Origin of the sequence: Streptomyces sp. NPDC058195, from assembly GCF_042883525.1 — a bacterium.
Lineage (GTDB): Bacteria > Actinomycetota > Actinomycetes > Streptomycetales > Streptomycetaceae > Streptomyces.
In genome coordinates this window covers 7146-64816 of sequence record NZ_JBHVVM010000021.1, presented here as the reverse complement: position 1 = coordinate 64816, position 57671 = coordinate 7146, and the positions used below count along the sequence as shown (strand labels likewise).

Below are 57671 nucleotides of genomic sequence, written 5' to 3'. Positions count from 1 at the left end.
CGGACATGGCCGCGGCCGATCACCGGGCCACGGTCCTCGCGCACAGTGACGACTTCGCCGAGCAGCTGGCGTGGCGACGGCTCACCGCCCGGCACGGCGACCGGCTCGGCGAGATCATGGACGAGTACGGCTGGCCGACGGCGGAGCTCGTCGGCGAGGAGGCCGCCCGCGCGGCCTGGCTGATCGCCCAGCACGCCGACCGCCAGCTCGACGTGCAACGACGAGCCCTCCGTCTGCTGCGCACGGCGGTGGAGGCGGGCGCGGCGGCCCCGCGCGAGCTGGCCTTCCTGCGCGACCGCACCCTGGTCAACGAGGGCAGCAGGCAGATCTACGGCACCCAGATCGCCGGCGTGAAGGACGGCGCCCCGGTCCCGTGGCCCTGCGAGGAGCCCGCGCGCATGGACGAACTCCGCGCGGAGGTGGGCATCGAGCCCTTCGACGTGTACGTCGCCAGGTTCGCCCCGGCCTGATCCGCCGCGCGCCGACGGCCCCGGCCCCGCCGCGCAGGCGGGGTCGGGGTCTTCACGGGCTGAGCCACTCGGCGACCTCCACCGTGTCCCCGACGCGGAGCACACCCTCGCGCACCACCGCGTTCTTGGCACCGAAGCTGACCTTGTTCCCGTACTCCGGTTCGCGTCGGTACGCCGAGAGGGTCCGGATCGGTTCGGGGCCCGCGCGGCGGCCGGTGGACTGGTCGACCATGGGCACGGCGCAGCGTGTCGCCCGTACCGAGTGGGCGAGTTCGGCATCGCCGACGGCCATCCGGCGCACCCGGTCCTCGAAATGCGGTGTGTCGTCGCCGGTCAGGACGATGTTGGGGCGGAAACGGTCCATGGGGACCGGGTCCGCGTCGCCCCGGGCGGTGATCCGGGCGTTGAGGTGGTCCAGGGAGGCCGTCGAGGCGACCAGCACCGCGTGGGCGTCGGCGAAGTTGACCTTGCCGGGGGTGTCGCCCCAGCCGTCCCGGTCGAAGCCGGGGGCCACGCGCACCAGGCGGGACGTCGCGCCCAGCGCGTCGGAGAGCCACTCCGCGACCGCGTCCCCCTGGTCCACCGCCTTCCCGAGCGGGTTCCCGAACATGCTGACCTCGCGGCGCGGGCCGTCCCGGTCCACCTCCAGGCGCAGCGCCCCGGCCCGCTCGGCCGACAGGGCCAGCGCGGCGCCGCCGTCCAGGACCTCGACCTGGACCGCCGCCATGGCGGGGTGCGTGCGCTGGCTGCGGAAGGCGCCGTCCGCCGCGTCCACCACCATGAACGTCCGGTCGTGTTCCAGGCCGGTGCCGAGGACCCTCGCCGAGTCGACGGCGGTCCCGGCGCAGCCCTTGACGGGGTAGTACGCCAGCCCGTGGACGGTGATCATCGTGTGGTGCCCTCCGGTGCGGCTGCTTCGAGGTCGTCGACGCTGCCGGACATGATGGTGCGGATGTGCGGGGTGAGGTGCTCGACGGGCCAGTCCCACCAGGCGACGGCGAGGAGCCTGACGATGGTCTCCTCGTCGTAACGGGTACGGATGAGGCGGGCCGGGTTGCCGCCGACGATGCCGTAGTCGGGCACGTCGGAGGTGACGACGGACCCGGCGCCGATGATCGCGCCGTGCCCGATCCGTACGCCCGGCATCACCGTCGAGCCGTAGCCGAACCAGACGTCGTTGCCGACCACCGTGTCGCCCCGCGAGGGCAGCCCGGTCAGCAGGTCGAAGTGGTCGGTCCAGGAGCCGCCCATGGACGGGAACGGGAAGGTGGACGGGCCGTCCATCCGGTGGTTGGCGCCGTTCATGATGAACCGCGTCCCTGTCCCGAGCGCGCAGAACTTCCCGATGACGAGCTTCTCCGGCCCGTAGTGGTACAGCACGTTGCGGGTCTCGAACCCGGTCGCGCCGTCCGGGTCGTCGTAGTACGAGAAGTCCCCGACCTCAATCAGTTCCGACGTCACCAGGGGCTTCAGCAGGACGACTCTGGGCTGGCCGGGCATCGGGTGAAGGACGGTGGGGTCGGCGGGGTCACGGCTCATGGCGCTCATCATCGCACCTGCCCCGCATCCTGTAGGTTCCTCTTGGGAACTGACTCGTTCGAGGAGAGGAGCGGCCATGGCGGCGACGCGATGGACCGAGGTGGACGACTACTTCAACGGCCTGCTGGTGGGGCCGGACGAGGTTCTGGACGCGACGGTGGCGGCGAGCGTGGCGGCGGGGCTTCCGGAGATCCAGGTCGCCGCCAACCAGGGCAAGCTGCTGAACCTGCTGGCCCGGTTGCAGGGCGCGCGCAGAGTGCTGGAGATCGGCACCCTGGGCGGCTACAGCACCATCTGGCTGGCCCGCGCGCTGCCGGAGGGCGGCAAGGTCGTCACGCTGGAGGCCGATCCGGCGTACGCGGAGGTCGCCCGGACCAACGTTGAGCGGGCGGGCCTCGCGCACGTCGTCGAGGTGCGGGTCGGAGGCGCCCTCGACACACTGCCGGAGCTGGCGGCGGAGGAGCCCGAGCCGTTCGACATCGTGTTCATCGACGCCGACAAGCCGAGCAACCCCGACTACCTGGCCTGGTCGCTGAAGCTGACCCGCCCCGGGAGCCTGATCGTCGCGGACAACGTCGTCCGCGACGGCGAGGTGGCCGACGCCGCCAGCGACGACCCGAAGGTGCGCGGGGTCCGCCGGTTCACCGAACTCGTCGCGGCCGAGCCGAGGCTGAGCGCGACCGCGCTGCAGACCGTCGGCGAGAAGGGCTACGACGGCCTGATGATGGCGCTGGTCACCGGCTGAACCCCCTTTGGCATGCTGATGCCCGTTGGTGCAGGTGGTTCACATGATGCGCGCATGACGCACGTGAACCACACGATTCATGGGCGGGGAGTGCGTCAGGGTGGGGACAGGAAGAAGAGCGGCGGCGGTGCTGTGTGCCGCCGTGCTGACCGGCGGGGCGGCGGGATGCGGCGGAGCCGGTGAGTCCGGCGGCGGTGAACCGTCCGGAGCGGCGGCCATGAGCGACACGCAGCGGATGAACGAGTCGCTCACGCTGTTCAAGGGCTACCGGACCTTCCGGATGGAGGGCGAGTACCGCGACGAGATGCCGGTCAGGGTCGACCTGCGCGTCGACCGGCAGGGGAGGTGCGTCGGCACGTTCGGGCAGCCGACGCCCAACGACATCATCGTCATCGGCGGCCGCACCTGGATACGCGAGGGTGAGGAACGCAGGCAGGAGAACCGCGCCTTCGCGAAGCAGTTCACGCCGGAAAAGCTGGCCGCTTTCGACAAGGCGCTCGCCAAGTCCCGGGGGAAGTACATCGAGTACCGGACCCGTGACCTGGGGAGTACGGGAGTCATGGCCCTCTGTCTCGCCGACCAACTGCTCGAACCGGTCCCGGAGAAGGTCGGCAGGGCCAAGCGGACGGGAAACCCGCGCACCCAGTACGGCGTGCGGACCGTTCAGCTCACGCACGGTTCCGGCACCGGTGAAGTGTCGGTGCACGTGGCGGAGAAGGGCGGGAACGAACCCCGGGCCATCGAGTTCCACCACGACGGCAACCCGGTGCTGCTCGAACTCGGCGCGTACGACAAGCAGGTGGATGTGAAGCCGCCCGCTCCCTCGGAGGCCCTGCAGGCGAAGGACGTCCGCGACCTGGACGTGCTGTCGGCCCTGCCCGGCGACTGAACCGGCCCGCAATTCCTTCGACACGGCTGGCGGGCGCCGACATGATCGGGCCCATGAGTGCGTATGTGAATGACCCGGTTCGTATCGGTACGCGGCGGCTGCCGGGAGGGCGGCTGCTGGCGTGGGCCGAGTGGGGGCCCGAGGACGGGGTTCCGGTGCTGCTCTCGCCCGGGGCTGCCACCAGCAGGCACCTCGGGTTCGGCGCCGGTGCGGTGGAGCGGCTCGGGGTGCGGCTGATCTCCGTCGACCGGCCGGGCCTGGGCGCCTCCTCGCCCGCGCCGGGCCGGACGTTCGGCGACTTCGCCGAGGACATCCGGGCGTTCGCCGCCCTGCGGGGTCTCGGCCGACGGCCGCTGATGGTGGGCAACTCGCAGGGCGCGCCGTTCGCGCTGGCGTGCGCCGCGGCCGGGGCGGTCGGGGCGCTCGCGGTGGTCTCCGGGGCGGACGAGGTCGCCGAGCCGGGTTTCGCGGACGCGCTCCCGGCGGAGCTGCGGCGCCTGGTGGACCTGGCCGTCGCCGACCCGGGCGCCGCCGAGCGGTTCTTCGCCGGGTTCACCGCGCGGGCGATGTGGGACATGGTCATGTCCGGCAGCCCGGAGTGCGACCTCGCCGTCTACCGGCAGCCCGCGTTCGCCGCCGCCTACCGGCGCGCCCTCGACGAGGCCTTCGCGCAGGGGGCCGAGGGGTACGCCCGGGACACCGCCCTGGCCATGGGGCGCTGGGGGATCGGGCTGCGGGACATCGCCGTACCCGTCGACCTCTGGTACGGCGCCGAGGACACCGGGCACTCGCCCGACCAGGGGGCCCGGCTGACCGCCCGCATCCCGGGTGCGGTCCGGCACCTGGTGCCGGAGGCGGGCGGGGCGGTGCTCTGGACCCACGCCGAGCGGGTGCTGAGCACGCTCCTGGCGCACACCGCCCCCACCTCCTGAGCCGCGGAAGGTGACAGAAGGGCCCCCGCCTGTCACGTCCAGGCGGGGGCCCTCCCTCCATCCGCCTGCCGGGTGACGGTTGAGAAGACGATCACGAGGCAGGACGATTCACGCGCCTCCCGGTCAGGGGGCGAGCAGCAGCACGTCGGCGCGCTCCTTGGCGGCCGCGTAACGCCTGGCCACGTCCTGCCAGTTGACGACGGCCCACATCGCGTCGATGAAGTCGACCTTCTGGTTCTTGTACTGGAGGTAGAAGGCGTGCTCCCAGGCGTCGAAGACCAGGACCGGAGTGGACCCCTGGCCCACGTTGCCCTGGTGGTCGTAGACCTGCTCGACGATCAGCCTGCCGCTGACCGGCTCGTACGCCAGGACGCCCCAGCCGGAACCCTGCGTGGTGGCCGCGGCCTTCGTCAGCTGGGCCTTGAATCCGGCGAACGAGCCGAAGGACTCGGTGATCGCGTCCGCCAGGTCACCGACACCGTCCGCCGCGAGGGGCTCGCCGCCGCCGTCACCGGTCATGTTGTGCCAGTAGATCGAGTGCAGGATATGGCCGGAGAGGTGGAATGCCAGGTTCTTCTGGAGCCCGTTGATCGATCCCCAGGCGCCCTTCTCACGCGCCTCCTCCAGCTGCTCCAGCGTGTCGTTCGCGCCCTTCACGTACGCGGCGTGGTGCTTGTCGTGGTGGAGCTCGACGATCTGCGGATTGATGACCGGTTCGAGCGCCGCGTAGTCGTACGGGAGTTCCGGAAGCGTGTACGTGGCCATGTGATCGAACCCTCCAGCTGCTTACCTATGGTTATTGCAACCTATATGCAAGAGCATCCTAAGGGTAGGAAGAGTCGGGCGTGATCAGCCCTTCGGCCTAGGGCTCCAGCGGTAGGAGCTGGACCGGCGGGCGCGGCGTGCCGATTGCAGCATCACCAAGAACAGGGACGGAGAGGACCTGAACCTGTTTCAGATGGCGGGCGTATGCGCCTCGGACCTCGACGGGCCCGAGATCGGCGAGGAGGACCGTGCGGCCCAGGGCGTTCTTGGTTCCTGCGCCCTCGCGTACGCGGTGAAGAAGTTCACGGCCAGCACGCCGACGGTCAAATACCATGCGTGGACGGACGTCAACAACGAGTCCTTCATTCCGGCCCGGGGCAAGTGGCAGGAGCCCGCGAGCAAGACGCCCCGCTGCATGGACGGATATTTTGCGGACACCGGGTCGATGTCTCCTGGCAGGAGAAGATCCGCAGATCGCGAGTGGGGTGGATGTGAGACGTCTTCGCGGCTGTGCGATAGGGGTGGCCGTTCCTGTGGTTCTGCTCATCTCCCTGTTCGTGGTGCGGGGGTGCGAGGGGGAGAGCCCGAGGATCGGTTCCGAGGAGGTCGCCGGTGTCTGGGAGGGCTCCGGCGGTGGGCGGATCGAGTTCCGGGCGGATGGCACGTTCCTCATGTCGGGCATCTCGCGGAGCGCCGTTGAACCGGCTTTCTCCTCCCTTCCTCCCGGAAAGGGCGACCTTTCCGGGAGGGGGAGATGGAGTATGGAGGGGCAGCGGGATCCGGGCAGTGGCATCGAGCTCAGGTTCTCGAAGGGGGGCTCGTTCACCGAGGGCACCGGATTCGCTCTGCTCCGGGCCGCCCGGGGCGGGGACGAACCGGAGGTGTACTTCGAGGGGGATCCCGACGCGGGCCACGGCTACCGGGTCCGCCGGGACGGGTGAGCGGGGGCGGGGTCAGGCGCGGGCGTGGGCGCGGGCCTCGGTGAGGCGGGACAGGTGGTCCTCGTACGCCTTCGCGTAGTACGCCGCGCGCGCCGGGTCCGGGGCGACGATCCGCGCCGGGGCCGTCCACGCGGCTTCGTCCAGCTCCGCCCCGAAGCGCCGGGCCGCCGCGAGCACCGCACCCCGCGCCCCGACCTCGCCCTCCACGATCCGCACCGGCCGCCCCAGCACATCGGCGAACAGCCGCATCCAGGCGGGCGACCGGGTGCCGCCGCCGCACAGGGCGAGGGTGCCGGTGAGGCCCGCGGCCTCCAGACAGTGCCGGGCGGCGAAGCCGATGCCCTCGCAGACGGCGCGGATCAGGTCCGCCGCGGTGGTCTCCAGCGACACCCCGGTCAGCTCGGCGCGCAGCCGGGGCTCGACGAACGGGGCGCGCTCCCCGGACGGGGCGAAGTAGGGGAGCGCCCGGACCCCGTTCGCGCCCGGCGGGGTGGCGGCCAGCAGCGCGTCCACCTCCGCGTGGCGTACGCCGGTGGTGGTCAGGACCCAGTCCAGGGCCGCGGTGCCGACCATCGCGGGCATGGCGCGCAGCCAGTGGCCGGGCAGGTCCGTGGAGATGTGCAGCCCCGCCGGTTCGCCCGCCAGGTCGAGCCGGCCGGTGGCCACCAGCGCGGCCAGGCAGGTGCCGACGATCAGGAGCCCGTCGCCGGGGCGGGTGACGCCCGCCCCGAGCGCGCAGGCCGGCAGGTCGTACGGGCCGTTGGAGATGCGTAACCCCGAGGGGAGCGTCCCCGTGGCGACCGGGTCGCTGACCGGGGCCAGCAGCGGGGCCCGGTGGGCCAGGCCGAGCGCGGCCACCACATCGGGGGCGTACGCCCGGGTCAGCGGGTCCAGGAACGGCATCGAGGCGTCGGAGACATCGGTGGCCCGCACCCCGGTGAGCCGCTGGAACACCATGTCCTTGCAGTACAGCGCGGCCTTCGCGGCGTCGAGCGAGGCGGGTTCGTGGCGGTCGAGCCAGGCCAGCACCGGCCCCGGACAGCCCGGGAACATCGCGCTGCCGGTACGCCGGTAGACGGTCTCGAAGACCCCGTCCGCCAGCCAGGCGCCGACCAGTTCACGGGCCCGGCCGTCCATCCAGGAGATCGCCTTGCGGACCGGCAGGCCCGCCGCGTCGACCAGCCAGACGCCGTCGCCCTGGCCGGTGAGTCCGGCGAACGCCGCCCCGTCGGTGCCGAGCGCGGCCAGCACCTCGCCGACCGCCCCGTACACCTCGTCCATGTCCTGTTCCACGCACCCGTCGTGGATCGCCAGCCCCACCGGGCGGGACTCGACGGCCAGGGTGCGGCCCCGCGGGCCGAACGCGGCGGCCTTCACCACGGAGGTGCCGACGTCGACGCCGATGTAGCGCGGCTCGGTTCCGGTCATGGTCACTGGTCCCCTCACAGGGCGTGGGCGAGCGGTTCGCCCCGCACGTAGCGCGCCACCTCGGCCGCCGCGATCCGGGCCGCCTTCTCCGCGACGGCCCGGCTGGCCCCCGCCACATGCGGGGTCATCAGGAGGTGCGGGGTACGGAAGAGCCGTGAGCCGGGCGGCGGCGGCTCCTGCTCGTACGTGTCCAGCGCCGCCGCCCGCAGCTGCCCCGAATCCAGCGCGTCGCACAGCGCGTCCGTGTCCAGCAGCGCGCCCCGGGCCGCGTTCACCAGCACCGCGCCGCGCGGCAGCATGGCCAGCTCCCGGGCCCCGATGAGGTGCCGGGACTCCGGGGTCAGCCGGGCGTGCAGGGTGAGCACCCGCGAACGGCCCAGCAGCGCCTCCAGCGAACCGGCCCGCATGCCGTGCACATCGCCCCGCACATACGGGTCGTACACCTCGACCTGCGCGCCGAACGCGGACAGCACCCGCGCCACCCGGCTGCCCACCGCGCCGTAGCCGATCAGCCCGACCGGGGTGTCCTCCAGCTCCAGGCCGCAGTTCTCGTACGTGTAGTGCGTGGCGTCCCAGCGGCCGTCCGTGGCGAGCGCGTGGTGGGCCAGGGGGATGCGGCGCAGCGCGGACAGCATCAGCCCGACGGTGAACTCGGCGGTCGCCGCCGCGTTGCGCCCCGGCGCGAAGCACACGCGTACGCCCCGGGCGCGTGCGGCGGCGGCGTTCACGTTGACCGGGCCGCCCCGGCAGACCACGATCAGCCGGAGGCCGGGCGAGGCGGCCAGCACCCGTTCGGTGAACGGGCCCATCTGGGTCACGCACACCTCGACCCCGTCCAGGGCGGCGATCAGCGCGTCCTCGGCGTCGCTCGCCTCGGCCACCTCGGCGACGGGCCCGAAGGGCTCCAGCGGCCAGGGCAGGGTCAGCTCGTGCAGCCCCGGGTCCACGGTGAGCGGGCCCAGCGCCCGGTAGAGGGCCTCGGCGAGCAGCGAGTTGCGGACGAAGTGGTCACCGGCGAGCAGAATCCTCGTCACCGGGCGAACCGTATCGGAACGGGTCATCGCAGAGCGTCTCCTGTCGGGGCGTCGAAGACATGGACGTGCAGGGGATCGGCGGTGATGCGTACGGTGTCGCCGCGGCCGAGCCGTACGTCCGGACCGGTCACGACGACCAGCGGCTTCGCCACCCCGTCCAGGGACAGCGTGGCGATGCCGGATTCCAGCAGGGGTTCGTGGGCGGCGACCCGCGCCCGTGCACCAGTGTCGTCCAGGCGGAGGTCCTCCGGGCGGATGCCGAGGACCACCGCGCGTCCCGCCGCGATCGGGCGCGCCACCGGGATGCGCACCGTGTCCGAGAGCCGCACCCCGCCGGAGCCGTCGGCGGTGCCGGGCAGCAGATTGACCGCCGGTTCCCCGACGAAGTCGGCGACGAACAGGTTCGCCGGGGCGTCGTAGATCTCCTCGGGTGTGCCGAGCTGCTGGATCTCGCCGTCCCGCATCACCGCGATCCGGTCGGCGAGCGACAGCGCCTCCTCCTGATCGTGCGTCACCAGGATGGCGGTGTGTCCGCTGTCGCGCTGGATGCGTTTCAACTCGCGCCGGGTGGCGTCCCGCTGGGCGGCGTCCAGATGGGAGAGCGGCTCGTCCAGGAGCAGCACGTCGGGCACCCGGATCAGTGCGCGGGCCAGCGCGACCCGCTGCTTCTGGCCGCTGGAGAGAGCGGCCGGGCGGGCGTCCAGCAGTTCGGTGATCCCGATGCGGGCGGCCATCTCCGCGACCCGGCGGCGGATCTGGGCCCGGCCGAGGCCGCCCCGGGCGGCGAGACCGAAGCCCAGGTTCTCGGCCACCGTCAGCGGCGGGTACAGCGCGTAGTTCTCGAACGCCACCCCGATGTTGCGCCGCCGGGCCGGCAGCTCCACCACCGATCTGCCGCCGATCAGGATGTCGCCGCCGGTCACCGGCTCCAGCCCGGCGATCATCCGCAGAGTCGTGGACTTGCCGCAGCCGGACGGGCCGAGCAGCCCCAGCAGCTCGCCGGAGCGCAGTTCGACGTCGAGGCAGCGGACGGCCTCGACGGCGGCCCGGCCCCGTCCGGTGTAGGTCTTGCGCAGCGCGCGCAGGGCCAGTTCAGTCACACGTCATCGCCGCCTCGCCGCCTCGGGGTCATCCGTCGTCGCCGCCCTCCGCACCGGTGGAACGGCCGGTGGGGCAGACCTCGTAGGGCACCTTGTGCTCGTCCAGTTCGCGCAGCGCCTGCGGCGAGGCCCCGTCGTCGACCAGCAGCAGATCGAAGCGGGAGAGCGGGGCCAGCCGGTGCAGGGCGACCCGGCCCAGCTTCGAGTGGTCGAGCAGCAGCACATTGCGGCTCGCCGAGTCGAGCATCGCCCGCTTCACGGAGATGATGTGCTGCTCCTGGTGGTAGGCGAAGCCGCCGGACGCCGCGGAGGTGGAGGTGAAGCAGAGGTCGACCTGGAGCGACTGCACCGCCTCCACGCAGGAGACGCCGAGGAACGAGGAGTGCAGCGGGTCGTAGTCCCCGCCCAGGCCCATCAGGTGGATGCCGCGTTCCTGCGACAGCAGGCTGATGGCCTCCAGGAAGTTGGTGACGACGGTCAGCGGAGTGATGGAGCGCAGCCGACGCGCTATCTCCAGCGTCGACGTCGAGTCGTCCAGCATCACCGCCATGCCCGGCTCGATGAGCTTCAGCGCCCGTTCGGCGACGGCGGCCTTCTCGGCTCGCATCGTCTTCAGCCGGTAGGAGACGTTCGACTCGAAGACGCCGGAGGGCTGGGCGGTGACCCCGCCGCGGAACTTGCGGACGATGCCCTGCCGTTCCAGCTCGTCCAGATCGCGGTGGATGGTCATCAGACTGACGTCGAAGCGCTCGGCCAGCTCGGCGGCGCTCACCTCGCCCTGAGCGAGGACGTACTCGGCTATGGATGCCTGGCGCGGGGCGGGGCCCCGCTGCGGAACGTTGCTCACGTGCTGATCCTTCGTCCTGGACGTGCCGGCCGGTCGGCCTCGAACAGCAGCAGACTCTCAGGCCGTACGGAGAGCCGGACCGGACGGTCGGGCACCAGGCCGGCCGCCTCGGCACGCGGCACGACCAACGAGAGCCGCTGCCCGCCGGTCCGGACGGTGACCTCGACGGCCCGGCCCAGCAGTTCGGTGACGTGGACGGTGCCGGTCAGCTCCCACCCGGGGCCGTCGGCCGGACGCGGCGCGCCGAGCCCGATGTCCCTCGGCCGCAGGCCCAGCTGGACGGCGGTGCCGGGCGGCGCGGGCACCGCGAGCGGCAGCTCGTACGCCCCGTCGGGCGCGCGCAGGCGGCCCTCGGCCGTCACCGTGCCCGGCAGCAGGTTGATCTGCGGGCGGCCGAACGACCGGGCGACGAAGGTGTCGCACGGGCGGTACCACAGCTCCTCGCGGGTGCCGGTCTGCACCGCGCGGCCGTCCCGGAGCACCCCGATCCGGTCGCCCAGCGCCAGCGCCTCCACCGAGTCGTGGGTGACGTACAGCGTGGTGGTGTCGCGGACCGCGCCGATCGCCCGCAGCTGCGCCCGCATCGCCTGCCGCAGCTTCGCGTCCAGGTGTGAGAGCGGCTCGTCCAGCAGGAACGCGCGGGCCGGGCGTACCAGCACCCGGCCGAGTGCCACCCGCTGGCGCTGCCCGTTGGAGAGCCGCCCCACCGGGCGCTCCAGCAGGGCGCCGATCCCGAGCAGCTCGGCGACCTCCCCGATCCGCTCGCGCGCCAGGTGCGCGGGGAGGCGGTGGCGCGGCGAGCGGAGCGGGGAGGCGAGGTTGTCGCGGACCGTGCGGTGCGGGTAGAGCGCGTACGACTCGAAGCACATGGCCACGCCCCGGTCGTACGGCTCGACGCCCGCCATGTCCGCGCCGCCCAGCTCGACCGTCCCGGCGTCCGGCTCCACCAGGCCCGCGACCGTCTTGAGCGTGGTCGTCTTCCCCGCCCCGGACGGGCCGAGCAGACAGAAGAACTCGCCCTCGGCGACCTCCAGGTCCAGCCCGTCCAGTGCGACGGTCCTCCCGTACCGCTTGCTGACGCCGCGCAGCGCGAGGGCGGCCGGGCCGGTCATGACTTCACCGCCCCGAACGACAGCCCGCGCACCAGATACCGCTGGATGGTGAGGGCCAGCAGCAGCGGCGGGACCACCGAGACCAGGGCGGCGGCGGCCGTGAGGTGGTACTTGGGCCGGTCGCCGCCGAGGAAGGACAGGGCGCCGACCGTCACCGTCTGCGCGCTCGACGAGGTGAGGATCAGGGGGAAGACGAAGTTGTTCCACGCGAAGATGAACGCCAGCAGCGAGACGGCGGCGATTCCCGGCTTCACCAGCGGCAGCGCCACCCGGAAGAACGCCTGCCTACGGGTGTAGCCGTCCAGCAGCGCCGCCTGCTCCAGCTCGGGGGAGAGGTCCTGGAAGTACGAGCGCATGATCCAGACGACCAGCGGCAGCGTCACCAGCTGCAGCACCCACACCATCCCGACGTAGGTGTCGAAGAGCCCGAGCTGCTGGTAGAGCACGAACAGCGGGATGATCACGGTCAGTTCGGGCGCGAAACGGAACGAGAGCAGGGTGAACATCAGGTTCTCCGAGCCGCGGAACCGCCACCGCGCCGCGGCGTACGCGGCGGGCAGCCCCACCACCAGCGACAGCGCGACCGCCCCCAGCGACACGACGAGGCTGTTCACGAAGAACCGGAGGAACGGCACCCCCTGGCCGCCCCCGGCGCCCAGCACCGTGCGGTACGCGTCGAGCGTCGGGGTGAACGAGAAGTACGTGCTGAACAGCTCGTTCGCCGGTTTCAGCGACAGCACCACCATCCAGAGCACCGGGAACAGCGAGAAGACGAAGTAGCCGATCAGCGCCAGGTCGGCGACGGCGGCGAGCACCCGGCGCCTCACGCGGGCACCTCCACGGCCCGGTCCCGGGACCGTGCGGGCAGCTCCGCCGCCCCGCACCCGCCTCATGCGGGTACCTCCGCCGCGCGGCTCTGGACCCGGCCCAGATAGCGCACCAGCACCATCGTGACCAGGTACACCACGGCCCACAGCACGATCATGTAGCTGATCCCGAAGGAGTACCGCTGGAAGCGGATGGCCTCCAGATAGGCGCGGATCTGGAGCACCATCGTGGAGTCGCCGGGGCCGCCCTCGGTCAGCGCGTAGATGATGTCGAAGACCTTCAGCGAGTCCATGAACCGGAAGATCACGGCGACCAGGACGTACGGCCAGAGCATCGGCAGCGTCAGACGGCGGAAGGTGAACCACCAGCCCGCCCCGTCGACCTCCGCCGCCTCGAACGGTGAGGCGGGCAGCGAACGCAGCCCGGCCAGCGCCAGGACCGCGACGAACGGGGTGTACACCCACACGTCCACCACGACCGACGAGAGCAGCGCCCCCGCCGGCGTGTCCGTCCACTGCACCCCGCCGAGACCGAACGGCTCCAGCAGATGGTTCACGACCCCGACCGAGGGCTGGAGCATCAGCTTCCACATGATCGCGGCGATCACCGGAGCGATCATCAGCGGCAGGATCAGGATCTTCTCCAGCACCCGGCCGACCCGGCTCGACCGGTGCAGCAGCAGCGCCACCGCCACGCCCAGCACCGTCTCGACGGCCGCCGCGCCGACCGCGTACGCCGCCGTCACCCGGGCCGAGTCCCAGAACGCAGGCTGGGTGAGGATGCGGCGGTAGTTCTCCACGCCCACCAGATCGGGCCGCGGCTTGCTCGCCGCGAAGTCGAAGAGGGTGTAGTAGAGGCCGAGCCCGAACGGGTAGAGGATGCCGCCGGTCAGCAGCAGCGCGGGCACGATCAGCAGATACGGCCGCAGCGCCCGCCGCCGGGCGGAGACCGCCCGCACCTCCCGCACCTCCCGCGTCCCCGGCGCCTGGCGCGCTTCCCGTGTCGTGTGCACCCCGGGTCAGCCGAGCTTCGCGGCCAGGTCGCCGGCCAGGCCGTTCAGCACGGACGAGGCGTTCTTCCCGCCGTAGATCTCCTGGAGCGCGGCCGCCCAGGAGGTCGTCGCGTCGAAGAACTGCTCCTGCGGGGTGAACTGGATCCGGGTCCGGCCGGCCACCGCCTCGAAGGTGTCGAGAAAGCCGGGCAGGGTCCGCATCCTGTCCCGGTACGCGGCGTCCCGGCTGACCGACGTGCGTACCGGGTCGATGTGGTGGTGCTCGACCGCGCCCTTGCGCAGGTGGTCCTTGCCGGTCGCCCACTGGAGGAACAGCCAGGCGGCGGACTTCTCGCGGCTCTTCGCGTTCATGCCCAGCGACCAGATCCACATGTTCGTGTCGAGCGAGCCGTCCGGCCCCTTCGGCCCGGGGTGGAAGGCGATCTTCCCGGAGGCGGGGGAGGCCCCCTTCACCGCCTGGAAATAGGCGGCGGTGTCCGCGTCGAACAGCATCCCCGCCTTCTGCGCCCCGAGGTCGCCCGAGCACTGGTACCAGGTGTACGAGGTCCAGGACGGCGGGCCGCCCTTCCTGACCATCTCCGTCCAGTCCCGGGTGAAGGCGACCGCCTCCGGGGAGTTCATCGCGGGCTTCACCTTCCCGCCCTCCACGGTGAAGTCCTTCAGGCCGTTGCGGGCGTACATCGTCATGAATCCGGGGTGGATGGTCGCCCAGCTGCGCGAGCCGCGCACCGCGACCCCGTACATCCCGTCGAAGCCCGCCCCCGGTGCCCGGCGGGTGATCGCCCCGGCGGTCTCGCGCAGTTCGTCGAAGGTCTCGGCGGGCTTCAGCCCCAGCTTCCCGAACACCTCGGTGTTGTACGCGACGACATTGGTCTCCCAGCCCCACGGCAGCGCGTACTGCCCGCCCCGCCCGAGCGGCGCGCCCGCCTTCAGGGACCACTGGTCGGCCGCGAGGAGCTGGGGGAAGAAGTCCTCCTGGTCCCACTCCGCCCCGGTGGCCGATTCATTGCGCATCCACGGGCCGAGATCCTCCAGCCACCCCGGCGGCCCGTACTGCCACACCATGTACGCGCCCAGCATGAACACGTCGTAGGAGGCGCGTCCGCTGGAGAGGTCGACGGTCAGCTTGTCGAAGTAGTTGTCCTCCGGGAAGACGTCGTGCGTGACCTCGATGCCGGTCTTCTCCGTGAACGTCTTCAGTTCGGCGATCAGCGCGTCGGCGTACGGGTGCCTGTTGAGCAGAACCCGGACCGTGCGTCCCCTGGCCCGCTTCCAGTCGAAGGAACCGGTGACCTCGTCGGCCGCGGAGCCTGCCTCCGGGCCGCCACCGCCACCGCCGCCGAAGCCGGTGCCGCAGGCGGCCAGCAGGGGGGAGGCCGCCACGGCCCCGCCGAGGGCCAGCAACCGCCGCCGGTCGTGCGTGCGCATGTCCATCCGTGACCTCCACGGGTCGGCCGGAGACGGGAGGGGGGAGTGTTCACACCGTGAATCGACTGGTTAACAGAGCTTGTAACAGCACCAGTTGGCCGTCAATCCCTCGCGCGGGAGAATTTCTCGGTGCAAAGTGAGAAGTTCACAGAGGGGGCCGATATGTGGATGGGCATCGATCTCGGCACGCAGAGCGTGCGGGCGGTGGTGGCGGGAGACCGCGGTGAGATCCTCGGCAGCGGCGCTGCCCCGCTCACCGGCAGGCGCGAGGGCGTACGGCACGAGCAGCGGCCCCTCGACTGGTGGACGGCCCTGTGCGCGGCCACCCGGCAGGCGCTGCGCGACGCCCCCGCCCCCCGCGCGCTCGCCGTCTGCGCCACCTCCGGCACCGTGCTGCTGGCCGACCGGACGGGCAGCCCGCTGACCCCCGGCGTGATGTACGACGACGGGCGGGCCGTCGCGGAGGCGGCCGTGGCGGGCGCCCCGCCGAGCTGGGCGCTGCCCAAGGCGATGTGGCTGCTGCGGGAGCACGGCGGCGGGGCGGACGGCGGTGTGCGGATCACCCATCAGGCCGATCTGGTGCTGACCAGGCTCGCCGGGACGCCGCTGCCCACCGATTCCAGCCACGCCCTGAAGACCGGCTACGACCTGGCGCGGGAGGAGTGGCCGCGGCGCCGCCTCGCCCGGCTGGGCCTGCCCGACGCGCTGTTCCCGGACGTGGTGCGGCCGGGCACCCGGATCGGTGAGGTGGGCCGGGCCGCCGCCGGGGAGACCGGGATTCCGGCGGGCACGCCGCTGGTGGCCGGGATGACGGACGGCTGCGCGGCGCAGCTCGCCTCCGGCTCGCTCGCGGTCGGCTCCTGGAACGCGGTGCTCGGCACGACCCTGGTCCTCAAGGGAGTGACCTCGTCGCCGGTCGAGGACCCGGCCGGGGTGGTGTACAGCCACCGGGCACCGGACGGGAGCTGGTTGCCCGGCGGGGCCTCCGGGGTCGGCGGCGGGGCGCTGACGGCCGCGTTCCCCGGGGCGGACCCGGCCCGGCTGGACGCGGCCGCCCGGGACTGCGAACCGGCCCGGGTGGTGGCCTATCCGCTGGTGGCGACGGGGGAGCGGTTCCCGTTCGTGGCGCCGCGGGCCACCGGCTTCCTGCTCGGCGAGCCCGCGTCCGACGCCGAGCACTGGGCGGCCCTGCTGACCGGGGTGGGGCTGGTGGAACGGCTCTGCCTCGACTACCTGGACCTGCTCGGCGCCCAGGCGTCCGGGCGGCTCACCTTCACCGGGGGCGCGGCCCGCAGCGACCACTGGAGCCAGCTGCGCGCCGACGTCCTGGGCCGCCCCGTGTACATCCCGCGGTCCAGCGAGCCCGCCCTCGGCATGGCCGTCCTGGCGGCGTACGGGGCGGGCGGCGCGGGCAGCCTGCGGGAGGCGGCCGGGCGGATGGTGCGGCTGCGCCACGTGCTGCGCCCGCGTCCGGAGCGTACGGCGTGGTACACCGAGCCGTACGTCACGCTGGTGGACGAGCTGGAGCGGCGCGGCTGGCTGCCCGGCCGGGTCGCCGCCCACGCCCGTACCCGCGCGGCGCACCCGTGACGCCCCGGTCACGGACCAGGGCGGGCGCCGCGGCCCGTGACCGCTCACGACCGAACGGAGACGTCATGACCACCGCACCGGCCACCCTGCTGCTCGCCCGCCACGGGCAGACCGTCTGGCACGCGGAGAACCGCTACGCCGGGGTCAGCGACGTCGCCCTCACCGAGGCGGGCCGCCGCCAGGCCGAAGAGCTCGGCGCCTGGGCGGCCCGCAACGCGGTCGACGCGGTGTGGACCTCCACGGTCAGCCGGGCGATCGCGACCGCGCGGCCCGCCTGCGAGGCACTCGGGCTCACCCCCCGGCGCGAGCACGACCTGCGCGAATGCGATTTCGGCGCGGTGGAGGGGCGCACCCTGGCGGAGTTCGCGGCCGAGCAGCCCGAGCGGGCCCGGGAGTACCGCGCCGACCCGGTGGCCCACCCCTTCCCCGGGGCGGAGGACCCCCGGGCCGCGGCGGCCCGGGGCACGGCGGCGCTGCGCCGGATCGCGGCCGGGCACCCGGGGCAGCGGGTGCTCGTCGTCGCGCACAACACCCTGCTCCGGCTCGTGCTGTGCGAGCTGCTGTCGATCCCGCCGGGCAGCTACCGCCGGGTTCTCCCGAGACTGCTGAACGCGGCGGTCAGCGAGGTGCGGATCGGGCCGGAGGGCGCCGCGCTGCTCTCCCTCAACGTGCCCTGCGGCCTCAGCTCCTGACGGCCGCCGCGGCCCGCCGCTGGCGTACCAGGCCGACGACGGCGAGCGCCAGCGTCAGGGCGCCCGAGGCCATCAGCTGGTCCCGGGTGCCCGGCTGGCGCAGCATCAGCACGAAGATGCCCGCCATCGCCAGGAGCGCCACCACCGTCAGGCCCGGGAAGAGCCACATCCGTACGACGAGCTTCTCCGGGGCCTGCCGCTCCAGCCGCCTGCGCAGGACCAGCTGGGAGACCGCGATGAAGATCCAGACGACCAGGATCACCGCGCCGACCATGTTGAGCAGCCAGGGGAAGACATCGGTGGGGCGCCAGTAGCTGAGCAGTACGCACAGGAACCCGAAGCCGGACGAGACCAGCACCGCCGTGCGCGGAACCCCCGAGGAGATCCGGCCGAGCCGCGCGGGGCCCTGGCCGCGCGCCACCAGCGAGCAGGCCATCCGCGAGGCGCCGTAGATGTTGGCGTTCATCGCGGAGAGCAGGGCGACCAGGATGACCACGTTCATGATCTCCGCCGCGCCGCTGATCCCGAGGTGGTCCAGGGCCGCGTAGAACGGGCCGACCTTCACGACCTTCGGGTCGTCCCACGGGACCAGCGTCACGACGACCGCCATCGAGCCGACGTAGAAGAGCGCGATCCGCCACATCGCCGTGCGCACGGCCTTGGCGACCCCGCGCACCGGGTCCTCCGACTCGGCCGCCGCGATCGTCACGGTCTCCAGCCCGCCGTACGCGAAGACGGAGGCGAGCAGTCCGATCACCAGCCCCTCGGCCCCGTTCGGCAGGAATCCGCCCGCGCCGCTGAGATTGCCGGTGCCCGGGGCATCTGTGCCGGGCAGCACACCCAGCACCGCCAGCACCCCCAGCACCAGGAAGAGCGTGATCGCCACGACCTTGAGGGAGGCGAACCAGAACTCGAACTCGCCGAACTTCTTCACCGAGGCCAGGTTGGTGCCCAGGAAGACCACCATGAACAGCGCGACCCAGGCCCACTGAGGGGTGCCGGGCAGCCAGCCGGTGACGATCTTCGCGGCGCCGATGCCCTCCAGGCCGACGGCGACGCAGAGCAGCACCCAGAACGCCCAGCCCGCGGTGAATCCGGCCCAGGGCCCGATGGCCCGCTCGGCGTGCACGGAGAAGGAGCCCGAGGCCGGGTTCGCCGCCGACATCTCCCCGAGCATGCGCATCACCAGCATGACCAGCAGCCCGGAGACGGCGTACGCGACGATGATCGACGGCCCCGCGGCGGCGATGCCCGCGCCCGAGCCGACGAAGAGCCCGGCCCCGATGACCCCGCCGAGGGCGATCATCGAGAGGTGGCGCTGCTTGAGGCCATGGCCGAGAGCCGCACCGGTCCCGGCGCCGGGACCGGCGGCCGGGGAGGGGGAACCGGTGGGGGGAGACACGGTTTTCCGCGACATGGACGTGCTCTGTTCACTAGGTGACACGTGGGGGGACCTGCGTGAACAGTCTGGGCGTGGGCCCCGCCGCCGTGGAATCACCGTCCGCTATACGGACACCCCGTTCACGCCGGGTGTCCGCCCGGCCGCGTGCGGACGGCCCTGGAGACGACCGGAGGGGGCCTTGATGGATTTGGTGAGAACCTACAGTCCTTCCTGGCCACCGCGCCTCGTCGAATCCGGGTCGATCCGGCCCCACCTCCAGTGACGAGCATCACGCCGCCGCATGATTGAGCGCCCTCTCTTGTGTGGACCCCACCAACGGCTCCGTCACGGCTTTGTGGGCCGCTGACGGTGATCGGGCGTTAACCCGTGGGCTAACGTCAGGCTCATTCTGTCCCCGTCTGCCCTCACCCCCGCGGAGTCCCGATGAGCACTGCTGCCGCCGCCCCTGCCCGCACCGGAGCGGTCCTCGCCGACCTGCTCCCCGCCGCCCGGCACCGTTACGCCGTCGACGCGGCCCTGGTCCTCGGCGGCGCCGCGCTCACCGGCATCGCCGCCCAGATAGCCGTACCGGTCCCCGGCTCCCCGGTCCCGGTCACCGGCCAGACCTTCGCCGCGCTCCTGGTCGGCACCGCGCTCGGCGCCCGCCGCGGCTTCCTCTCGCTCGCGCTCTACGCGCTGGTCGGCATGGCGGGCATGCCGTGGTTCTCCGAGGGCACCTCCGGCATGGGCTTCCCCTCCTTCGGCTACGTCCTCGGCATGCTGCTCGCCGCCGCCGTGGTCGGCGGCCTCGCCCGCCGCGGCGGTGACCGCTCCGTGCTGCGGACCGCGGGCACGATGGTGCTGGGCTCCGCGATCATCTACGCGGTCGGCGTCCCGTACCTGGCCCTGTCCGCCGGCATGTCGGCGAGCGCCGCGATCGCGGCCGGACTGGTGCCGTTCCTGTTCGGCGACGCGCTGAAGGCCGCGCTCGCCATGGGCGCGCTGCCCGCCGCCTGGAAGCTGGCCGGCCGCCGCGGCTGACCCCGCCCCCGCCCTGCGAAGGCCCGCCGGACCGCGATCCCCGCGGACGGCGGGCCTTCGCCGTCCGCACGGACCCGGTCCCCGACCCCGATGACGGCCGGTGCGCGCCGCACGTGCCACACTCGGATGCATGCGCGTGTACCTCGGCTCGGACCATGCCGGCTATGAACTCAAGAACCACCTCGTCGAGTGGCTCACTGCCCAGGGCCACGAGGCCGTCGACTGCGGCCCCCACATCTACGACGCCCAGGACGACTACCCGCCGTTCTGCCTGCGTGCCGCCGAGCGGACGGCCGCGGAGCCGGACAGCCTCGGCATCGTGATCGGCGGCTCCGGCAACGGAGAGCAGATCGCCGCGAACAAGGTCAAGGGCGTCCGCGCCGCGCTCGCCTGGAGCGAGCAGACCGCCGCCCTGGGCCGCGAGCACAACAACGCCAACGTGATCGCCATCGGCGGCCGGATGCACTCGGTGGAGGAGTCCACCAGGTTCGTCGAGGTCTTCCTCGCCACCCCGTACTCGGGCGAGGAGCGCCACACCCGCCGCATCGAGATGCTGACGGCGTACGAGACGACCGGCGAGCTCCCCCCGATCCCGGCCCACCACCCGCAGCAGGGCTGAGCCCACCCACCTCCTGTGCCGCCGGGCCGCCCCCGGCGGCACAGCCCTTTCCGCACCCGCCCCACCGAGGAGCAGCCGCCGCCGTGCCCGAGGGACACACCATCCACCGCCTCGCCGCCGACCACGAGGAGCGCTTCGCCGGACGGCCGGTGAGGGTGAGCAGCCCGCAGGGCAGGTTCGCCGCCGGTGCCGCGCTGCTCGACGGCCGCACCCTCACCGAGGTGGACGCCCACGGCAAGCACCTCTTCCTCGGCTTCGGTGACACCGGCTGGGTCCACATCCACCTGGGCCTCTTCGGCAAGCTCGGCTTCGGTACGGTCCCGGCCCCGCCGCCCGCCGGCACCGTCCGGCTGCGCCTGCTCAACGACACCCATCACGCGGACCTGCGCGGCCCGACGGCCTGCGCCCTGCTCACCGAGCCGGAGAAGCGCGCGATACACGACCGCCTCGGCCCGGACCCGCTGCGCACCGACGAGGACGGCGAGCGGGCCTGGCGGCGGATCTCCCGCAGCCGGATCACCGTCGCCGCCCTGCTGATGGACCAGAAGGTCATCGCGGGCGTCGGCAACGTCTACCGTGCCGAAGTGCTGTTCCGGCACGGCATCGACCCGTACCGGCCCGGAAAGGACCTGCGCCGCACGGAGTGGGACGCGATCTGGGCCGACCTGGTGGCACTGATGCGCGAGGGCGTACGGAACAACCGGATCGACACCGTCCGTCCCGAGCACCTGCCCGAGGCGATGGGCCGCCCGCCGCGCGTCGACGACCACGGCGGCGAGGTGTACGTCTACCGCCGCGCCCACCAGTTCTGCCACATCTGCGGCGGCGAGATCCGCACCGCCGGTCTCGCCGCCCGCAACCTCTTCTGGTGCCCGGCCTGCCAGAGCGCCTGAAGCCCCGGGAGGGCGTCCGGCACGCGCCCGCGGTGTCCTAGGGCCTCTCGTTTGGATCATGCCGGGCTCGCGGGGGCCGGCACGCACATCTGCCGCGTTGTCGTCAGTCACCGACGCTCCGCGTCGGCTCCTTCCTCCGCCTTGCAGCTGCACGCACCAGCCCCGGCTCCCTGATCCAGCCTGATCCAAACGAAAGACCCTAGAAGCCCCGGGGCAGCCACGGTGCCACGTCGGAGAGGAAGGCCGCCGAGGCCTCGGCCAGCGCGCCCGGACGCAGCTCCCGTACCCGCCCGGCCAGGGCCAGCGAACTCAGCGCCTCACCGCCCAGGTAGGCCGAGCCCAGCTCCCGCACCGAGAGCGCGAGATCGGCGGGGTCCTCGGTCCGGCGGCACGTCGCGGTGCCCTTCGTGCCGGCGGTCAGCCGCCAGCGGCCCGCGTTCCAGGGGCAGAACGCGTCCTCCACGTCGAACACCACGTCCAGCGGGCCCCGGTAGGCCCGCGCCTCCAGCGCCGCCCCCAGCTCCACCAGCCGCACATGGAGGCTGTCACGGACATGGGCGTTGCACCGCCGGGTGTCCGTCACCAGATGCAGGACCGGGTCGTCGACCGGGCGGTTGCGGGCCACCACCGTCGTCATCAGGTCGATGTCGAAGACGAACCGCCACAGCGCCGCGTACGCCGCAGGGTCCAGCGCCGCCAGGTCGTTGACCTCGACGGTGCCCTTGGGGCCGGACGGCCCCCAGGCCGGTTTGATGCGGTAATTCACATAACCGACGACCTGCCCGCCCACTTCCGCCAGCACGCACTGCTGCGCCGAGGCGTCCTGCCGGTTCTCGGCCGGGTCGATCATGGGCTTGCGCTCCCAGCCGGGCCCGTGGGCCGGGACGCCGGGACGGTCCGGCACCAGCCGCGCGTACACGCCCTCGCAGGCCGCCGTCGCCTCGTCCGGCTTCGCGTGGCGCAGCCGCACCGCGTCCGTGCCCGGCGGCACCTCCAGCCGGAGCCGGTCCTTCTCGATCGTCAGGGACATCTGCCGCGAGGCCGCGCCGTAGCCGAACCGGCCGTAGATCACCGGCTCCGAGGCCGTCAGCACGGCGAACGGCTCGCCCAGCGCCCGGATGTCGTCCAGCTGGCGGCGCATCATGGAGGTGAGCAGTCCGCGCCTGCGGTGCGTGGAGGCGACGCTCACCATCGTGATCCCCGCTGCGGGCACCACCGCCCCGCCCGGCACCGCCACCCGGAAGCTGAACGCCCCCGCCGTGCCGACCACGTCGTCACCGTCCCAGACACCGAGTGAACGCTCCGGCTCGGTCAGCTCCTTGAGCAGCTCACGCTCCTCGGCAGCCTCCGGAACGCCCCCGAACGCCAGCTCCAGGCATTCGAACCATTGGTTCCATTCGGACGGACGCAGTACACGGAGCTCAGTAGTCATGGGCCATGCCTACCAGGGCTTCAACGGCGGAGCGAACCGATTTCGAACGCATTGCCACGGGGTACCCCTGCACCTCGGGCGGCCGGGTCGATAAAGTCCCCGCAATGGCCCGTCGCGCAGGAGCAGACACGTACCCGGCCCGATTGCGGAAATCGGCGCACCGGGTTCGCGTCGCGCTGCGCAAATCCGGGGTCGACTACTTCCGCGGCGACGGCTCCGACTGGATCGCCCTGGCCGGCCTGCTGCTGACCGTTCCCGCCATCACCGTCGCCACCCTCCTCCAGCCCGTCTGGTGCTCCCCGGCCGCGCTCGTGCTGCCGATCGTCGCGGGCGGGCTGCTGCTGCGCCCGGCCAGCCTCCTCGGGCTGTACGCGACCGCGGCGACCGCCCTGATCGTGGAGTCGGTCGTGCTGGGGCCCTACCAGGGCGGCCCGGCCCGGGTGACCCCCGGCATCGTCCTGGTGGTCGCGGCCTGCGGCCTGTTCGGGCTGGTCCTCGCGCAGTTCAGGGCCCGGGTCGGAGTGCCGTGGCGGCGCGGCGGCACCATGCTCTTCGACCTCCGCGAACGCATCCGCGTCCAGAGCGCGCTGCCCCGGCTGCCGCAGGGCTGGCACCGCGAGATGGCGCTGCGCCCGGCGGGCGGGCAGTCCTTCTCCGGGGACTTCGTCGTCGCCGCCCGCACCAACGGCGGGCGGACCCTGGAGGCCGTGCTCACCGACGTCTCCGGGAAGGGCACGGACGCGGGCTCCCGCGCCCTGCTGCTGTCCGGAGCCTTCGGAGGGCTGCTCGGCTCGCTGCCCCCGCACGGCTTCCTCCCGGCGGCCAACGGCTACCTGCTGCGCCAGGACTGGGACGAGGGCTTCGCCACCTCGATCCACCTGGTGCTCGACCTGGAGTCGGGCGACTACGAACTCCTCTCGGCCGGGCACCCGCCCGCCCTCCAGCTCCACTCGGGCAGCGGCCAGTGGGAGGAGATGGCGGCCGAGGGGCCGCTGCTGGGGGTGTACGACGGGGCGCAGTTCGACGCCGTGAAGGGCTCGCTGGCCCCCGGCGACGTGCTGATGCTGTTCACCGACGGCCTGGTCGAGGCGTCGGACCGGGAACTCGCCGAGGGCATCGACCGGCTGACCGGCGAGGCCGACCGCTATGTCGCCACCGGCTTCGAGGGCGCGGCCTGGCACCTGATCGAGGCCTGTGCCAAGGACGTCAACGACGACCGGGCGCTGCTCCTCCTGTCGCGCCGGGCCTGAGCGGGGTACGCGTACGGGCCCGGTCCGGGTGCGACGCCAGGCCCGTACGGGTACCTTCCGGGAGGCCGCCTCAGGCCCGTACCGCGAGTGGTCCGGGGGCGTCCTCGGCGCTGCCGCTGCCGCTGCCCCGGTCGCGTCCGCCGGGCAGGACGCGGGCCAGCCAGTGCGAGCGCCCGGCGGCCAGCGGAGCCAGGACCGCGAGCAGCAGGACGTATCCCGCGATGAACGGGGAGAGCCGCTCGTCCAGCCCGGCGGCCGCCGCCATCGTGGCGAGGATCAGGGCGAACTCACCGCGCGCCACGAGTGTGGTGGAGATGTTCGCGGTGGCCTGCGGGCCGAAGGAGTAGACCTTCGCGGCGGCGAGACCGGCCAGGACGTTCATGACCAGGGTCACCGCGACGGCGGCCAGCACCGGCCAGAGCACGGTCGGCAGGTCGCCGGGGTCGATGGAGAGCCCGAAGGCGAAGAAGAAGATCGCGCCGAAGGCGTCCCGCAGCGGGTGGACCAGCTTCAGGATGCGTTCGCCTGAGGTGGTGCTGCCGAGCATGAGGCCGACCATGAACGCGCCGATCGCGTCCGCGACCCCGAACCACTCCGAGACCCCCGCCACCAGCACCGCGGCGCCGAGGAAGGAGATGACCAGCAGCTCGTCGTCCCGGGTGCTGATCAGCTTGCCGATGACCCGGGTGCCGAAGCGGGCGGCCAGCGCGAGCAGCAGCAGGAAGCCGAAGGCCTTGCCGCCGTCGACCGCCGCCGAGGAGAGGCTGTCGGCGCCCGACAGGATGGGCTGGAGGGCGGCCAGGTACAGGGCGAGGAAGACGTCCTCGACGACGATGATGCCGAGGATCGGTCTGGTCTCGGGGTTGCCGATCCGGCCCAGGTCGACCAGGACCTTGGTGACGATCGCCGAGGACGAGATGCCGAGCACCCCGGCGAGGACCAGGGCCTCGGAGGTGCCCCAGCCGAGCGCGAAGCCGAAGCCGAGCCCGGCGCCCACGTTCAGGGCGAGGTAGGTGCCGCCGGCGATCGCCATCTTGCGGCCGCCGGACTTGAGGTCGTCGAGGTGGAATTCGAGACCGAGATAGAAGAGCAGCAGGACCAGGCCGAGCGCGGAGAGCATCTCCAGCTCGTGCGGGTCGGCGACGAGGACGATGCCGGGGGTGTGCGGGCCGAGCAGGATTCCGGCCAGGATGAAGAGGGGAATGGTCGGCAGTCCGATGCGGCTGCCGACGCGGGCGAGAACAGCGGCGGCGAGGAAGGCGCCGCCCATGGCGATGAGCGTGTCTGCGTGTCCGATGAGCCCGATCCTTCACTTGGTCAAGAGTGCGTCAAGAAAGCGTCAGTAATTAGTTTACCGAACGATTGACCTTGCAAGTGTCCTGGCGTCAAAAACCTTCGCGCACCCCTCACCCGCCAGGTGTCCCGCACTCCGTTCCGGCCCCGCTTCGCGGGCCGCCCCCCGGTGCGGCCTGGGGTTTTCCCCACCCCCGATCCGCCAGCAGCCGCCATGGTCCGCGACCGCCCCGCTCCGTAGGTTCGAAGTGCGGTCGAAGAAGCGGCCGACCAGCGACAGGAAGGCGGACGACATGGGGCTGCGAGCCACCAGGCGGCGCGGGCAGGACGGTCAGTACCCGGCGGGCATCCACCACGGGCCCGGCGCCTCGGACCTCCAGGAGCCCGCGGACCTCCAAGGAGCCCGCGGCGCGGACCTCGCCGTCGAACTGCGCGGCGTACGCAGGCAGTACGGCCGAGGTGCCTCCGCCGTCCACGCGCTGCGCGGCATCGACCTCGCCCTCCCGCGCGCCACCTTCACCGCCGTGATGGGCCCCTCCGGCTCCGGCAAGTCGACCTTCCTCCAGTGCGCGGCCGGACTCGACCGCCCCACCGAGGGCTCGGTCCGCCTCGGCGGCACCGAGATCACCGGCCTGAGCGAGAACCGGCTCACCGAACTGCGCCGCACCCGCCTCGGCTTCGTCTTCCAGTCCTTCAACCTGCTGCCGTCCCTGACGGTCGAGCAGAACGTCGTCCTGCCCCTGCGCCTGGCCGGACAGCGCACCCGCTCCGCACGAGGCCGCCGCGAGGCCACCGAGATGCTCGCCCGGGTCGGCCTCGGCGACAAGGGCGACCGCCGCCCCAGCCAGCTCTCCGGCGGCCAGCAGCAGCGCGTCGCCGTGGCCCGCGCCCTGGTCACCCGGCCCGACGTGATCTTCGCCGACGAGCCGACCGGCGCCCTCGACACCACCACCGCCGCCGAGATCCTCGCCCTGCTCCGCAACGCGGTGGACCACCTCGGTGCCACCGTCGTCATGGTCACCCACGACCCCGCCGCCGCGGCCTACGCCGACCAGGTCCTCTTCCTCGCCGACGGCGCGATCGCCGACCGCCTGCCGCGCTCCGGCGCCGACCGGATCGCCGCCCGCATGACCGCTCTCACCGCGCGCACCGCACACGTCCCCGCAGGAGCGGCAGCCTGATGTTCACCCCGCACGCCCCGAACGGTCTCGCCCGCGCGGCCGTCCGGTTCAAACCCTCGTCGTTCGCCGGAACCTTCGTCGCGCTGCTGCTGGCCGCGGCCATCGCCTCCGCCTGCGGCATCCTGCTGGAGACCGGCCTGCGCGCCTCCGTCCCGGCCGACCGCTACGCCAAGGCCCCCGTAGTCGTCGCCGCCGACCAGCAGATCCATCTGGAGAGCGGCAGCGGCGAGACCGAGGAGACCGTCGACATCCTCATACCGGACACCGCCCGGTTGCCCGAGTCCCTGGTGGCCAGGGCCGCGCACGCCCCCGGCGCGGCCACCGCGGTCGGCGACGTCACCTACCCCGTGCGTCTCGACGGAACCGCCCTCACCGCCCACGGCTGGGGCTCCGCCCCCCTCACCGGCACCACGCTCGCCGACGGCGCCGCACCCCGGCCCGGCGAGGTCGTCCTGCCCGCCGCCGGCAAGAGCCGCACCGGCGACCGCGTCACCCTCGACACCCCCGCGGGCGCACGCGAGTTCCGCGTCGTGGGCACCGCCGCCGCCCCCGGCACCGTCTGGTTCGCCGACCACCAGGCCGTACGGCTCTCCGGCCACCCCGGCCGGGTCGATGCCATCGCCGTGTTCGCCGCACCGGGCACCGCCACCGCCCCCCTCGCCGACCGGGTCCGCGAGGCCGTCGGCCGCACCGCCGCCGCCCAGGTCCACACCGGCGACGACCGGGGCGCCGTCGAGACCCCGGCCCTCGCCAGCACCAAGGAACTCCTCTTCGGCCTCAGCGTCTCCTTCGGCGCGGTCGCCACCCTGGTCGCCGTCATGACCGCGGCCGGGACCGTCGCCCTCGCCGTGGGCCAGCGGGGCCGCGAGTACGCCCTGCTCCGCGCCATCGGCGCCACCCCGCGCCAGCTGCGCCGCACCATCGCCACGGAATCGCTGCTCGTCGCCCCGCTCGCCGGAGCGCTCGGCTGCCTCCCCGGCACCGCCCTGGCCACCTGGTGGTTCGGCCAGCTCCAGGACCGCGGGGCCGTCCTCGGCTCCGTCGGCCTGAAGGTCTCCTGGATTCCGTTCGCCGTCGCCGTCGGCCTGTCCCTGCTCACCGCGCTGAGCGCCGGATACCTCGCCGCCCGGCGCCCCGCCCGGATGAAGCCAGGACTGGCCCTCGCCCAGACCGCCGTGGAACGCGCCCCGTTCGGCCCGGTCCGCACCCCCCTCGGCGTCATCGCCCTGATCGGCGGCGGGGTCTTCGCCGGTGTCGCCGCCTCCACCTCCGGCGAGGACTCGGCCAACGCGGCCCTCGGCGTCGTCATGCTCTTCATGCTCGCGGTCGGGCTGCTCGGCCCGGTCATCGCCCGGATCTGCGCCGCCGTCCTCGGACTCGCGCTGCGCGCCGCCGGTGCCCCCGGCTCGCTGGCCGCCGCCAACTCCCGTACCAACTCCCGCCGACTGGCCTCCGCGATCACCCCGATCGTGCTCGCCATGGCCTTCGCGTCCACGCTCGTCTTCATGCAGACCAGCCAGGAACGGGCCACCGCCCACCAGCAGCGCGACGCGATCACCGCCGACCACATCGTCTCCGCCCCGGCCGGACTCGGCTCCGACGCCACCGCACGGGCCGCCGCCACCCCCGGCGTCTCCACCGCGGTCGGCCTGCTCCGCACCTCCGTGCTGGTCTCCGGCGGCCCCGGCCCTCAGATGCAGAGCACCTCCGCGCAGGGCGTCATCGGCTCCGGAAGGCAGCTCGCCGAGGTCCAGGACCTCGACGTCAGGACCGGCTCACTCGACGCCCTGCGGCCCGGGACCGTCGCCGTCGACACCACGCTCGCCGCCACCGCGAACGTACGCACCGGCGACCGCCTCGCCCTGCGGCTGCCGGACGGCACCCAGGCACACCCGAAGGTCGTCGCGGTCTACGGACGCGGCCTCGGCACCAGCCTCCTCACCTTCCCCGCCGCCGACCTCGCGACCCGCGTGAGCGCGCCCTACGCCTCCGAGATCCTGGTCCGCGCCACCCCGGCGGGCGCGGAGAGGCTCGCCGCGCTCGGTACCGTCACCGACTCCTCCGGCTACGCCGCCGCACAGGACGAGGCCCGCGAACTGAACGCCTGGGCCAACACCGTCATGGCCTCGGTGCTCGGCGGATTCGCCGCCGTCGCCGCCGTCAACACCCTGGTCATGACCATTCTCGACCGCCGCCGCGAACTGACCATGCTGCGCCTGGTCGGCTCCACCCGCCGCCAGGTCATGGGCATGATCCGCTGGGAGGCGCTGCTGGTCACGGTGGCCGGAGCCGCGCTCGGCACCGCCATCGCCCTGGCCACGCTCTTCCCGATGATGAAGGGTCTGACCGGCGAGTCCCCGTACATCCCGCCGCTGCTGTACGGGACCTTCGTCGCCGCGACGGTCGGCGTCGGCCTCGCGGCCATGCTGCTCCCGGCCAGGGCGGCCCTGCGAACGGCCGGTGCCCGGCCGTAGGGTCGGGGGCATGACCGGACGGCGCACCCACCTGACCACGGCCGAAGTCGAGGCGATCGCCCGTGAGGCCCACGCCCACCAGCGCGACAAGGCGGGACGCCCGTACGCCGAACACCTCGCCGCCGTCGCGGACGGCGTACGGGCCAGGGGCGGCAGCGACGAACAGATCGCCGCGGCCTGGCTGCACGACGCGGTCGAGGACGACGCGCTGTCGGCACGCTGGCTGGCCGAAGCGGCACTGCCCCAGCAGGTGAAGGACATGGTCCTCGCCGTCACCAGACGGGACGGCGAGGACCTCTCCGCGTACACCCGGCGCATCCTGGGCACCCCGGGCGCCCTGCTGGTCAAGGAGGCGGACCTGGCCCACAACGCGGACCCGGCCCGCCTCGCCGTCCTGGAACCGGCGACCCGTACCCGTCTGACCGAGAAGTACTCCCTCGTACGGAGACTGCTCGGGCTCACCCCGGACAAATCGCCCACCGACCGATCGAATCAAGCCAACACGACGGAGCTCTGACCCAGCCCTCCGGCAGGCCCGCCTCCTGGCCCCGTCCGGCTCAGCGCCGGGTGGAGTTCCTTCGGAACGCCCAGCTCATGTCCGGCTCGGTCACCACCCGCAGCGCCCGCCGCACCGGCGGCGTGCACATCAGCGTCACCGCGACGGCGGCGACCACGGAGACCAGAACCAGCCCCACGGGTGCCGCGAGCCAGTCGTAGACGTCGAACACCCCGGCGTATCCGGCTCCCTTGATCAGGAAGCCGTGCAGCAGGTAACCGCAGATCGTCCCCGCGCCGAGCGCCGTGAACCAGAGGCGGCGGCGCGGCACCCAGGCCAGGAACCCCACGGTGAGCAGCAGCGCGGCGCCGAACATCAGCAGGGTCATCACCGCCCCCGACCACCAGGGCGCGCCCATCTCCTGGGCGCTGTTGCTGCGGTAGAACCAGCCCAGCTGCATCCGCGGTGCCGCCCAGTACGCGAGGCCCACGGCCCCGGCGAACAGCGGAACGGCGAGCATCCGCACCTCGCGCCGGTGCACGAGCCGGAAGTGCTCGGGCCGCAGCTGGAGCCCCAGCACGAAGAACGGCAGGAACTGGAGCACCCGCTGGAGGTCCAGGTCGTCGCCGATCGAGGGGGAGAGGGAGGCGAGCATCGCGATCACCAGCGCCACCGGCAGCGGGTGGCGCAGCGCCTGCCAGATCGGCGTGGTGAGCCGCCAGACGAACAGCGCGATCAGGAACCAGGTGAGGAACCAGGGGTCGAGCAGGCTGATCGCCCCGTCGTCCCCGTCACCCGCGCACCACTTGAACAGCGAGTACGCCGTCTCGAACACGACGTAGGGCACGGCGACCCCGGTGACCAGGCGTTTCACCTTGGCCGCGGACATGTCGAACGAGCGCGAGAAGTAGCCGGAGATGATGATGAACGCGGGCATGTGGAAGGTGTAGGCCACCATGTACAGCGCGCGGGCGGTCCGGCTGCCCTCCATCACCGGTTCCCACGAGTGCGCCACCGCGACCAGCACGATGGCCAGGTATTTGACGTTGTCGAAGTACGCCTCGCGCCGTTTCGCCGGTGTTCCCGCAGGAGGCCTGTTCGTCACCGATGAGGTGGACGTCACCTGCGCGGGCGGTTCCGCGACGGCGGTCGGCGTCCCTCTGTGTCCGGGCTCCGACTCCCGGTTCGCCGGTGGGAGCGGGGCCCTCTGAAAGACGTTCGGAGCGTGGAACATCTCAAGCACTTTAGACGCCCGGATTGGAATGCGTAAAACCGCTCGGGGATATCGGGCGCGACCGACCATTCGAAAGTGAAACCGCCGCCAACTGCCCATTATGCACCGATTCATCCACCTTAAATGGGGCAAATCGTCAAGGTTTTGTGCGGCGGAAATTTAATCAGACTTAAACCTTGGAATTGCCTGTGAATGAAGTGTGCGGGTATGGAAATCGTCACCATGAAGCCCGTCGGTTTTCCTTGGTCAATCGTTCACGCGCGATCCCGGGAGCCTGTGGCGGGAGTCCCGTGCGCCCCCGAGTGCGGCTGTGCGCCCCTGGTGCGCGCGGGGCGCGGGATTGGCGAGAACCGGTCACTTCGATCCGTCACCCGGCAGCGACCACAGGGGAGTTGGTGGCACGATGGAGCGGACGGAGGAGTGCCGCGTCGCACCTCTCCGGGCCGGCAAGGCGGACCGACCGAAGGTGTGATCAGACGTGGCCATTTCGCTGTCTGTGGTGTTGATGTTGGCGATCATCCTGGTCGTGCTGATCAGAGGTGGTTCCCTCAAAGCCGGACCGGCGGTCGTCGCGGTGCTCTTCGGCTTCTTCCTGGCGTCGAGCGGCATGGCGCCGTCGATCCAGCGCTTCCTCGACTCGATAGCGCAGACCGTCAGCCAGCTCTCCTTCTGAGCAACCGGCGCGTACGGGCACACCCGCCCCGCGCGCACGAGGCGGGAGCGGTGCGCGCGGGAACGCGAAAGGCCCGGTCCGGCGAGGAATTCGCCGGACCGGGCCCAAGCATGGAGCGGGCGACGGGAATCGAACCCGCGTAGCTAGTTTGGAAGACTAGGGCTCTACCATTGAGCTACGCCCGCACAGCCGCACCGCAGGCCCGAGAGCCAGCGGCACGTGGAGCATCGTAGCGGGTCGCGGACGCTGTCCGCACACCCCTTCACCGCGGGCCCGGCGCCGCCGTTGGCGGCGGCTTCGGTGCGGCCCGCGCAAAGCGGCCTACGCGCCGCCTCGCTGCATGTACCCTACGTGTCGCACCGACGGGGTGTGGCGCAGCTTGGTAGCGCGTCCGCTTTGGGAGCGGAAGGTCGTCGGTTCGAATCCGGCCACCCCGACCAACCGGCACGATCAGGGACCACCGCGGAGCGGGATCGCGGGGCGGAACCCGGACCACCCGGAAGATCGCACCAGTGCGGCCCGCGCGATGCGTCGGCCGCGGGCGGGAGCGCATTGCGGGAGTCCGACTCCTTGCCGTTACTATGCAAAATGCGTGCCCGTGTGTCTGATGTACCGGGCTCGGTCCGCGAAGCCGCCAACCGTGCGGCGGAGCAGAACCCCAAGAAGTCAGCCACAAGGAGACTGAACCGTGAAGAGCGCCGTGGAGACCCTGAACCCGACCCGGGTTCGGCTCACTGTCGAGGTGCCCTTCGAGGAGCTCAAGGACAGCCTCGACGCGGCGTACAAGAAGATCAACCAGCAGGTCACGGTGAAGGGCTTCCGCAAGGGCAAGATCCCTGCCCGGGTCATCGACCAGCGCTTCGGCCGCGGTGCGGTGCTGGAGGAGGCCGTCAACGACGCCCTCCCGAAGTACTACACCGAGGCCGTCAACGAGGGCGAGCTCAACGTCCTCGGCCAGCCTGAGATCGACGTCACCGAGCTGAAGGACGGCGAGCTGCTGGCCTTCACCGCCGAGGTTGACGTACGCCCCGAGATCGAGATTCCGGACTACTCCGGCATCGAGGTCACCGTCGACGCCCTTGAGGTCAGCGACGAGGACATCGAGAAGGCCGTGGAGCAGCTCCGTGAGCGCTTCGCCTCCACCAACCCGGTCGAGCGCGCCGCCGCCGAGGGCGACGTCGTGACGGTCGACCTGCAGGCCAAGGTGGACGGCGAGGTCCTGGAGGACGGCGTGGCCGAGGGTGTCTCGTACACCATCGGTTCCGGCGAGCTCCTCGACGGCATCGACGCCGCCGTGACCGGCCTGGAGGCGGGTGGCGAGGCCACCTTCACCTCCGAGCTGAAGGGCGGCTCCGCCGCGGGCAAGGAGGCCGAGGTCACCGTCAAGGTCACCGCCGTCGCCGCCCGCGAGCTGCCCGAGCTGGACGACGAGTTCGCCCAGATGGCCAGTGAGTTCGACACCCTCGACGAGCTGAAGGCCGACAGCCGCAAGCGCCTGGAGAGCACCAAGCAGTACGACCAGGCCACCCAGGCCCAGGAGCGTGTCCTGGACGAGCTGCTCAAGCTCGCCGAGGTCCCGATCCCGGAGAAGCTGCTCGCGGACGAGATCCAGACCCGCAAGCACAACCTGGAGCACCACCAGCTCGGCCAGATGGGTCTGACCCTCGACAAGTACCTGGAGATCCAGGGCAAGACCGCCGAGGAGTTCGACACCGAGACCTCCGAGCAGGCGATCAAGGGCATCAAGACCCAGTTCATCCTGGACGAGATCGTCAACAAGGAGAAGCTCAACGTCAACCAGGAGGAGCTCACCGAGCACCTCATGCGGCGTGCCGCTTCCTCCGGCATGAGCCCGGACCAGTTCGCCCAGGCCGTCGTCGAGGGCGGCCAGGTGCCGATGCTCGTCGGCGAGGTCGCCCGCGGAAAGGCGCTGGCCGTGGTCGTCGAGGCCGCCAAGGTCATCGACACCAACGGTGAGGTCATCGACCTGGAGGACGAGGAAGAGGAGGCCATCGAGGCCGTCGAGGCTGCCGAGGGCACCGCCGACGCCACCGAGGCCGCCGAGGAGAAGACCGAGGCCTGAGCCTCGCGCTGACCCCCGCACGACGGGCTCCGGACGCACCCGCGTCCGGAGCCCGTCGCCGTAGGGCGTACGGTGCCCTACAACCCTTGTGCGGACTACGGAGCTTGCGCTCCCAGCGAACAGTTGCGGAAGCGGGATGGCGTTGTCCCACCTGCGCGTTAGGGTCCATGAAGAGGAAGGGCAGGGGAGCCCCCGCCCACCCGGTACGAAGACGCTGAGACGGCCGGAGCCGTCAGAGACGAGCAGGTGGATACGTGACGAATCTGATGCCCTACGCCGCCGGAGAGCCGTCCCTCGGTGGAGGCCTCGGTGACCAGGTCTACAGCCGGCTGCTCGGCGAGCGCATCATCTTCCTCGGCCAGCAGGTCGACGACGAGATCGCCAACAAGATCACCGCGCAGCTGCTTCTTCTCGCCGCGGAGCCCGAGAAGGACATCTACCTCTACATCAACAGCCCCGGCGGTTCGGTGACGGCCGGCATGGCGGTCTACGACACCATGCAGTACATCCCCAACGACGTGGTGACGATCGGGATGGGCATGGCGGCCTCCATGGGCCAGTTCCTGCTCACCGGCGGCACCGCGGGCAAGCGCTTCGCGCTCCCGAACACCGACATCCTCATGCACCAGGGTTCGGCCGGCATCGGCGGTACGGCCTCGGACATCAAGATCCAGGCCCAGTACCTGCTGCGCACCAAGCAGCGGATGGCGGAGATCACCGCCCGCCACTCCGGCCAGACCGTCGAGACGATCATCCGCGACGGTGACCGCGACCGCTGGTACACCGCGGAGGAGGCCAAGGAGTACGGCCTCATCGACGAGATCATCACGGCCGCATCGGGCGTTCCGGGCGGCGGCGGCACCGGCGCCTGATCCGTCACCACCGGATCGGGCCCACCGCCCCGCGCACCTCTCGTACGCCGAGACATCCAGCCACAGAACGCCACCAGGATGGTGAACACCCACATGAACAACTTCCCCGGCGCCTCCGCGAGCGGCCTCTACACCGGCCCGCAGGTGGACAACCGCTACATCGTGCCGCGCTTCGTGGAGCGCACCTCGCAGGGCGTGCGTGAGTACGACCCGTACGCGAAGCTCTTCGAGGAGCGCGTGATCTTCCTCGGCGTGCAGATCGACGACGCCTCCGCCAACGACGTCATGGCGCAGCTGCTGTGCCTGGAGTCGATGGACCCGGACCGGGACATCTCGATCTACATCAACAGCCCCGGCGGCTCGTTCACCGCGCTCACCGCGATCTACGACACGATGCAGTTCGTGAAGCCGGACATCCAGACGGTCTGCATGGGCCAGGCGGCCTCCGCCGCGGCCGTGCTGCTCGCCGCGGGCACCCCCGGCAAGCGCATGGCACTGCCCAACGCCCGGGTGCTCATCCACCAGCCGTCCTCGCAGACCGGCCGTGAGCAGCTCTCCGACCTGGAGATCGCGGCCAGGGAGATCCTGCGGATGCGCACCCAGCTGGAGGAGCTGCTGGCCAAGCACTCCACCACCCCGCTGGAGAAGGTCCGCGACGACATCGAGCGCGACAAGATCCTGACGGCCGAGGAAGCCCTCGCCTACGGTCTCGTCGACCAGATCGTGTCGACCCGCAAGCAGGCGGCCTCGGCCGTCTGACGTCGGCCTCAGCCCCTTGGCACGCCCTGTTCGCCCGGCTCTGCCCGTGTGAACCGTGCCAAGGGGGGCCCGAACGGGGGCCAAGGCAAGGTACCGTCGGATAGAGGCACCAGGAGCCGCTGAACCAAGCTGCTCCCAGGCGAAGGGGAAGCACCTCGTGGCACGCATCGGTGATGGCGGCGACCTGCTCAAGTGCTCGTTCTGCGGAAAGAGCCAGAAGCAGGTGAAGAAGCTCATCGCAGGACCCGGTGTGTACATCTGCGACGAGTGCATCGATCTCTGCAACGAGATCATCGAGGAGGAGCTCGCCGAGACCTCCGAGGTGCGCTGGGAGGAACTCCCCAAGCCGCGCGAGATCTACGAGTTCCTCGAGGGGTACGTCGTCGGGCAGGAGCCCGCGAAGAAGGCCCTCTCGGTCGCTGTGTACAACCACTACAAGCGGGTCCAGGCGGGTGAGAACGGCGGCGCCCAGGGCCGGGACGACGCCATCGAGCTGGCCAAGTCCAACATCCTGCTGCTGGGCCCCACCGGCTCCGGCAAGACCCTGCTCGCGCAGACCCTGGCCCGCATGCTCAACGTCCCGTTCGCCATCGCCGACGCGACGGCGCTGACGGAGGCGGGCTATGTCGGCGAGGATGTCGAGAACATCCTGCTGAAGCTGATCCAGGCCGCGGACTACGACGTCAAGAAGGCCGAGACCGGGATCATCTACATCGACGAGATCGACAAGGTCGCCCGCAAGAGCGAGAACCCGTCGATCACCCGTGATGTCTCGGGCGAGGGCGTCCAGCAGGCCCTGCTGAAGATCCTGGAGGGCACCACCGCCTCCGTACCGCCGCAGGGCGGCCGGAAGCACCCCCACCAGGAATTCATCCAGATCGACACGACGAACGTGCTCTTCATCGTCGGCGGAGCCTTCTCCGGCCTGGAGCGGATCATCGAGTCCCGGGCGGGCGCCAAGGGCATCGGCTTCGGCGCGACGATCCGTTCCAAGCGGGAGATCGAGGCGAGCGACCAGTTCCAGGAGGTCATGCCGGAGGACCTGGTGAAGTTCGGGATGATCCCGGAGTTCATCGGCCGCCTCCCCGTGCTCACCTCGGTCCACAACCTCGACCGCGAGGCGCTGCTCCAGATCCTCGTCGAGCCGCGCAACGCGCTGGTGAAGCAGTACCAGCGGCTCTTCGAACTCGACGGCGTGGAGCTGGACTTCGAGCGCGAGGCGCTGGAGGCCATCGCCGACCAGGCGATCCTGCGCCAGACCGGCGCGCGCGGCCTGCGCGCCATCATGGAGGAAGTCCTCCAGTCCGTGATGTACGAGGTCCCGTCCCGCAAGGACGTCGCCCGCGTCGTCATCACGGCGGACGTCGTCCGCAACAACGTCAACCCCACCCTGGTCCCGCGCGAACCGCGCACGATCGGCAAGGGCGACGGCGGACGGCACGAGAAGTCCGCGTAGCGGCGGCCGTACACAGACGGAAGGGGCGCCCGGCCAGGTGAACTGGCGGGCGCCCCTTCCGTCTGTGTACGGCCGTGTCACTGCTTGACGCGGATCTCCTTGCGCAGGTCCGCCGAGATCTTGGCGGCGGTGTCCTTGTCCACGCTGCCCCCGACACTGCCCGGGGAGACCATCGTCATGGTGCTGTAGTCCGCCCAGGCGCAGAACCAGTCGGTCTTGGGCTTCTTGGTCATGGCATCGGTGCCCGAGGCGGCCTGGCACTTCATGATGCCGTTCTCGAAGCCGTCCGGGGACACCTCCTCCGGGCTGCCGAGGAGCTGGGTCTTGCTGTCCTTGCTCTCGGACGCGCTCTTCTGCAGAGAGGCGAAGAACGTGTCCAGCGCCTTGGCCGGGTCGCTGATCTTGCCGTACGCGCCGATGAAGGTGATGCCCTTCGCGGTCAGCAGGGCCGGGTCGCTGGGGTTGCTGGGATCGATCTTGGTGGGGTCGGCCGTCGAGTAGATCCCGGTGACGGTCTTGCCGTTCTCGACGCCGCTCTCCGTCAGTTCCTTGGTGGCGTTGTCGTCCTGCTTCTGGCTCGCGCCGTCCGCGCTGATGCGCTTGTACTCGCCCAGCACCTTGGCCGGGGTCGCCAGTGTGTGCGGACCGTCGTCGCTGAGCCCGCCGCCCCCGCCGCCGGTCAGGAAGTAGACGCCGCCGCCGATGACCGCCAGGGCCACGATCACGCCGCCGACGATCAGGCCGGTCTTCTTCTTCGGCTCGGCCGGGGGCATCGGCATCGTGCCGTAGGCGGGCTGGCCCCCGTACGGGGGAGTGGGGGGCTGCTGGCCGTACGGTCCGGGCTGCTGGCCCTGCTGCGGGTAGCCGTAACCGGGCTGGCCCTGCGGCGGGACGCCCTGGGGGGCCTGCTGGGGGTAGCCGTAGCCGGGCTGGCCCTGCGGGGGCTGCTGGCCGTACGGGCCCGGCTGCTGGCCGTAGGGGCCCGGCTGGCCCTGGGGCGGCTGCTGGCCGTACGGTCCGGGCTGGCCCTGCGGCGGCTGTCCGCCGTACGGCCCCGGCTGGTTGTAGCTCATCTGCGGTGTCCCCTGTTCGGAAGTGCTCATCGGCATGCTGATGCGTTTTGGACATCCTGGCGGAAGGGTCGCCCGTATGGAGCACCGGGAGTCGCACCGTTACTGAACAAACCGGTTTCAGTGCATGACTGTGACGGCCCTAAACTGTCTTCCGTGACCGAGAAGACTCAGCAGACGCCAGCCAGCAACCCCGAACTGCCGACCCAGTACGCGCCGGCCGAGGTGGAGGGGAAGCTGTATGAGCGCTGGGTAGAGCGCGGTTACTTCGAGGCCGACGCGCACAGCGAGAAGCCCCCGTTCACCGTCGTCATCCCGCCGCCGAACGTCACGGGCAGCCTCCACCTGGGCCACGCCTTCGAGCACACGCTGATCGACGCGCTGACCCGTCGCGCCCGCATGCAGGGGTACGAGACGCTCTGGCAGCCCGGCATGGACCACGCGGGCATCGCCACGCAGAACGTCGTCGAGCGCGAGCTGGGCAAGGAGGGCAAGTCCCGCCACGACCTCGGCCGTGAGGCGTTCGTCGAGCGCGTCTGGAAGTGGAAGAACGAGTCCGGCGGCCAGATCTCCGGCCAGATGCGTCGCCTGGGCGACGGTGTCGACTGGTCCCGTGAGCGCTTCACCATGGACGAGGGCCTCTCCCAGGCCGTCCAGACCATCTTCAAGAAGCTCTACGACGACGAGCTGATCTACCGCGCCGAGCGCATCATCAACTGGTGCCCGCGCTGTCTGACGGCCATCTCGGACATCGAGGTGGAGTACCAGGACGACGACGGCGAGCTCGTCTCCATGACGTACGGCGAGGGCGAGGACACCATCGTCGTCGCCACCACCCGCGCCGAGACGATGCTCGGCGACACCGCCGTCGCCGTCCACCCCGACGACGAGCGCTACCGGCACCTGGTCGGCAAGCGGATCAAGCTTCCGCTCACCGACCGGACGATCCCGGTCGTCGCGGACACCCACGTCGATCCCGAGTTCGGCACCGGCGCCGTCAAGGTGACGCCCGCCCACGATCCGAACGACTTCGAGATCGGCCAGCGCCACGACCTGCCCTCGCTCACCGTCATGAACGAGCGCGCGGTCATCACCGTCCCCGGCCCCTTCGAGGGACTGGACCGGCTGGAGGCCCGCTCCGCCATCGTCGGCGCCCTGCGCGCCGAGGGCCGGATCGTCGCCGAGAAGCGCCCGTACGTCCACTCCGTCGGCCACTGCTCGCGCTGCAAGACGACCGTCGAGCCGCGCCTGTCGATGCAGTGGTGGGTCAAGGTCGGCCCGCTCGCGCAGGCCGCCGGTGACGCCGTCCGCGACGGCAAGGTCAAGATCCACCCGCAGGAGATGGAGAAGCGGTACTTCGACTGGGTCGACAACCTCCACGACTGGTGCATCTCGCGCCAGCTCTGGTGGGGCCACCGCATCCCCGTCTGGTACGGCCCGGACGGCGAGATCGTCTGTGTCGGCCCCGGCGAGGAGCCGCCGGCCGGCGAGGGCTGGCACCAGGAGACCGATGTCCTGGACACCTGGTTCTCCTCCGGCCTGTGGCCGTTCTCCACCCTGGGCTGGCCCGAGCAGACCGACAGCCTCGCGAAGTTCTACCCGAACTCCGTCCTGGTCACCGGCTACGACATCCTCTTCTTCTGGGTCGCCCGGATGATGATGTTCGGCCTGTACGCGATGGACGGCACCCCGCCGTTCCACACCATCGCCCTGCACGGCATGGTCCGCGACCAGTTCGGCAAGAAGATGTCGAAGTCCTTCGGCAACGCGGTGAACCCGCTCGACTGGATGGACACGTACGGCTCCGACGCGCTCCGCTTCACGCTGGCCCGCGGTGCCAACCCCGGCGTCGACGTCCCGATCGGCGAGGACTGGGTCCAGGGCTCGCGCAACTTCGCCAACAAGATCTGGAACGCCACGCGCTTCGCGCTGATGAACGGCGCCACGATCGAGGGCGAGCTGCCCCCGGCCGAGTCGATGTCGTCGGTCGACCGCTGGATCCTGTCGCGGCTGAACAAGACCGTCGCCGAGGTGGACGCCCTCTACGACGACTTCCAGTTCGCCAAGCTCAGCGACGCTCTGTTCCACTTCGCCTGGGACGAGGTCTTCGACTGGTACGTCGAGCTGTCCAAGACGACGTTCTTCGCGGGCGGCGAGCAGGCCAAGGTCTCCGGCCGGGTCCTCGGCGAGGTCCTCGACGTGATGCTGCGGCTGCTCCACCCGGTCGTCCCGTTCGTCACGGAGACGCTCTGGACGGCGCTCACCGGCCGTGAGTCCGTCGTCATCGCCGACTGGCCCAAGGACTCCGGCTTCCGCGACGAGGCGGCCGAGCAGGAGATCGCGCTCGTCCAGCAGCTCGTCACCGAGGTGCGCCGGTTCCGCTCCGACCAGGGTCTCCAGCCCGGCCAGAAGGTCCCGGCCGAGCTCACCGTGGCCGGTACGGCGCTCGCCCCGCACGAGGCGGCCGTCCGCCAGCTGCTGCGGCTCCAGCCCGCCGGGGAGGGCTTCCACGCCACCGCCTCGCTGCCCGTCGCGGGCGTCACGGTCGCCCTCGACCTCTCCGGCACCATCGACGTCGAGGCGGAGCGCAAGCGCCTGACGAAGGACCTGGGCGCCGCCGAGAAGGAGAAGGCGCAGGCGACCGGGAAGCTCGGCAACGAGGCCTTCCTGGCCAAGGCGCCCGACCAGGTCGTCGACAAGATCCGCGGCCGGCTCGCCAAGGCCGAGGCCGACATCGAGCGGATCACCGGTCAGCTGGCGAAACTGCCGCAGAGCTGATCACCTGAACACGGAGCCCCCGTACCCCTGACCGACCAGGGGCGCGGGGGCTCCGTCCTGCCCGGCCACCATGCGCTGCGCGCGATGTCGGTGCCCATCCGTAGACTGGCTCGTGTGAGTAAGCCCCGCCCTTCCGACCGGCCCGACAACTCCGACTCCGATGACACCTTCGCGGAGATCGTCGACGAAGAGACCCAGCGTGACCCCGACCTGGCGGTGATCGAGGCCGGGAGCCGTACGCTGCGCACCCGCTCCGGCCCGCCGCAGGGTGCGGAGCTTCCGGCCCGCCCCGACGACCCCGAGGTGGACAAGGCGCTGCGCGAGGTGGAGCAGGAGCTCGCCGGACGCTGGGGCGAGACCAAGCTGGAGCCGTCCGTCACCCGTATCGCCGCGCTGGTGGACGTGCTCGGCGAGCCGCAGCGCGCCTACCCCTCCATCCACATCACCGGGACCAACGGCAAGACGAGCACGGCCCGCATGATCGAGGCGCTGTTCGGCGCCTTCGACCTGCGTACCGGCCGCTACACCTCGCCGCACGTCCAGTCGATCACCGAGCGGATCAGCCTGGACGGCGCCCCGATCGCCCCCGAGCGGTTCGTCGAGACGTACCAGGACATCAAGCCGTACGTGGAGATGGTGGACTCCCAGCAGCCCTACCGCCTCTCCTTCTTCGAGGTGCTGACGGGGATGGCCTACGCGGCCTTCGCCGACGCCCCGGTCGACGTCGCCGTCGTCGAGGTCGGCATGGGCGGCAGCTGGGACGCGACCAACGTGATCGACGGCTCGGTCGCCGTCGTCACCCCCATCTCGCTGGACCACACCGACCGGCTGGGCTCCACGCCCGCCGAGATCGCCGCCGAGAAGTCCGGGATCATCAAGCAGGGCGCCACGGTCATCCTGGCGCAGCAGCCGGTGGACGCCGCGCAGGTGATGCTGAAGAAGGCCGTCGAGGTCGACGCCACGGTCGCCCGCGAGGGCATGGAGTTCGGGGTCGTCTCCCGTGAGGTCGCGGTCGGCGGGCAGCTGCTGACGCTGCGCGGCCTGGGCGGCGAGGGCAACGAGTACACCGAGATCTTCCTCCCGCTCTACGGGGCCCACCAGGCGCACAACGCCGCGGTGGCGCTCGCCGCGGTGGAGGCGTTCTTCGGGGTCGGCGCCGAGCGGCCCGGCTCGCTGGAAGCCGACACGGTCCGCCGGGCGTTCGCCTCGGTGGTCTCCCCGGGCCGCCTCGAAGTCGTCCGCTCCAGCCCCACCGTCGTCCTGGACGCCGCGCACAACCCGGGAGGTGCCCGCGCCACGGCCGACGGGCTCTCCGAGGCGTTCGCCTTCTCCCGGCTGGTCGGCGTCGTCGCCACCAGCGCCGACAAGGACGTCAAGGGGCTCCTGGAGGCCTTCGAACCGATCTTTACCGAGGTCGTCATCACGCAGAACTCCAGCGGCCGCGCGATGGACGTCGACGTCCTGGCCGCCGTCGCGGTGGAGGTCTTCGGCGAGGACCGGGTCCAGGTGGAGCCGCGCCTGGACGACGCCCTGGAGGCGGCGATCACCCTCGCCGAGGAGGAGGCCGAGTACGCGGGAGCCGGGGTGCTGGTGACCGGTTCGGTGATCACGGTCGGCGAGGCCCGGCTGCTTCTGGGAAGGCGCTGACCCATGCGTACGCTCTGTGCATCCACGCTCATCGGTGAGTTCTTCGTGATCGGCTTCGCCGGACTCGTCGCGATGAAGTCCGACGACCTGAGCAACGGCACGGTCTGGACGGTCTGCGGCATCGGCATGGCGCTCTCCGTGCTGCTGTGCGGGATGATCACTCGTCCCGGTGGTGTCCAGCTCGGCTGGGTGCTCCAGACCGCCCTCGTGCTGAGCGGTTTCTTCGTCCCGACGATGTTCATCCTCGGGGTCGTCTTCGCCGGGCTGTGGTGGGCCTCGGTCCACTACGGCCGCAAGATCGACGAGGCGAAGGCCCGCTGGGCGGCGCAGGAGGCGGCCGAGGCGCCGGCCGGTGCCTGACCGGGCGCCCGGCGGCCCCGGCAGGGCCCCTGGCGGCCAAACCCGGGCGCGGGCCCGGCTCCGCGCCCCTGTAGCCTCGATCCACCGCACCCGCATGCCTGCAAGGAGCCGCACACCATGACCCAGCGCACCCTCGTTCTCCTCAAGCCCGACGCTGTCCGGCGCGGACTGGTCGGCGAGATCGTCGGGCGGATCGAGCGCAAGGCCGACTGGCGGATCACCGCACTGGAGCTGCGCACCCTCGACCGCGCCACGCTGGAGCAGCACTACGCCGAGCACGTCGGCCGCCCGTTCTACGAGCCGCTGGTGGAGTTCATGCAGTCCGGACCGATCGTGGCGCTGGTCGCCGAGGGCGAGCGGGTCATCGAGGGCGTCCGTACGCTGGCCGGTCCCACCGACCCGATCGCCGCCGCGCCTGGCTCCATCCGCGGCGACTTCGGCACGATCACCCGGGAGAACCTCATCCACGCCTCGGACTCGGAGGAGTCCGCGGAGCGCGAGCTGAAGCTGTTCTTCCCCGGAATCGCCTGATCGCCGGTCAGCCGAACAGCGCTCAACCCTGGGGCGACCGAATTAATTCGGTCGCCCTTCGGTATAGGGTCCGGGATCGCGGGAACGCATCCCTCCGACGTAACGTCACCATGAGGGGAACGGTCATCCGTTCCGCTCGCAATGGCGAAGCACCCTCGCGCGGTGTCCGTCGGTACGCCACTACGATGGAATCTTCCACGCCCGCCGCGCTCAGCCCGCCATCCAGAACAAGCCATCATGCTTTCTTGGAAGGCCCGACGCATCCTCAATGGGGAACAAGGGGAACTCAATGTCGTTCATCGGCCGTGACATGGCTATCGACCTCGGGACTGCCAACACGCTGGTGTACGTCAGGGGGCGCGGCATCGTCCTGAACGAGCCGTCCGTCGTGGCCATCAACACCAACACCGGCGGCATCCTGGCGGTCGGCTCCGAGGCCAAGAAGATGATCGGCCGTACGCCGGGCAACATCGTTGCCGTACGGCCCCTGAAGGACGGCGTGATCGCCGACTTCGAGATCACCGAGCGGATGCTCCGCTACTTCATCCTGAAGATCCACAAGCGCCGTTACCTGGCCCGCCCGCGGGTCGTCGTCTGCGTGCCCTCCGGCATCACCGGTGTCGAGCGGCGCGCCGTCATCGAGGCGTCGACGCAGGCCGGCGCGCGCCAGGTGCACATCATCGAAGAGCCCATGGCGGCGGCCATCGGCTCCGGGCTGCCGGTTCACGAGGCCACCGGCAACATGGTCGTCGACATCGGCGGCGGCACCACCGAGGTCGCGGTCATCTCGCTGGGCGGAATCGTCACTGCCCAGTCCATCCGGGTCGCCGGTGACGAGCTGGACAACGCGATCATCCAGCACGTCAAGAAGGAGTACTCGCTCCTCCTCGGCGAGCGCACCTCCGAACAGATCAAGATCACGATCGGTTCGGCGTACGACATGGACAAGGACGAGCACACCGAGATCCGCGGCCGCGACCTGGTCTCCGGGCTGCCCAAGACCGTGGTCATTTCCGCCGCCGAGGTCCGCAAGGCCATCGAGGAGCCGGTCAACGCGATCGTCGACGCGGTGAAGACCACGCTCGACAAGTGCCCGCCGGAGCTCTCCGGCGACATCATGGACCGCGGCATCGTCCTCACCGGCGGCGGCGCGCTGCTGCGCGGGCTGGACGAGCGGCTGCGCCGTGAGACGGGCATGCCGATCCACATCGCGGAGGACCCGCTGGACTCGGTGGCGCTCGGCTCCGGCAAGTGCGTCGAGGAGTTCGAGGCGCTCCAGCAGGTGCTGGACGCCCAGCCCCGCAGGTGAACAACACCGGTCCGCCGTACGGAACGCCACCGTTGCGTACGGCCGATCGTTGATATACAGGCACGAACATTCCGACGAGGAAGGCACGGCCGCCGCACGTGAGGGACACACGAGAGAGCCGGCTGCTCCTGGTGCTGCTGATCGCCATCGCGTTCGCATTGATCACGGTGGATATCCGCGGAGGCGAGGAGTCGCCGGTGGACGGTGCCCGAAAGGCCGCCGCGGCGGCCTTCGGGCCGGTGGAGAACGGTGTCGCGGCCGCCGTCGACCCGGTGGGCAACGCCATAGGGGCGGTGCGTGAATCGGGGGCGCGGCACACCCGGATCGCCCAGCTGGAGCAGGAGAACGCCAGACTCCGCACGGAGCTGGGCAGTGACGACCGCAACCGCAGCCGGGTCCGGGAGCTGGACCGGATGCTGAAGAAGTCGGCCACCGGGCAGTACGGCATCAAGGGGGCCGAGGTCATCGCCATAGGAGCGGCCCAGGGCTTCTCCTGGACGATCACCATCGACGCGGGTTCCCAGGACGGCATCAAGCGCGACATGACCGTCATCAACGGTGACGGCCTGGTGGGCCGGGTCACCACCGTCGGCCCGGACACCGCCACGGTGCTCCTGGCCAACGACCCCGACTTCACCGTCGGCACCCGGATGGAGAAGACCGACGAGCTGGGCTTCGCCACCGGCCAGGGCTCCCAGCCGCTGTCGGTCCAGTTCCTCAACGGCAAGGCCAAGGTGAAGAAGGGCGACCGGCTGGTCACCTTCGGCTCCAGCAAGGACAAGCCGTTCGTGCCCGGGGTTCCGGTCGGCGAGGTCGTCCGCGTCGACCCGTCCGGCGGCGGTCTGACCCGTACGGTCTACGTCCGCCCGTACGTCGGGTTCACCAAGCTCGACATCGTCGGCGTCGTGGTCCAGGCACCGCGCGAGGACCCCCGGGACATGGTGCTGCCCAAGCAGCCGGCCAAGCCCGCCAAGCCGAAGCCCACGCCGACCGTCACGGTCACGATCTCGCCCAACGGTGACATCGTCGACACCGCCGGGAACGTCGTCGGGAACATCCACGAGAGCCCGGACGCCAGTAACAGCCCGGACCCGAACGGCGATTCGAACGCCACCCCGAACACCGGTACCGCGGTCGACGAGCAGAGGTAGAGCTGATTTCCATGCGTCTGAACCGGATTCTGCTCTCCGCCGTCCTGGTCGTCGTCGCCCTGGTCGTCCAGGTCTCCGTGCTCGCCCGGCTCCAGCTCCCCGGCGCGGTCCCCGACCTGCTGCTGCTCGTCGTGCTCGGTCTCGCCTTCGTGTACGGGCACGTCAGCGGCGCCCTGGTCGGCTTCGGCGCGGGGCTCCTCGCGGACCTGGCGCCGCCCGCGGATCACGCCGCCGGGCGGTACGCGCTGGTGCTCTGCGTCATCGGCTACCTCGCCGGGCTGGTGAAGCCCGAGACCGGGCAGCTGAAGTCGGCGATGGTCCCGATGATCGGCGTGGTCTCCGCGGCGATCGGCTCGACCCTGCTGTACGCGCTGGTCGGCGCGCTCGTCGGGGACACGGCGGCCCGCCACGTGGGCCTGGGCAGCCTGCTGTTCACCGCAGCCGTCTACGACCTGCTGCTCGCGCCCTTCGTCGTCCCGCTCGTCATGGCCGCCGCCAGACGCACGGCGGGCGATCCGCTCGCCGACACCGGCGGCGGCGGGGACGTGGCCGCGGGCTGGCTCGCCTCCGGCACCGGCCTCCGCATCGGCAGCCAGCGCGGCGGACTGCGCGTCAAGGCGGCCCGTAACCGCGCGGCCCGCGCCGGACGTATCAAGGGGGTCAAGCGCCTGTGACCAACATCCCCGAGACCGGCCGGACCCCGCGGGTCCAGATCCGTCTCGTCGTCATCCAGGTCCTCGTCTTCTCCCTGCTGCTCACCCTTGGCGGACGGCTCTGGTACCTCCAGATCCGCAACGGCCAGGAGTACAGCGACGAGGCGAAGAACAACCACGTCCAGCAGGTCGTCCAGCCCGCCGTCCGGGGCGCCATCCTCGACGCGCGCGGGGTTCCCCTCGCCGACAACGAGACCCGGCTGGTGGTCTCCGCCAGCCGCACCGAGCTGCTGAAGATGAAGGACGACGGCAAGAGCGTCCTGACCCGGCTCGCCGGGGTCCTCGACATGAAGCCCAAGGAGGTCCTCGACAAGGTCCGGCTCTGCGACGCGAAGACGCCGCAGCCCTGCTGGAACGGCTCGCCGTACCAGCCGATCCCGGTCACCGACGAGGCCACCACCCAGCAGGCCCTGACGATCCGCGAGCGCGCCGAGGACTTCCCCGGGATCACGGCCGAACCCACCGCCGTACGCCGCTACGCCGCCCCCGGCAAGGCCAACACCGCGCAGGTCCTCGGCTATCTCTCGCCGGTCACCGACGAGGAGATCACCAAGGCCCAGAACACCGACTCGCCGTACCTGCGCTCCGACCAGGTCGGCCGCTCCGGCCTGGAGCGCACCTACGACAAGGAGCTGCGCGGCAAGGCCGGGGTCACCCGCTACGAGGTCGACAACCTCGGCCGGGTCATCGGCCAGGCGAAGAACGACGAGGCGGAGCCCGGCTCCAGCGTCGTCACCTCCATCGACGCCCGGGTCCAGGCCGTCGCCGAGTACGAGCTGAACGGGGCGATGAAGGAGGCCCGCAAGGCCTTCGACAAGAACACCGGGGAGAACTACAAGGCCGACTCCGGCGCCGTCGTCGTCATGGAGGCGAAGACCGGCCGGGTCGTCGCGATGGCCTCGCTGCCCAACTACGACCCCAACTCCTGGGTCGGCGGCATCTCCGCCAAGGACTACGCCAAGCTGACCGGCAAGAACTCCAACTTCCCGCTGCTGAACCGGGCCATCCAGGGCCAGGCCGCCCCCGGCTCGATCTTCAAGGTCATCTCCTCGACCGCCGCGGTCAACGCCGGATACGCCTTCGACGGCCACTACCCCTGCCCCAGCTCGTACAGCATCGGCGGCCAGACCTTCACGAACTACGAGTCCCAGGGATACGGCGACATCACCATCGGCCGGGCCCTGGAGGTCTCCTGCGACACCGTCTACTACGGCCTCGCCCACAAGGAGTGGCTGAAGGACGGCGGCATGAACCCGAAGAAGCACCCCAAGGACTGGTTCTTCAAGACCGCCCACCAGTTCGGCCTCGGCAAGGAGACCGGCATCGACCTCCCCAACGAGGTCAGTGGCCGCGTCCCCGACCGCGAGTGGAAGCAGAAGTTCTTCGACGCCAACCAGGACGCCTGGTGCAAGCAGGGCAAGAAGGACGGCACGTACGTCGAGCAGATCGCGTACGAGAACTGCCGCGAGGGCGACAAGATGCGCGCCGGTGACTCCGTCAACTACTCGATCGGCCAGGGTGACACGCTCGTCACCCCGATACAGATGGCCACCATCTACGCCGCGATCTCCAACGGCGGCACGCTCTACGACCCGACCGTCGGCAAGGCGATCGTCAGCGGCGACGGCAAGCAGGTCCAGGAGATCAAGCCGAAGTCGCACGGCAAGCTGCCCTTCACCCGCAAGACCCGCAACGACATCGACCAGGCCCTCGCGGGCGTCGCGACCGTCGGTTCGGCCGCCTGGCGGTTCGGCGGCTGGCCGCAGGACAAGATCCCGATGCACGCCAAGACGGGTACGGCCGAGGTCTACGGCAAGCAGACGACCTCCTGGTTCGCCACGTACACCAAGGACTACTCGATCGTCATGACGATCTCCCAGGGCGGTACGGGCTCCGGCGCCTCCGGGCCCGCCGTGCGCAACATCTACGACGCGATCTACGGGCTCGACGACTCCGGCAACCAGGACCCGAAGAAGGCGCTGCTGCCCGCTCCGCAGAAGGCCCTGCCGAAGATCCAGCCGGACGGCTCGATCGACGCCCCGGCCATCAAGCCGTACAACCCGAACTCACAGAAGACCCCCGACAGCCAGACCCTCGCCGCGATCGTGGGGAGGCGCGACTGATGGCCGGATTCTCCGTCCAGCGGTACGCCCCCGAGCGCAGCGCCTGGGCCCGACTCGTCGCCCGGGACTCGGTGGTCCGCAAGCTGGACTGGCCGCTGCTCGGGTCCGCCCTCGCGCTCTCCTTCATCGGCTCGCTGCTGGTCTACTCGGCGACCCGGGGACGCGACTCCCTCAACCACGGCGACCCGTACTACTTCTTCTTCCGTCACGCCCTCAACACCGGCATCGGCTTCGCCCTGATGATCGGCACGATCTGGCTCGGCCACCGGACCCTGCGCGGTGCCGTCCCGATCCTGTACGGCCTCTCGGTGATCCTGGTGCTGGCGGTGCTCACCCCGCTCGGCGCCACCGTCAACGGCGCCCACGCGTGGATCATCATCGGCGGGGGCTTCTCGCTCCAGCCGTCCGAGTTCACCAAGATCACCATCATCCTGGTGATGGCGATGCTGCTCGCCGAGCGCGTCGACGCGGGCGACCAGCTCCACCCCGACCACCGGACCGTCGCCAAGGCCCTCGGTCTGGCCGCCGTCCCGATGGCCATCGTCATGGGCATGCCCGACCTCGGCTCGGTGATGGTCATGGCCGTCATCGTGCTCGGCGTGCTGCTCGCCTCCGGGGCCTCGCACCGCTGGATCGGCGGACTGCTCGGCGCGGGCGTGGCCGGTGCCGTCGCGGTCTGGCAGCTCGGCCTGCTCGACGAGTACCAGATCGCCCGCTTCGCCGCCTTCGCCAACCCCGCGCTCGACCCGGCGGGCGTCGGCTACAACACCAACCAGGCCCGCATCGCGATCGGCTCCGGCGGTCTCACCGGCACCGGCCTCTTCCAGGGCACCCAGACCACCGGGCAGTTCGTCCCCGAACAGCAGACCGACTTCGTCTTCACCGTCGCGGGCGAGGAGCTCGGCTTCCTCGGCGCCGGACTGATCCTCGTCCTGCTCGGCGTCGTGCTCTGGCGGGCCTGCCGGATCGCCCGCGAGACGACCGAGCTGTACGGCACGATCGTCGCCGCCGGGATCATCGCCTGGTTCGCCTTCCAGGCCTTCGAGAACATCGGGATGACGCTCGGCATCATGCCGGTGGCCGGTCTCCCGCTGCCCTTCGTCTCGTACGGCGGCTCCTCGATGTTCGCCGTATGGGTGGCGGTCGGGCTGCTCCAGTCGATCAGGGTGCAGCGGCCGATAAGCGCCTGAACCGGCACGGACCGGATGAATCGCCGTAGATTCGGGGTATGGCGTACACGAAGCACGGCAAGCGGCGGAAGCGGTGCGCCGACGCCGGGGGACCGGCCACCACGGGCGACCACCTGCTCGCGTACGTACGCGAGCAGACCGAAGCGATCGGCGCCCTCGAACCCGCCGTCCGCCAGGATCTGCCCGACGCCGTGCACCGGATGCGGGTCGCCGCCCGCAGACTGCGCAGCGCCCTGCGCACCCACCGCCGCCTCCTCGACCGCAACGCCACCGATCCGCTCCGCGACGAGCTGAAGTGGCTGGCCGCCGAGCTGGGTCTCGACCGTGACCAGGAGGTGCTCGACGCCCGGCTGCGCGCCCGCCTCGACGAACTGCCCCGCACCCTGGTCCTCGGCCCGGTTCACGCCCGGCTGCGGATCCGGTCGGCGGCCCGGCGGGGTGACACCCGCCGCCGTACCGTCGCCGTGCTCGACGGGCGCCGCTACCGGGCCCTCCTGGACGGCCTCGCCGTCCTCCTCGCCGACCCGCCGCTGCTCCCCGCCGCCTCCCGCGACCCCGCCAGGACGCTGCCCCGCGCGGTGCTCAAGGAGTACCGCCGCCTCGCCGCCCGGGTCGCCCGCGCCCTGGACCTCCCGCCCGGCCCCGACCGGGACCGCGCTCTGCACGAGGCCCGCAAGGCCGCCAAGCGCGCCCGGTACGCCGCGGAGGCCGCCCGCCCCGCGCTCGGCAGGCCCGCCAAGCGGTTCGCCGCACGGATGAAGGCCGTACAGAACCTGCTGGGCGACCACCACGACGGCGTGGTGGCCCGCGAGGAACTGCGTCTCCTGGCCGCCGGTTCCCACGCCGCGGGCGAGTCCGCCTTCACCTGGGGGCTGCTGTACGGGCGGGAGGAAGCCGCCGCCGCGGCCCGCGAACGGGAGCTCGTCCGCGTCTGGGAACGGGCCTCGCGGGCCGGGCTCAGGGCGGCACTGGAAGACCGGGCATCAAGGTACGCTTGATGGTCACCCCATGCCCGCTCTCGAAAGTGCGCGATGTCTGTCGACTCGGTCTTCCCACAGCTCGAAGCTCTGCTCCCGCATGTGCAGAAGCCCATCCAGTACGTCGGCGGTGAGCTGAACTCCACCGTCAAGCCATGGGACGCGTGCGACGTCCGCTGGGCGCTGATGTACCCGGACGCGTACGAGGTCGGACTGCCCAACCAGGGCGTCATGATCCTCTACGAGGTACTCAACGAGCGCCAGGGGGTCCTCGCCGAGCGCACCTACAGCGTGTGGCCGGACCTTGAGGCGCTGATGCGCGAGCACAAGGTCCCGCAGTTCACCGTGGACAGCCACCGCCCCGTCAAGGCGTTCGACGTCTTCGGGCTGAGCTTCTCCACCGAGCTGGGCTACACCAACATGCTCGCCGCCCTCGACCTCGCGGGCATCCCGCTGAACGCCGCGGACCGCACCCTGGACGACCCGATCGTGCTGGCGGGCGGTCACGCCGCGTTCAACCCCGAGCCGGTCGCCGAGTTCATCGACTGCGCGGTCATCGGCGACGGCGAGCAGGCCGTCCTGGAGATCACCGAGGTCGTCCGCGCCTGGAAGGCCGAGGGCCGCCCTGGTGGCCGCGAGGAGGTGCTGCTGCGTCTCGCGAAGACCGGCGGCGTCTACGTACCGGGCTTCTACGACGTCGAGTACCTCCCGGACGGGCGCATCGGCCGGGTCGTGCCCAACCGCTCGGGCGTGCCGTGGCGGGTGTCCAAGCACACCGTGATGGACCTCGACGAGTGGCCGTACCCGAAGCAGCCGCTCGTCCCGCTCGCCGAGACCGTCCACGAGCGGATGTCCGTCGAGATCTTCCGCGGCTGCACCCGCGGCTGCCGTTTCTGCCAGGCCGGCATGATCACGCGCCCCGTGCGGGAGCGAAGCATCACCGGCATCGGCGAGATGGTCGACAAGGGCCTCAAGGCGACCGGCTTCGAGGAGGTCGGCCTGCTCTCGCTCTCCTCCGCGGACCACACCGAGATCGGCGAGATCGCCAAGGGCCTCGCCGACCGGTACACCGAGGACAAGATCGGTCTCTCGCTGCCCTCCACCCGCGTCGACGCGTTCAACGTGGACCTGGCCAACGAGCTGACCCGCAACGGCCGCCGCTCCGGTCTCACCTTCGCACCCGAGGGCGGCTCCGAGCGGATGCGCAAGGTCATCAACAAGATGGTCTCGGAAGAAGACCTCATCCGCACGGTGGCCACCGCGTACGGCAACGGCTGGCGCCAGGTGAAGCTGTACTTCATGTGCGGCCTGCCCACCGAGACCGACGAGGACGTCCTCCAGATCGGCGACATGGCGGTCAACGTGATCGCCAAGGGCCGCGAGGTCTCCGGGCAGAACGACATCCGCTGCACCGTCTCCATCGGCGGTTTCGTGCCCAAGCCGCACACGCCCTTCCAGTGGGCCCCGCAGCTGAGCGCCGAGGAGACCGACGAGCGCCTGGCCAAGCTCCGCGACAAGATCCGCGGGGACAAGAAGTACGGCCGCTCCATCGGCTTCCGCTACCACGACGGCAAGCCGGGCATCGTCGAGGGCCTGCTCTCCCGCGGTGACCGCCGCGTCGGCTCCGTCATCCGCGCGGTCTACGAGTCCGGCGGCCGTTTCGACGGCTGGCGCGAGCACTTCAGCTACGACCGCTGGATGACCGCGGCCGGGAAGACACTGCCCGGCTACGGCGTGGACGTCGACTGGTACACCACCCGCGAGCGCAGCTACGAGGAGGTCCTGCCCTGGGACCACCTGGACTCCGGTCTGGACAAGGACTGGCTCTGGGAGGACTGGCAGGACGCGCTCGACGAGACCGAGGTCGAGGACTGCCGCTGGACCCCGTGCTTCGACTGTGGCGTCTGCCCTCAGATGGACACGAGCATCCAGATCGGCCCGACCGGCAGGAAGCTGCTGCCGCTGTCGGTCGTGAAGTAGCCGCCGCGAGAAGCGTCATGCCCGGACCACCGCCGGGCACCGAGGGCCCGGCCGGGGAATCCGGACCGGGCCTTCCGCGTGCCGGACGCCGACCGGCTGACCGGGGCGCACGGGCCCGGCGGACCGGGGGCGCACGAGGCCGGGGAACCGGGGAGGTCCCTTGCGCGTACTCTGGGTAGTACACGACTGTGCCCTGCGCGGCGCCCGAACCAGAGATCTCCTCGCCCGGAACGCATGAGGCCGGGTGGGGGTGAGCCGGACCGGACACCCCGGGCCACCCCAAATTTCGAGGGCGGCGTGCCACCGCGTCCGCCCCGCACCGAGGAGAAGAACCACTGGGCAAGCGACAGCCCGAAGGCCCGCCGCCCGCACCGGCGGTGCAGCGCATCCGACTGCGCTACACCAAGCGCGGCCGCCTCCGGTTCACCAGTCACCGTGACTTCCAGCGCGCCTTCGAGCGGGCCCTGCGCCGCTCCGAGGTGCCGATGGCCTACTCGGCGGGATTCACCCCGCACCCGAAGGTCTCGTACGCCAACGCGGCCCCGACCGGTACGGGCAGCGAGGCGGAGTTCCTGGAGATCGCCCTCACCGAGGCCCGCGATCCGGCGGTCCTGCGCGAGCTGCTCAACGACTCGCTGCCGGACGGCCTCGACATTACCGACGCCGTGGAGGCCCGTACCTCCGGCCTCGCCGACCGGCTGACGGCCTCCATCTGGGAGCTGCGGCTGGACGGCGTGGAGAGCGCGGCCGCGACCGAGGCGGTGGACGCCTTCAACCGGGCGGCGACCGTGGAGGTCCAGCGCCGCGCGAAGAACGGCATGCGCACCTTCGACGCCCGAGCGGCCGTGGTCGACCTGCGGGTCCTTGATCCACAGGCTGATAGGCCCGGGGACAAGCCCTGTGCGATACTGCGGCTGGTTGTTCGGCACGTGACACCTGCCGTGCGACCTGACGACGTCCTGTCCGGTCTTCACGTTGTGGCCGACCTGGCGCCGCCGGTCCCCGCAGCGGTGACCAGGCTGGCGCAGGGGCTCTTCGACGAGGAGTCCGGCACGGTGACCGACCCGCTCGCGCCCGACCGCGAGGCAGCCCCGGCCGTTCCACCCACGGCCACCGGGACCGCCGTCGCGACGGCGCCGGAAGGTGCAGGTTCCGCGTAAGGCGGTCGTTGCGGCGCGGCCTTCGACCCGGACCCATCCGGATCGGGCCGCGCGATGACCCAATAAGACTTTCGCCAGGCCGTCCGCCCCGCGCGTACGGAACCGGCGAGCCAGACACTGAGCTCCCGTGCGGCGCCCGCGCCCCGGACGGCGGAGCCGCGTATCTCACGCGGACCGTGCCGGACCGGAATCAGGCGCGGCGCCCGGGAGCCTGACGGGAGAACCGCCCGCATGCCCCAGTCCAATGAGCCCGGTACGGCCGGGAACAGCGAAGAGAACAACGCACCCGGCGACAAGCTGCCGCCGCGCCGCAGGCGCCGCGCCGCGTCCCGCCCGGCCGGTCCGCCGGTGACGGAGGAGCGCGCCGCGCAGGAGTCCGCGTCGGCCGCCGACGCCGCGGTGTCCGACGGCAAGCCCGCCGAGGCCGCCGCGCCGGAGGAGGCGGCGCCCGCCGCCCGGCCGCGCCGTCGTGCGGTGCGCAAGGCGACGTCCGCGGCGGGTGCGCCGAAGGCCGCCGAGGTGACGGAGGCCGCGGAGGCCCCCGAGACCGTCGAGCCGGTGGCCGTGGAGGCCCCTGCCCCTGAGGCCCCTGAGGCCCCTGAGGTCGTCGAGGCGGCGCCTGCCGCCCGGCCGCGTCGTCGTGCGGTGCGTAAGGCGACGTCTGCGGCGGGTGCGCCGAAGGCCGCTGAGGTGACGGAGGCCGCGGAGGCCCCCGAGCCGGTCGCCGAGGCCGAGCCCGAGGCCGCTGAGGCGGCTCCGGCGCGTACGCGTCGTCGTGCGGTGCGCAAGGCGACGTCTCCGGCGGGTGCGCCGAAGGCCGCCGAGGCCGTGGAGATCGTTGCGGAGGCCCCGGCCGTCGCCGAGCCCCAGCCGGTCGCCGAGGCGGAGCCCGAGGCCGCTGGGAGCGTCGGGACGGAGCCCGTGGCCGAGGACACCGCGCCGCGCGGCCGTCAGCGCCGCCGGGCCACCGCCGCCGCCGGGCGGCCGGAGTTCACGGCCACGGCCGAGGAGCCCGTGCGCAAGAGCCGTCGCGCCACGCGCCCCGCCGTGGCGGTGTTCCAGGCGCCGGTCTTCGCCGAGCCGATGTTCCAGACCCCGGAGACCGCCGCCGCGGCCGCCGCCGCCTCGCGTGTCGAGGAGAGCGCCGTCGCCGAGGAGGAGGAGACCGAGGTCGTCGAGGAGCCGATGGCCGCCGTCGAGGCCGCGCCGCAGTCCGGTTCCCGTCGCCGTCGCCGCCGTCGTGGTGAGGCCGCCGAGCCCGAGCAGGCCGCCGCCCCCGAGGCGGAGGAGCCGGCCGAGGAGGAGCCCGCCGAGGAGCAGGAGCCCGACGCCGAGTCCGAGGGCGACGAGACGGACGAGTACGGGGACCGGCCCTCGCGCCGTCGCCGTCGCGGAGGCCGTCGCCGTCGCCGTGGTGAGGCCCACGACGGCGAGGAGGCCGGGGAGCAGCACGCCGAGGAGGCCGCTGACCACGCCGAGGACGAGCCTGAGCACGCCGCGGAGTCCGAGGACGAGGACGAGGACCAGGAGGCGTCCGCCGGGGGTTCCAGCAGCAGCCGCCGTCGCCGTCGCCGCCGCCGCCGCAGTGGCGACGCCGCGGCCGACGCCGAGAGCGGCGCGGACGACCCGGAGCGTACGGTCGTCAAGGTCCGCGAGCCCCGCCGCAAGGAGGAGCGCGAGCCCGGCACCGGCTTCGACGAGGTCCAGTCCATCAAGGGCTCGACGCGTATGGAGGCCAAGAAGCAGCGCCGCCGCGAGGGCCGCGAGCAGGGCCGCCGCCGCGTCCCGATCATCACCGAGGCCGAGTTCCTGGCCCGCCGCGAGGCCGTGGAGCGGGTCATGGTCGTCCGCCAGAACGGTGACCGTACCCAGATCGGTGTCCTTGAGGACAACGTGCTCGTCGAGCACTACGTCAACAAGGAGCAGGCGACCAGCTACGTCGGCAACGTCTACCTGGGCAAGGTGCAGAACGTCCTGCCGTCCATGGAGGCCGCCTTCGTCGACATCGGCAAGGGCCGCAACGCCGTGCTCTACGCCGGTGAGGTGAACTTCGAGGCGCTCGGCATGGCCCACGGCCCGCGCCGCATCGAGACCGCGCTCAAGTCCGGCCAGTCGGTCCTCGTGCAGGTCACCAAGGACCCGATCGGCCACAAGGGTGCCCGCCTGACCAGCCAGGTCTCGCTGCCCGGCCGCTACCTGGTCTATGTGCCCGAGGGCTCGATGACCGGCATCAGCCGCAAGCTGCCCGACACCGAGCGGGCCCGGCTGAAGACCATCCTCAAGAAGATCGTCCCCGAGGACGCGGGCGTCATCGTCCGCACCGCCGCGGAGGGCGCGAGCGAGGACGAGCTGCGCCGCGACGTCGAGCGGCTCCAGCAGCAGTGGGAGGACATCCAGAAGAAGTCGAAGAGCACCGGCAGTTCCAACGCGCCGACGCTGCTCTACGGAGAGCCGGACATGACCGTCCGGGTCGTCCGCGACATCTTCAACGAGGACTTCTCCAAGGTCATCGTCAGCGGCGACGACGCGTGGGAGACCATCTACGGATACGTCTCCCAGGTGGCTCCCGACCTGACGGACCGGCTGTCGCGCTGGACCTCCGAGGTCGACATCTTCGCGACGTACCGGATCGACGAGCAGCTGATGAAGGCGCTGGACCGGAAGGTCTATCTGCCCAGCGGCGGCTCGCTGGTGATCGACAAGACCGAGGCGATGGTCGTCGTCGACGTCAACACCGGCAAGTTCACCGGTCAGGGCGGCAACCTCGAGGAGACCGTCACCAAGAACAACCTGGAGGCGGCCGAGGAGATCGTGCGCCAGCTGCGGCTGCGCGACCTCGGCGGCATCGTCGTCGTCGACTTCATCGACATGGTGCTGGAGTCCAACCGGGACCTGGTGCTGCGGCGCCTGCTGGAGTGCCTGGGACGCGACCGCACCAAGCACCAGGTCGCCGAGGTCACGTCGCTGGGCCTGGTCCAGATGACCCGCAAGCGGGTGGGCCAGGGGCTGCTGGAGTCCTTCTCCGAGACCTGTGTCCACTGCAACGGGCGCGGCGTGATCGTCCACATGGAGCAGCCGGCCTCGGTCGGTGGCGGCGGCAAGCGTTCCAAGAAGCGCGGCCGTGGAGGTGCGGACCACGAGCACGTGACCGAGGCCGTGGCCGAGACCGAGACCGAGATCGAGACCGAGGCCGAGGTCGCCGCCGAGGCGGCTGCCCCGGTGGCGCTGCCCGAGCCTGATTTCGCCCCGGACGAGGAGCTGTACAGCAGCCCGGCCGAGGCGGAGGCGGCGGCCCGTGGCCGTGGCCGTCGTCGGGCGACTCGTAAGGCGACCGCTCCGGCGGGTGCCCCGAAGGCCGCCGGGCAGGAGCCCGTCGTGGCCGCCGCGCCCGTCGCGCCCGAGCCCGAGCCGGTCGTGGCGCCGGAGCCGGTCGCCGAGGCTCCCGCCCCGGTGGCCGAGGAGGAGGCCCAGGCCCCCGTGGCCGAGGCCGCCCCGCCGCGTGCGCGCCGCCGGGCGACCCGTAAGGCGACCGCTCCGGCGGGTGCCCCGGCCCCGGCCGCTCCGTCTGAGGAGGCCGCCCCGGTGCAGGCCGCCGAGCCCGAGCCTGCTCCGGCCGCACAGCCCGAGGCCGCACCCGAGGAGGCGCCCGTCGAGGCCGCCCCGCCGCGTGCGCGCCGCCGGGTGACGCGTAAGGTCACCGCCCCCGCGGGCTCGCCCGCCGGTGCGGACGGCGCCGAGGTCGTCGTGGTGACGGAGCCGAAGCCGGACGCGGCGCCGAAGCCGGTCGCCGAGGCGAAGCCCGACGCCGAGCCGACGCCGGACGCCGATTCGGCCGAAGCGGTGGCCCCGGCCAAGAAGGCGGCCCGCAAGACCGCCAAGAAGGCCACGGCCAAGAAGGCGGCCACCAAGAAGACGGCGGTCAAGAAGACCACCGCGAAGAAGACGACGGCCAAGAAGGCGGCGAAGAAGACCGCCACCGCGGAGAAGACGGCCAAGGCCGCCGCTCCCGCCGACGCCGAGAGCTGACCTCGGCCGGAACACAACGGAGGGGTGGGGGGGGGGGCGGGGCCCCGTTGGTGTGCGCTCCCGGGGCCCGCTCCCCCTCCCCCCCCCCCCCCCCCCCCCCCGGCGGGGGGGGGGGGGGGGGGGGGGCCCCCCCCCTCTGGGGCCCCCCCCCCCGCGCCCCTCATCCG

General features: G+C 71.6%; 47 protein-coding genes, 2 tRNA genes and 1 pseudogene (1 of these 50 only partly in view). 33 read left to right on the top strand and 17 right to left on the bottom strand.

Annotated elements, in window-relative coordinates; translation table 11 throughout:
* Positions 1 to 470: the 3' portion of a DUF6624 domain-containing protein gene (locus tag ACFVWY_RS24610; RefSeq protein WP_389876232.1), read on the top strand. It extends 37 nt beyond the left edge of the window; only the last 470 of its 507 coding nucleotides appear in the window; the start codon falls outside the window, past its left edge; its stop codon occupies positions 468 to 470.
* Between the two features lie 52 nt (positions 471 to 522).
* Here ACFVWY_RS24610 and ACFVWY_RS24605 read toward each other — a convergent pair whose 3' ends face one another.
* Together ACFVWY_RS24605 and ACFVWY_RS24600 are read right to left on the bottom strand one after the other, a co-directional pair.
* A complete protein-coding gene (locus ACFVWY_RS24605; RefSeq protein WP_389876230.1) occupies positions 523 to 1359 on the bottom strand; it encodes an MOSC domain-containing protein in 837 nt (278 codons plus the stop codon).
* Positions 1356 to 2009: a CatB-related O-acetyltransferase gene (locus ACFVWY_RS24600; protein WP_389876228.1), complete on the bottom strand. Its 654-nt coding sequence runs from the start codon at positions 2007 to 2009 to the stop codon at positions 1356 to 1358. Before ACFVWY_RS24600 ends, ACFVWY_RS24605 begins: the two co-directional genes overlap by 4 nt.
* Positions 2010 to 2085: 76 nt before the next feature.
* Here ACFVWY_RS24600 and ACFVWY_RS24595 point away from each other — a divergent pair, with 76 nt between their 5' ends.
* The 3 genes from ACFVWY_RS24595 to ACFVWY_RS24585 all read left to right on the top strand — a co-directional run bounded on the left by ACFVWY_RS24595 (position 2086) and on the right by ACFVWY_RS24585 (position 4575).
* Positions 2086 to 2754 (top strand): O-methyltransferase, encoded by a 669-nt coding sequence (locus tag ACFVWY_RS24595; protein WP_389876225.1) that lies wholly within the window; start codon positions 2086 to 2088, stop codon positions 2752 to 2754.
* A gap of 217 nt (positions 2755 to 2971) precedes the next feature.
* Positions 2972 to 3643 carry a hypothetical protein gene (locus ACFVWY_RS24590; protein WP_389876222.1) on the top strand — a complete coding sequence of 224 codons (672 nt, stop codon included), beginning with the start codon at positions 2972 to 2974 and terminating at the stop codon, positions 3641 to 3643.
* 53 nt (positions 3644 to 3696) lie between these two features.
* Entirely contained in the window at positions 3697 to 4575 is an 879-nt protein-coding gene (locus ACFVWY_RS24585; protein WP_389876219.1) for an alpha/beta fold hydrolase, read from the top strand.
* 123 nt (positions 4576 to 4698) lie between these two features.
* Here the strand turns inward: ACFVWY_RS24585 and ACFVWY_RS24580 are convergent, their stop codons facing one another.
* On the bottom strand, positions 4699 to 5340 hold the full coding sequence (locus tag ACFVWY_RS24580; protein ID WP_389876216.1) for a superoxide dismutase: 642 nt from the start codon (positions 5338 to 5340) through the stop codon (positions 4699 to 4701).
* Between the two features lie 761 nt (positions 5341 to 6101).
* Between ACFVWY_RS24580 and ACFVWY_RS24575 the strand changes: the two genes are divergently transcribed.
* On the top strand, positions 6102 to 6281 hold the full coding sequence (locus ACFVWY_RS24575; protein ID WP_389876214.1) for a hypothetical protein: 180 nt from the start codon (positions 6102 to 6104) through the stop codon (positions 6279 to 6281).
* A gap of 12 nt (positions 6282 to 6293) precedes the next feature.
* On the opposite strand, the gene ACFVWY_RS24570 is transcribed toward ACFVWY_RS24575, so the two are convergent.
* From ACFVWY_RS24570 to ACFVWY_RS24535, 8 genes are all read right to left on the bottom strand, one after another.
* On the bottom strand, positions 6294 to 7709 hold the full coding sequence (locus ACFVWY_RS24570) for an FGGY family carbohydrate kinase (RefSeq protein ID WP_389876211.1): 1416 nt from the start codon (positions 7707 to 7709) through the stop codon (positions 6294 to 6296).
* A gap of 14 nt (positions 7710 to 7723) precedes the next feature.
* Positions 7724 to 8770 carry an NAD(P)-dependent oxidoreductase gene (locus tag ACFVWY_RS24565; protein ID WP_389876209.1) on the bottom strand — a complete coding sequence of 349 codons (1047 nt, stop codon included), beginning with the start codon at positions 8768 to 8770 and terminating at the stop codon, positions 7724 to 7726.
* Entirely contained in the window at positions 8767 to 9843 is a 1077-nt protein-coding gene (locus ACFVWY_RS24560) for an ABC transporter ATP-binding protein (RefSeq protein ID WP_389876208.1), read from the bottom strand. Before ACFVWY_RS24560 ends, ACFVWY_RS24565 begins: the two co-directional genes overlap by 4 nt.
* 28 nt (positions 9844 to 9871) lie before the next feature.
* Positions 9872 to 10690, bottom strand: coding sequence for a DeoR/GlpR family DNA-binding transcription regulator (locus tag ACFVWY_RS24555; RefSeq protein WP_389876205.1), 819 nt, complete (start codon positions 10688 to 10690; stop codon positions 9872 to 9874).
* Entirely contained in the window at positions 10687 to 11802 is a 1116-nt protein-coding gene (locus ACFVWY_RS24550) for an ABC transporter ATP-binding protein (protein ID WP_389876203.1), read from the bottom strand. The genes ACFVWY_RS24555 and ACFVWY_RS24550 overlap by 4 nt, the downstream gene beginning before the upstream one ends.
* Entirely contained in the window at positions 11799 to 12629 is an 831-nt protein-coding gene (locus tag ACFVWY_RS24545) for a carbohydrate ABC transporter permease (RefSeq protein WP_389876200.1), read from the bottom strand. The genes ACFVWY_RS24550 and ACFVWY_RS24545 overlap by 4 nt, the downstream gene beginning before the upstream one ends.
* Before the next feature lie 62 nt (positions 12630 to 12691).
* Positions 12692 to 13642, bottom strand: a complete 951-nt coding sequence (locus ACFVWY_RS24540; RefSeq protein ID WP_389876197.1) for a carbohydrate ABC transporter permease — start codon at positions 13640 to 13642, stop codon at positions 12692 to 12694.
* 6 nt (positions 13643 to 13648) lie between these two features.
* A complete protein-coding gene (locus ACFVWY_RS24535; protein ID WP_389876194.1) occupies positions 13649 to 15076 on the bottom strand; it encodes an extracellular solute-binding protein in 1428 nt (475 codons plus the stop codon).
* 156 nt (positions 15077 to 15232) lie between these two features.
* Here ACFVWY_RS24535 and ACFVWY_RS24530 point away from each other — a divergent pair, with 156 nt between their 5' ends.
* Both ACFVWY_RS24530 and ACFVWY_RS24525 read left to right on the top strand, forming a co-directional pair.
* Entirely contained in the window at positions 15233 to 16660 is a 1428-nt protein-coding gene (locus ACFVWY_RS24530; protein ID WP_389876389.1) for an FGGY-family carbohydrate kinase, read from the top strand.
* 65 nt (positions 16661 to 16725) lie between these two features.
* Positions 16726 to 17352 (top strand): histidine phosphatase family protein, encoded by a 627-nt coding sequence (locus tag ACFVWY_RS24525; RefSeq protein ID WP_389876191.1) that lies wholly within the window; start codon positions 16726 to 16728, stop codon positions 17350 to 17352.
* On the opposite strand, the gene ACFVWY_RS24520 is transcribed toward ACFVWY_RS24525, so the two are convergent.
* The gene (locus tag ACFVWY_RS24520) at positions 17342 to 18769 is read right to left on the bottom strand and encodes an amino acid permease (RefSeq protein ID WP_389876189.1); all 1428 of its coding nucleotides are present in this window, start codon (positions 18767 to 18769) and stop codon (positions 17342 to 17344) included. The two genes, ACFVWY_RS24525 and ACFVWY_RS24520, sit on opposite strands and share 11 nt — an antisense overlap.
* Positions 18770 to 19177: 408 nt before the next feature.
* On the opposite strand from ACFVWY_RS24520, the gene ACFVWY_RS24515 reads away from it, so the two are divergent.
* The 3 genes from ACFVWY_RS24515 (at position 19178) to ACFVWY_RS24505 (ending at position 21286) form a co-directional block, all read left to right on the top strand.
* Entirely contained in the window at positions 19178 to 19774 is a 597-nt protein-coding gene (locus ACFVWY_RS24515) for a biotin transporter BioY (RefSeq protein WP_389876186.1), read from the top strand.
* Positions 19775 to 19904: 130 nt separating this feature from the next.
* Positions 19905 to 20393, top strand: coding sequence for a ribose-5-phosphate isomerase (locus tag ACFVWY_RS24510; protein WP_389876184.1), 489 nt, complete (start codon positions 19905 to 19907; stop codon positions 20391 to 20393).
* 83 nt (positions 20394 to 20476) lie between these two features.
* Positions 20477 to 21286: an Fpg/Nei family DNA glycosylase gene (locus ACFVWY_RS24505; RefSeq protein ID WP_389876182.1), complete on the top strand. Its 810-nt coding sequence runs from the start codon at positions 20477 to 20479 to the stop codon at positions 21284 to 21286.
* Between the two features lie 199 nt (positions 21287 to 21485).
* Here the strand turns inward: ACFVWY_RS24505 and ACFVWY_RS24500 are convergent, their stop codons facing one another.
* On the bottom strand, positions 21486 to 22718 hold the full coding sequence (locus ACFVWY_RS24500; protein ID WP_389876180.1) for a GNAT family N-acetyltransferase: 1233 nt from the start codon (positions 22716 to 22718) through the stop codon (positions 21486 to 21488).
* Between the two features lie 104 nt (positions 22719 to 22822).
* Here ACFVWY_RS24500 and ACFVWY_RS24495 point away from each other — a divergent pair, with 104 nt between their 5' ends.
* The gene (locus tag ACFVWY_RS24495) at positions 22823 to 23968 is read left to right on the top strand and encodes a PP2C family protein-serine/threonine phosphatase (protein WP_389876177.1); all 1146 of its coding nucleotides are present in this window, start codon (positions 22823 to 22825) and stop codon (positions 23966 to 23968) included.
* A gap of 70 nt (positions 23969 to 24038) precedes the next feature.
* Here the strand turns inward: ACFVWY_RS24495 and ACFVWY_RS24490 are convergent, their stop codons facing one another.
* Positions 24039 to 25238: a cation:proton antiporter gene (locus tag ACFVWY_RS24490; protein WP_389876174.1), complete on the bottom strand. Its 1200-nt coding sequence runs from the start codon at positions 25236 to 25238 to the stop codon at positions 24039 to 24041.
* A gap of 316 nt (positions 25239 to 25554) precedes the next feature.
* Here ACFVWY_RS24490 and ACFVWY_RS24485 point away from each other — a divergent pair, with 316 nt between their 5' ends.
* The 3 genes from ACFVWY_RS24485 to ACFVWY_RS24475 are packed head-to-tail and all read left to right on the top strand — an operon-like array spanning position 25555 to position 29433.
* Positions 25555 to 26442 (top strand): ABC transporter ATP-binding protein, encoded by an 888-nt coding sequence (locus tag ACFVWY_RS24485; RefSeq protein ID WP_389876172.1) that lies wholly within the window; start codon positions 25555 to 25557, stop codon positions 26440 to 26442.
* On the top strand, positions 26442 to 28916 hold the full coding sequence (locus ACFVWY_RS24480) for an FtsX-like permease family protein (protein ID WP_389876169.1): 2475 nt from the start codon (positions 26442 to 26444) through the stop codon (positions 28914 to 28916). The genes ACFVWY_RS24485 and ACFVWY_RS24480 overlap by 1 nt, the downstream gene beginning before the upstream one ends.
* A gap of 10 nt (positions 28917 to 28926) precedes the next feature.
* Positions 28927 to 29433: an HD domain-containing protein gene (locus tag ACFVWY_RS24475; RefSeq protein WP_389876167.1), complete on the top strand. Its 507-nt coding sequence runs from the start codon at positions 28927 to 28929 to the stop codon at positions 29431 to 29433.
* Positions 29434 to 29473: 40 nt separating this feature from the next.
* On the opposite strand, the gene ACFVWY_RS24470 is transcribed toward ACFVWY_RS24475, so the two are convergent.
* Positions 29474 to 30646, bottom strand: a complete 1173-nt coding sequence (locus ACFVWY_RS24470) for an acyltransferase family protein (protein WP_389876165.1) — start codon at positions 30644 to 30646, stop codon at positions 29474 to 29476.
* Between the two features lie 478 nt (positions 30647 to 31124).
* Between ACFVWY_RS24470 and ACFVWY_RS24465 the strand changes: the two genes are divergently transcribed.
* Positions 31125 to 31319 (top strand): hypothetical protein, encoded by a 195-nt coding sequence (locus tag ACFVWY_RS24465; RefSeq protein ID WP_352275316.1) that lies wholly within the window; start codon positions 31125 to 31127, stop codon positions 31317 to 31319.
* A 111-nt stretch (positions 31320 to 31430) separates the two neighbouring features.
* On the opposite strand, the gene ACFVWY_RS24460 is transcribed toward ACFVWY_RS24465, so the two are convergent.
* A tRNA-Gly gene (locus ACFVWY_RS24460) sits at positions 31431 to 31504 on the bottom strand.
* Positions 31505 to 31682: 178 nt separating this feature from the next.
* On the opposite strand from ACFVWY_RS24460, the gene ACFVWY_RS24455 reads away from it, so the two are divergent.
* The 5 genes from ACFVWY_RS24455 to clpX all read left to right on the top strand — a co-directional run bounded on the left by ACFVWY_RS24455 (position 31683) and on the right by clpX (position 36489).
* A tRNA-Pro gene (locus tag ACFVWY_RS24455) sits at positions 31683 to 31759 on the top strand.
* A gap of 248 nt (positions 31760 to 32007) precedes the next feature.
* Positions 32008 to 33402 carry a trigger factor gene (tig, locus tag ACFVWY_RS24450; RefSeq protein WP_389876162.1) on the top strand — a complete coding sequence of 465 codons (1395 nt, stop codon included), beginning with the start codon at positions 32008 to 32010 and terminating at the stop codon, positions 33400 to 33402.
* A 266-nt stretch (positions 33403 to 33668) separates the two neighbouring features.
* Complete coding sequence (locus ACFVWY_RS24445) at positions 33669 to 34274, top strand: ATP-dependent Clp protease proteolytic subunit (protein ID WP_187438547.1); 606 nt, start codon at positions 33669 to 33671, stop codon at positions 34272 to 34274.
* Positions 34275 to 34352: 78 nt separating this feature from the next.
* Complete coding sequence (locus ACFVWY_RS24440; protein WP_389876160.1) at positions 34353 to 35033, top strand: ATP-dependent Clp protease proteolytic subunit; 681 nt, start codon at positions 34353 to 34355, stop codon at positions 35031 to 35033.
* A gap of 157 nt (positions 35034 to 35190) precedes the next feature.
* Positions 35191 to 36489, top strand: coding sequence for an ATP-dependent Clp protease ATP-binding subunit ClpX (gene clpX / locus ACFVWY_RS24435; RefSeq protein WP_389876158.1), 1299 nt, complete (start codon positions 35191 to 35193; stop codon positions 36487 to 36489).
* Positions 36490 to 36566: 77 nt separating this feature from the next.
* Here the strand turns inward: clpX and ACFVWY_RS24430 are convergent, their stop codons facing one another.
* Entirely contained in the window at positions 36567 to 37562 is a 996-nt protein-coding gene (locus tag ACFVWY_RS24430) for a hypothetical protein (protein WP_389876386.1), read from the bottom strand.
* 153 nt (positions 37563 to 37715) lie between these two features.
* Here ACFVWY_RS24430 and ACFVWY_RS24425 point away from each other — a divergent pair, with 153 nt between their 5' ends.
* From ACFVWY_RS24425 to ACFVWY_RS24365, 13 genes and pseudogenes are all read left to right on the top strand, one after another.
* The gene (locus ACFVWY_RS24425; protein ID WP_389876156.1) at positions 37716 to 40337 is read left to right on the top strand and encodes a valine--tRNA ligase; all 2622 of its coding nucleotides are present in this window, start codon (positions 37716 to 37718) and stop codon (positions 40335 to 40337) included.
* A gap of 114 nt (positions 40338 to 40451) precedes the next feature.
* A complete protein-coding gene (locus tag ACFVWY_RS24420; RefSeq protein WP_389876154.1) occupies positions 40452 to 41984 on the top strand; it encodes a bifunctional folylpolyglutamate synthase/dihydrofolate synthase in 1533 nt (510 codons plus the stop codon).
* A 3-nt stretch (positions 41985 to 41987) separates the two neighbouring features.
* Complete coding sequence (locus tag ACFVWY_RS24415) at positions 41988 to 42344, top strand: DUF4233 domain-containing protein (protein WP_389876152.1); 357 nt, start codon at positions 41988 to 41990, stop codon at positions 42342 to 42344.
* Positions 42345 to 42461: 117 nt separating this feature from the next.
* Complete coding sequence (ndk, locus tag ACFVWY_RS24410) at positions 42462 to 42875, top strand: nucleoside-diphosphate kinase (protein ID WP_389876150.1); 414 nt, start codon at positions 42462 to 42464, stop codon at positions 42873 to 42875.
* Between the two features lie 289 nt (positions 42876 to 43164).
* Positions 43165 to 44184, top strand: coding sequence for a rod shape-determining protein (locus tag ACFVWY_RS24405; RefSeq protein WP_352275303.1), 1020 nt, complete (start codon positions 43165 to 43167; stop codon positions 44182 to 44184).
* Between the two features lie 98 nt (positions 44185 to 44282).
* Complete coding sequence (gene mreC, locus ACFVWY_RS24400; protein WP_389876147.1) at positions 44283 to 45335, top strand: rod shape-determining protein MreC; 1053 nt, start codon at positions 44283 to 44285, stop codon at positions 45333 to 45335.
* A gap of 11 nt (positions 45336 to 45346) precedes the next feature.
* On the top strand, positions 45347 to 46009 hold the full coding sequence (gene mreD / locus ACFVWY_RS24395; protein ID WP_389876144.1) for a rod shape-determining protein MreD: 663 nt from the start codon (positions 45347 to 45349) through the stop codon (positions 46007 to 46009).
* On the top strand, positions 46006 to 48171 hold the full coding sequence (gene mrdA, locus ACFVWY_RS24390; RefSeq protein WP_389876141.1) for a penicillin-binding protein 2: 2166 nt from the start codon (positions 46006 to 46008) through the stop codon (positions 48169 to 48171). Before mreD ends, mrdA begins: the two co-directional genes overlap by 4 nt.
* On the top strand, positions 48171 to 49361 hold the full coding sequence (gene rodA, locus ACFVWY_RS24385) for a rod shape-determining protein RodA (RefSeq protein WP_389876138.1): 1191 nt from the start codon (positions 48171 to 48173) through the stop codon (positions 49359 to 49361). Before mrdA ends, rodA begins: the two co-directional genes overlap by 1 nt.
* Before the next feature lie 92 nt (positions 49362 to 49453).
* Positions 49454 to 50359 (top strand): annotated as a pseudogene (locus tag ACFVWY_RS24380) (CHAD domain-containing protein); the annotation flags it as partial.
* Between the two features lie 33 nt (positions 50360 to 50392).
* On the top strand, positions 50393 to 52318 hold the full coding sequence (locus tag ACFVWY_RS24375) for a TIGR03960 family B12-binding radical SAM protein (RefSeq protein WP_389876135.1): 1926 nt from the start codon (positions 50393 to 50395) through the stop codon (positions 52316 to 52318).
* Positions 52319 to 52695: 377 nt separating this feature from the next.
* Positions 52696 to 53478, top strand: coding sequence for a TIGR03936 family radical SAM-associated protein (locus ACFVWY_RS24370; protein ID WP_389876132.1), 783 nt, complete (start codon positions 52696 to 52698; stop codon positions 53476 to 53478).
* Positions 53479 to 53709: 231 nt separating this feature from the next.
* Positions 53710 to 57504 (top strand): ribonuclease E/G, encoded by a 3795-nt coding sequence (locus ACFVWY_RS24365; protein WP_389876129.1) that lies wholly within the window; start codon positions 53710 to 53712, stop codon positions 57502 to 57504.
* Positions 57505 to 57671 lie beyond the last annotated feature (167 nt).

Coding starts and splice junctions, on each gene's coding strand:
- ACFVWY_RS24605 (WP_389876230.1), bottom strand. CDS start 1,359: ATGATCACCGTCCACGGGCTGGCGTACTACCCCGTCAAGGGCTGCGCC.
- ACFVWY_RS24600 (WP_389876228.1), bottom strand. CDS start 2,009: ATGAGCCGTGACCCCGCCGACCCCACCGTCCTTCACCCGATGCCCGGC.
- ACFVWY_RS24595 (WP_389876225.1), top strand. CDS start 2,086: ATGGCGGCGACGCGATGGACCGAGGTGGACGACTACTTCAACGGCCTG.
- ACFVWY_RS24590 (WP_389876222.1), top strand. CDS start 2,972: ATGAGCGACACGCAGCGGATGAACGAGTCGCTCACGCTGTTCAAGGGC.
- ACFVWY_RS24585 (WP_389876219.1), top strand. CDS start 3,697: ATGAGTGCGTATGTGAATGACCCGGTTCGTATCGGTACGCGGCGGCTG.
- ACFVWY_RS24580 (WP_389876216.1), bottom strand. CDS start 5,340: ATGGCCACGTACACGCTTCCGGAACTCCCGTACGACTACGCGGCGCTC.
- ACFVWY_RS24575 (WP_389876214.1), top strand. CDS start 6,102: ATGGAGGGGCAGCGGGATCCGGGCAGTGGCATCGAGCTCAGGTTCTCG.
- ACFVWY_RS24570 (WP_389876211.1), bottom strand. CDS start 7,709: ATGACCGGAACCGAGCCGCGCTACATCGGCGTCGACGTCGGCACCTCC.
- ACFVWY_RS24565 (WP_389876209.1), bottom strand. CDS start 8,770: ATGACCCGTTCCGATACGGTTCGCCCGGTGACGAGGATTCTGCTCGCC.
- ACFVWY_RS24550 (WP_389876203.1), bottom strand. CDS start 11,802: ATGACCGGCCCGGCCGCCCTCGCGCTGCGCGGCGTCAGCAAGCGGTAC.
- ACFVWY_RS24535 (WP_389876194.1), bottom strand. CDS start 15,076: ATGGACATGCGCACGCACGACCGGCGGCGGTTGCTGGCCCTCGGCGGG.
- ACFVWY_RS24530 (WP_389876389.1), top strand. CDS start 15,233: ATGTGGATGGGCATCGATCTCGGCACGCAGAGCGTGCGGGCGGTGGTG.
- ACFVWY_RS24525 (WP_389876191.1), top strand. CDS start 16,726: ATGACCACCGCACCGGCCACCCTGCTGCTCGCCCGCCACGGGCAGACC.
- ACFVWY_RS24520 (WP_389876189.1), bottom strand. CDS start 18,769: ATGTCGCGGAAAACCGTGTCTCCCCCCACCGGTTCCCCCTCCCCGGCC.
- ACFVWY_RS24515 (WP_389876186.1), top strand. CDS start 19,178: ATGAGCACTGCTGCCGCCGCCCCTGCCCGCACCGGAGCGGTCCTCGCC.
- ACFVWY_RS24510 (WP_389876184.1), top strand. CDS start 19,905: ATGCGCGTGTACCTCGGCTCGGACCATGCCGGCTATGAACTCAAGAAC.
- ACFVWY_RS24500 (WP_389876180.1), bottom strand. CDS start 22,718: ATGACTACTGAGCTCCGTGTACTGCGTCCGTCCGAATGGAACCAATGG.
- ACFVWY_RS24495 (WP_389876177.1), top strand. CDS start 22,823: ATGGCCCGTCGCGCAGGAGCAGACACGTACCCGGCCCGATTGCGGAAA.
- ACFVWY_RS24490 (WP_389876174.1), bottom strand. CDS start 25,238: ATGGGCGGCGCCTTCCTCGCCGCCGCTGTTCTCGCCCGCGTCGGCAGC.
- ACFVWY_RS24485 (WP_389876172.1), top strand. CDS start 25,555: ATGGGGCTGCGAGCCACCAGGCGGCGCGGGCAGGACGGTCAGTACCCG.
- ACFVWY_RS24480 (WP_389876169.1), top strand. CDS start 26,442: ATGTTCACCCCGCACGCCCCGAACGGTCTCGCCCGCGCGGCCGTCCGG.
- ACFVWY_RS24475 (WP_389876167.1), top strand. CDS start 28,927: ATGACCGGACGGCGCACCCACCTGACCACGGCCGAAGTCGAGGCGATC.
- ACFVWY_RS24470 (WP_389876165.1), bottom strand. CDS start 30,646: ATGTTCCACGCTCCGAACGTCTTTCAGAGGGCCCCGCTCCCACCGGCG.
- ACFVWY_RS24445 (WP_187438547.1), top strand. CDS start 33,669: ATGCCCTACGCCGCCGGAGAGCCGTCCCTCGGTGGAGGCCTCGGTGAC.
- ACFVWY_RS24440 (WP_389876160.1), top strand. CDS start 34,353: ATGGTGAACACCCACATGAACAACTTCCCCGGCGCCTCCGCGAGCGGC.
- ACFVWY_RS24430 (WP_389876386.1), bottom strand. CDS start 37,562: ATGAGCTACAACCAGCCGGGGCCGTACGGCGGACAGCCGCCGCAGGGC.
- ACFVWY_RS24415 (WP_389876152.1), top strand. CDS start 41,988: ATGCGTACGCTCTGTGCATCCACGCTCATCGGTGAGTTCTTCGTGATC.
- ndk (WP_389876150.1), top strand. CDS start 42,462: ATGACCCAGCGCACCCTCGTTCTCCTCAAGCCCGACGCTGTCCGGCGC.
- ACFVWY_RS24405 (WP_352275303.1), top strand. CDS start 43,165: ATGTCGTTCATCGGCCGTGACATGGCTATCGACCTCGGGACTGCCAAC.
- mreD (WP_389876144.1), top strand. CDS start 45,347: ATGCGTCTGAACCGGATTCTGCTCTCCGCCGTCCTGGTCGTCGTCGCC.
- rodA (WP_389876138.1), top strand. CDS start 48,171: ATGGCCGGATTCTCCGTCCAGCGGTACGCCCCCGAGCGCAGCGCCTGG.
- ACFVWY_RS24375 (WP_389876135.1), top strand. CDS start 50,393: ATGTCTGTCGACTCGGTCTTCCCACAGCTCGAAGCTCTGCTCCCGCAT.
- ACFVWY_RS24365 (WP_389876129.1), top strand. CDS start 53,710: ATGCCCCAGTCCAATGAGCCCGGTACGGCCGGGAACAGCGAAGAGAAC.